Source organism: Paenibacillus sp. FSL E2-8871 (genome assembly GCF_038000345.1).
GTDB lineage: Bacteria > Bacillota > Bacilli > Paenibacillales > Paenibacillaceae > Paenibacillus_AQ.
The window spans coordinates 5,939,739-5,997,409 of record NZ_JBBOBV010000001.1 but is presented as its reverse complement, the minus strand read 5'-3'; the positions used below and the strand labels follow the sequence as shown (position 1 = coordinate 5,997,409).

At 43.6% G+C, this 57,671-nt stretch carries 54 protein-coding genes, 5 tRNA genes and 1 pseudogene (2 of these 60 cut by a window edge); 20 read left to right on the top strand and 40 right to left on the bottom strand.

The features are described 5' to 3' along the window. A protein-coding gene (locus tag NYE25_RS26945; protein ID WP_341147298.1) for a TIGR01777 family oxidoreductase crosses the window boundary here: on the top strand, positions 1–494 show its 3' portion. The gene continues 412 nt to the left of window position 1, outside the view; 494 of the gene's 906 nt are visible here — the last part of the coding sequence; its start codon lies off the left edge, out of view; it ends in the stop codon at positions 492–494. Positions 495–522: 28 nt separating this feature from the next. On the opposite strand, the gene NYE25_RS26940 is transcribed toward NYE25_RS26945, so the two are convergent. From NYE25_RS26940 to NYE25_RS26875, 14 genes are all read right to left on the bottom strand, one after another. Continuing rightward, positions 523–2,178, bottom strand: a complete 1,656-nt coding sequence (locus tag NYE25_RS26940; RefSeq protein ID WP_341147297.1) for a DUF6382 domain-containing protein — start codon at positions 2,176–2,178, stop codon at positions 523–525. An 18-nt stretch (positions 2,179–2,196) separates the two neighbouring features. After that, positions 2,197–2,706: an A24 family peptidase gene (locus tag NYE25_RS26935; protein ID WP_341147296.1), complete on the bottom strand. Its 510-nt coding sequence runs from the start codon at positions 2,704–2,706 to the stop codon at positions 2,197–2,199. A 24-nt stretch (positions 2,707–2,730) separates the two neighbouring features. After that, a complete protein-coding gene (locus tag NYE25_RS26930) occupies positions 2,731–3,723 on the bottom strand; it encodes a TadE/TadG family type IV pilus assembly protein (RefSeq protein WP_341147295.1) in 993 nt (330 codons plus the stop codon). A gap of 18 nt (positions 3,724–3,741) precedes the next feature. Next, a complete protein-coding gene (locus NYE25_RS26925; RefSeq protein WP_341147294.1) occupies positions 3,742–6,000 on the bottom strand; it encodes a hypothetical protein in 2,259 nt (752 codons plus the stop codon). A 60-nt stretch (positions 6,001–6,060) separates the two neighbouring features. Next, the gene (locus NYE25_RS26920) at positions 6,061–6,735 is read right to left on the bottom strand and encodes a TadE family protein (RefSeq protein WP_339245629.1); all 675 of its coding nucleotides are present in this window, start codon (positions 6,733–6,735) and stop codon (positions 6,061–6,063) included. After that, positions 6,732–6,920: a Flp1 family type IVb pilin gene (locus NYE25_RS26915; RefSeq protein WP_042185540.1), complete on the bottom strand. Its 189-nt coding sequence runs from the start codon at positions 6,918–6,920 to the stop codon at positions 6,732–6,734. The genes NYE25_RS26920 and NYE25_RS26915 overlap by 4 nt, the downstream gene beginning before the upstream one ends. 13 nt (positions 6,921–6,933) lie before the next feature. Further along, complete coding sequence (locus tag NYE25_RS26910; RefSeq protein WP_042185538.1) at positions 6,934–7,809, bottom strand: type II secretion system F family protein; 876 nt, start codon at positions 7,807–7,809, stop codon at positions 6,934–6,936. A gap of 10 nt (positions 7,810–7,819) precedes the next feature. Continuing rightward, complete coding sequence (locus NYE25_RS26905; RefSeq protein ID WP_445667155.1) at positions 7,820–8,623, bottom strand: type II secretion system F family protein; 804 nt, start codon at positions 8,621–8,623, stop codon at positions 7,820–7,822. A gap of 22 nt (positions 8,624–8,645) precedes the next feature. Further along, positions 8,646–9,887, bottom strand: coding sequence for a CpaF family protein (locus tag NYE25_RS26900; RefSeq protein ID WP_341147293.1), 1,242 nt, complete (start codon positions 9,885–9,887; stop codon positions 8,646–8,648). Further along, a complete protein-coding gene (locus NYE25_RS26895; protein ID WP_341147292.1) occupies positions 9,880–11,043 on the bottom strand; it encodes a hypothetical protein in 1,164 nt (387 codons plus the stop codon). The genes NYE25_RS26900 and NYE25_RS26895 overlap by 8 nt, the downstream gene beginning before the upstream one ends. Before the next feature lie 188 nt (positions 11,044–11,231). Continuing rightward, positions 11,232–11,666, bottom strand: a complete 435-nt coding sequence (locus tag NYE25_RS26890) for a DUF6526 family protein (RefSeq protein ID WP_341147291.1) — start codon at positions 11,664–11,666, stop codon at positions 11,232–11,234. Between the two features lie 36 nt (positions 11,667–11,702). Continuing rightward, positions 11,703–12,611 carry a copper amine oxidase N-terminal domain-containing protein gene (locus NYE25_RS26885; RefSeq protein WP_341147290.1) on the bottom strand — a complete coding sequence of 303 codons (909 nt, stop codon included), beginning with the start codon at positions 12,609–12,611 and terminating at the stop codon, positions 11,703–11,705. Positions 12,612–12,685: 74 nt separating this feature from the next. Next, complete coding sequence (locus NYE25_RS26880; RefSeq protein WP_341147289.1) at positions 12,686–13,105, bottom strand: thiol-disulfide oxidoreductase DCC family protein; 420 nt, start codon at positions 13,103–13,105, stop codon at positions 12,686–12,688. Positions 13,106–13,198: 93 nt separating this feature from the next. Continuing rightward, entirely contained in the window at positions 13,199–13,477 is a 279-nt protein-coding gene (locus tag NYE25_RS26875) for a hypothetical protein (RefSeq protein WP_042124803.1), read from the bottom strand. 339 nt (positions 13,478–13,816) lie between these two features. On the opposite strand from NYE25_RS26875, the gene NYE25_RS26870 reads away from it, so the two are divergent. Next, complete coding sequence (locus NYE25_RS26870) at positions 13,817–14,296, top strand: glutathione peroxidase (protein WP_341147288.1); 480 nt, start codon at positions 13,817–13,819, stop codon at positions 14,294–14,296. 175 nt (positions 14,297–14,471) lie between these two features. After that, positions 14,472–14,999: a GyrI-like domain-containing protein gene (locus tag NYE25_RS26865; protein WP_341147287.1), complete on the top strand. Its 528-nt coding sequence runs from the start codon at positions 14,472–14,474 to the stop codon at positions 14,997–14,999. 50 nt (positions 15,000–15,049) lie between these two features. Here NYE25_RS26865 and NYE25_RS26860 read toward each other — a convergent pair. Together NYE25_RS26860 and NYE25_RS26855 are read right to left on the bottom strand one after the other, a co-directional pair. Beyond that, positions 15,050–15,132 (bottom strand) — tRNA-Leu (locus tag NYE25_RS26860). 83 nt (positions 15,133–15,215) lie between these two features. Continuing rightward, positions 15,216–15,581: a helix-turn-helix domain-containing protein gene (locus NYE25_RS26855; RefSeq protein ID WP_149645200.1), complete on the bottom strand. Its 366-nt coding sequence runs from the start codon at positions 15,579–15,581 to the stop codon at positions 15,216–15,218. 229 nt (positions 15,582–15,810) lie between these two features. Here NYE25_RS26855 and NYE25_RS26850 point away from each other — a divergent pair, with 229 nt between their 5' ends. Then, the gene (locus NYE25_RS26850) at positions 15,811–16,434 is read left to right on the top strand and encodes a hypothetical protein (protein ID WP_341049802.1); all 624 of its coding nucleotides are present in this window, start codon (positions 15,811–15,813) and stop codon (positions 16,432–16,434) included. Positions 16,435–16,508: 74 nt separating this feature from the next. Here NYE25_RS26850 and NYE25_RS26845 read toward each other — a convergent pair. The 9 genes from NYE25_RS26845 to NYE25_RS26805 all read right to left on the bottom strand — a co-directional run bounded on the left by NYE25_RS26845 (position 16,509) and on the right by NYE25_RS26805 (position 20,751). Further along, positions 16,509–16,591: transfer RNA gene (locus NYE25_RS26845), tRNA-Leu, on the bottom strand. A gap of 6 nt (positions 16,592–16,597) precedes the next feature. After that, positions 16,598–16,669: transfer RNA gene (locus NYE25_RS26840), tRNA-Glu, on the bottom strand. 447 nt (positions 16,670–17,116) lie between these two features. Further along, positions 17,117–17,569: a DinB family protein gene (locus tag NYE25_RS26835; RefSeq protein ID WP_341147286.1), complete on the bottom strand. Its 453-nt coding sequence runs from the start codon at positions 17,567–17,569 to the stop codon at positions 17,117–17,119. Between the two features lie 265 nt (positions 17,570–17,834). Next, a complete protein-coding gene (locus tag NYE25_RS26830) occupies positions 17,835–18,440 on the bottom strand; it encodes a class I SAM-dependent methyltransferase (protein WP_341147285.1) in 606 nt (201 codons plus the stop codon). A 47-nt stretch (positions 18,441–18,487) separates the two neighbouring features. Beyond that, entirely contained in the window at positions 18,488–18,913 is a 426-nt protein-coding gene (locus NYE25_RS26825) for a GNAT family N-acetyltransferase (protein WP_341147284.1), read from the bottom strand. Positions 18,914–18,939: 26 nt separating this feature from the next. Further along, positions 18,940–19,386 (bottom strand): oxidoreductase, encoded by a 447-nt coding sequence (locus tag NYE25_RS26820; protein WP_341147283.1) that lies wholly within the window; start codon positions 19,384–19,386, stop codon positions 18,940–18,942. Between the two features lie 287 nt (positions 19,387–19,673). Beyond that, a tRNA-Ser gene (locus NYE25_RS26815) sits at positions 19,674–19,762 on the bottom strand. A 7-nt stretch (positions 19,763–19,769) separates the two neighbouring features. Further along, positions 19,770–19,845 (bottom strand) — tRNA-Asn (locus tag NYE25_RS26810). Positions 19,846–19,998: 153 nt separating this feature from the next. Continuing rightward, positions 19,999–20,751 (bottom strand): MBL fold metallo-hydrolase, encoded by a 753-nt coding sequence (locus NYE25_RS26805; RefSeq protein WP_341147282.1) that lies wholly within the window; start codon positions 20,749–20,751, stop codon positions 19,999–20,001. A gap of 126 nt (positions 20,752–20,877) precedes the next feature. Between NYE25_RS26805 and NYE25_RS26800 the strand changes: the two genes are divergently transcribed. Next, entirely contained in the window at positions 20,878–21,309 is a 432-nt protein-coding gene (locus tag NYE25_RS26800) for an Lrp/AsnC family transcriptional regulator (RefSeq protein ID WP_149645207.1), read from the top strand. Positions 21,310–21,509: 200 nt separating this feature from the next. Here NYE25_RS26800 and NYE25_RS26795 read toward each other — a convergent pair whose 3' ends face one another. After that, positions 21,510–28,331 (bottom strand): S-layer homology domain-containing protein, encoded by a 6,822-nt coding sequence (locus tag NYE25_RS26795; RefSeq protein WP_341147281.1) that lies wholly within the window; start codon positions 28,329–28,331, stop codon positions 21,510–21,512. Between the two features lie 204 nt (positions 28,332–28,535). Between NYE25_RS26795 and NYE25_RS26790 the strand changes: the two genes are divergently transcribed. Then, a complete protein-coding gene (locus NYE25_RS26790) occupies positions 28,536–29,174 on the top strand; it encodes a pentapeptide repeat-containing protein (RefSeq protein WP_341147280.1) in 639 nt (212 codons plus the stop codon). A gap of 13 nt (positions 29,175–29,187) precedes the next feature. Here NYE25_RS26790 and NYE25_RS26785 read toward each other — a convergent pair whose 3' ends face one another. After that, the gene (locus tag NYE25_RS26785) at positions 29,188–29,658 is read right to left on the bottom strand and encodes a SprT family protein (RefSeq protein ID WP_081382729.1); all 471 of its coding nucleotides are present in this window, start codon (positions 29,656–29,658) and stop codon (positions 29,188–29,190) included. Between the two features lie 120 nt (positions 29,659–29,778). Here NYE25_RS26785 and NYE25_RS26780 point away from each other — a divergent pair, with 120 nt between their 5' ends. Together NYE25_RS26780 and cmpA are read left to right on the top strand one after the other, a co-directional pair. After that, complete coding sequence (locus NYE25_RS26780) at positions 29,779–30,141, top strand: hypothetical protein (RefSeq protein WP_042124766.1); 363 nt, start codon at positions 29,779–29,781, stop codon at positions 30,139–30,141. 65 nt (positions 30,142–30,206) lie between these two features. Continuing rightward, a complete protein-coding gene (cmpA, locus tag NYE25_RS26775; RefSeq protein ID WP_094874036.1) occupies positions 30,207–30,344 on the top strand; it encodes a cortex morphogenetic protein CmpA in 138 nt (45 codons plus the stop codon). A 75-nt stretch (positions 30,345–30,419) separates the two neighbouring features. Here cmpA and NYE25_RS26770 read toward each other — a convergent pair whose 3' ends face one another. Together NYE25_RS26770 and NYE25_RS26765 are read right to left on the bottom strand one after the other, a co-directional pair. Continuing rightward, a complete protein-coding gene (locus tag NYE25_RS26770; RefSeq protein WP_156113060.1) occupies positions 30,420–30,590 on the bottom strand; it encodes a hypothetical protein in 171 nt (56 codons plus the stop codon). Positions 30,591–30,712: 122 nt separating this feature from the next. Then, complete coding sequence (locus NYE25_RS26765) at positions 30,713–34,075, bottom strand: tetratricopeptide repeat protein (protein ID WP_341147279.1); 3,363 nt, start codon at positions 34,073–34,075, stop codon at positions 30,713–30,715. 174 nt (positions 34,076–34,249) lie between these two features. On the opposite strand from NYE25_RS26765, the gene NYE25_RS26760 reads away from it, so the two are divergent. Then, on the top strand, positions 34,250–35,143 hold the full coding sequence (locus tag NYE25_RS26760; protein WP_341147278.1) for an AraC family transcriptional regulator: 894 nt from the start codon (positions 34,250–34,252) through the stop codon (positions 35,141–35,143). 79 nt (positions 35,144–35,222) lie between these two features. On the opposite strand, the gene NYE25_RS26755 is transcribed toward NYE25_RS26760, so the two are convergent. Beyond that, positions 35,223–35,717, bottom strand: a complete 495-nt coding sequence (locus NYE25_RS26755) for a DinB family protein (protein ID WP_341147277.1) — start codon at positions 35,715–35,717, stop codon at positions 35,223–35,225. A 168-nt stretch (positions 35,718–35,885) separates the two neighbouring features. Between NYE25_RS26755 and NYE25_RS26750 the strand changes: the two genes are divergently transcribed. The 5 genes from NYE25_RS26750 (at position 35,886) to NYE25_RS26730 (ending at position 41,181) form a co-directional block, all read left to right on the top strand. Next, a complete protein-coding gene (locus tag NYE25_RS26750) occupies positions 35,886–36,449 on the top strand; it encodes a CGNR zinc finger domain-containing protein (protein WP_341147276.1) in 564 nt (187 codons plus the stop codon). Positions 36,450–36,587: 138 nt separating this feature from the next. Next, entirely contained in the window at positions 36,588–37,673 is a 1,086-nt protein-coding gene (locus NYE25_RS26745; RefSeq protein ID WP_341147275.1) for a stalk domain-containing protein, read from the top strand. Between the two features lie 260 nt (positions 37,674–37,933). Further along, on the top strand, positions 37,934–39,736 hold the full coding sequence (locus NYE25_RS26740; RefSeq protein WP_445667185.1) for an acyltransferase family protein: 1,803 nt from the start codon (positions 37,934–37,936) through the stop codon (positions 39,734–39,736). A 58-nt stretch (positions 39,737–39,794) separates the two neighbouring features. Then, the gene (locus tag NYE25_RS26735) at positions 39,795–40,301 is read left to right on the top strand and encodes an RNA polymerase sigma factor (protein ID WP_076298375.1); all 507 of its coding nucleotides are present in this window, start codon (positions 39,795–39,797) and stop codon (positions 40,299–40,301) included. Position 40,302: 1 nt separating this feature from the next. After that, positions 40,303–41,181 (top strand): DUF3298 and DUF4163 domain-containing protein, encoded by an 879-nt coding sequence (locus tag NYE25_RS26730; RefSeq protein WP_341147273.1) that lies wholly within the window; start codon positions 40,303–40,305, stop codon positions 41,179–41,181. A 69-nt stretch (positions 41,182–41,250) separates the two neighbouring features. Here NYE25_RS26730 and NYE25_RS26725 read toward each other — a convergent pair whose 3' ends face one another. The 3 genes from NYE25_RS26725 to NYE25_RS26715 form a co-directional block, all read right to left on the bottom strand. Next, on the bottom strand, positions 41,251–41,772 hold the full coding sequence (locus NYE25_RS26725; protein ID WP_341147272.1) for a GNAT family N-acetyltransferase: 522 nt from the start codon (positions 41,770–41,772) through the stop codon (positions 41,251–41,253). Between the two features lie 58 nt (positions 41,773–41,830). Further along, positions 41,831–42,319, bottom strand: coding sequence for a DUF6933 domain-containing protein (locus NYE25_RS26720; RefSeq protein WP_341147271.1), 489 nt, complete (start codon positions 42,317–42,319; stop codon positions 41,831–41,833). A gap of 64 nt (positions 42,320–42,383) precedes the next feature. After that, the gene (locus NYE25_RS26715; protein WP_341147270.1) at positions 42,384–44,363 is read right to left on the bottom strand and encodes a translation factor GTPase family protein; all 1,980 of its coding nucleotides are present in this window, start codon (positions 44,361–44,363) and stop codon (positions 42,384–42,386) included. A 176-nt stretch (positions 44,364–44,539) separates the two neighbouring features. Between NYE25_RS26715 and NYE25_RS26710 the strand changes: the two genes are divergently transcribed. Both NYE25_RS26710 and NYE25_RS26705 read left to right on the top strand, forming a co-directional pair. Beyond that, a complete protein-coding gene (locus NYE25_RS26710) occupies positions 44,540–45,331 on the top strand; it encodes an SDR family oxidoreductase (RefSeq protein WP_042185493.1) in 792 nt (263 codons plus the stop codon). A gap of 86 nt (positions 45,332–45,417) precedes the next feature. Continuing rightward, complete coding sequence (locus NYE25_RS26705) at positions 45,418–46,380, top strand: S-layer homology domain-containing protein (RefSeq protein WP_339245581.1); 963 nt, start codon at positions 45,418–45,420, stop codon at positions 46,378–46,380. A gap of 140 nt (positions 46,381–46,520) precedes the next feature. Here NYE25_RS26705 and NYE25_RS26700 read toward each other — a convergent pair whose 3' ends face one another. Next, the gene (locus tag NYE25_RS26700) at positions 46,521–47,267 is read right to left on the bottom strand and encodes a hypothetical protein (protein ID WP_339269237.1); all 747 of its coding nucleotides are present in this window, start codon (positions 47,265–47,267) and stop codon (positions 46,521–46,523) included. Positions 47,268–47,436: 169 nt separating this feature from the next. Between NYE25_RS26700 and NYE25_RS26695 the strand changes: the two are divergent. After that, positions 47,437–47,640: pseudogene (locus tag NYE25_RS26695) on the top strand (GIY-YIG nuclease family protein); the annotation flags it as partial. A 69-nt stretch (positions 47,641–47,709) separates the two neighbouring features. Continuing rightward, positions 47,710–48,492: a UvrB/UvrC motif-containing protein gene (locus NYE25_RS26690; RefSeq protein ID WP_341147787.1), complete on the top strand. Its 783-nt coding sequence runs from the start codon at positions 47,710–47,712 to the stop codon at positions 48,490–48,492. Between the two features lie 178 nt (positions 48,493–48,670). Here the strand turns inward: NYE25_RS26690 and pbfA are convergent, their stop codons facing one another. The 6 genes from pbfA to NYE25_RS26660 are packed head-to-tail and all read right to left on the bottom strand — an operon-like array spanning position 48,671 to position 55,358. After that, positions 48,671–50,026 carry a (R)-1-hydroxy-2-aminoethylphosphonate ammonia-lyase gene (gene pbfA / locus NYE25_RS26685; protein ID WP_341147269.1) on the bottom strand — a complete coding sequence of 452 codons (1,356 nt, stop codon included), beginning with the start codon at positions 50,024–50,026 and terminating at the stop codon, positions 48,671–48,673. Then, entirely contained in the window at positions 50,016–50,831 is an 816-nt protein-coding gene (phnX, locus tag NYE25_RS26680; RefSeq protein ID WP_060621568.1) for a phosphonoacetaldehyde hydrolase, read from the bottom strand. Before phnX ends, pbfA begins: the two co-directional genes overlap by 11 nt. Further along, positions 50,828–51,922 carry a 2-aminoethylphosphonate--pyruvate transaminase gene (gene phnW / locus NYE25_RS26675; protein ID WP_042185485.1) on the bottom strand — a complete coding sequence of 365 codons (1,095 nt, stop codon included), beginning with the start codon at positions 51,920–51,922 and terminating at the stop codon, positions 50,828–50,830. The genes phnX and phnW overlap by 4 nt, the downstream gene beginning before the upstream one ends. Positions 51,923–51,944: 22 nt before the next feature. Further along, the gene (locus tag NYE25_RS26670; RefSeq protein WP_341147268.1) at positions 51,945–52,946 is read right to left on the bottom strand and encodes an extracellular solute-binding protein; all 1,002 of its coding nucleotides are present in this window, start codon (positions 52,944–52,946) and stop codon (positions 51,945–51,947) included. A gap of 47 nt (positions 52,947–52,993) precedes the next feature. Further along, positions 52,994–54,613: an ABC transporter permease subunit gene (locus NYE25_RS26665; protein ID WP_076284031.1), complete on the bottom strand. Its 1,620-nt coding sequence runs from the start codon at positions 54,611–54,613 to the stop codon at positions 52,994–52,996. After that, positions 54,606–55,358, bottom strand: a complete 753-nt coding sequence (locus NYE25_RS26660; protein WP_042124736.1) for an ABC transporter ATP-binding protein — start codon at positions 55,356–55,358, stop codon at positions 54,606–54,608. Before NYE25_RS26660 ends, NYE25_RS26665 begins: the two co-directional genes overlap by 8 nt. A gap of 209 nt (positions 55,359–55,567) precedes the next feature. On the opposite strand from NYE25_RS26660, the gene NYE25_RS26655 reads away from it, so the two are divergent. After that, positions 55,568–56,329: a DeoR/GlpR family DNA-binding transcription regulator gene (locus NYE25_RS26655; RefSeq protein ID WP_341147267.1), complete on the top strand. Its 762-nt coding sequence runs from the start codon at positions 55,568–55,570 to the stop codon at positions 56,327–56,329. Positions 56,330–56,764: 435 nt separating this feature from the next. Then, positions 56,765–57,671: the 5' portion of a methyl-accepting chemotaxis protein gene (locus NYE25_RS26650; protein WP_341147266.1), read on the top strand. The gene runs 551 nt beyond the window's last position; only the first 907 of its 1,458 coding nucleotides appear in the window; the start codon lies at positions 56,765–56,767; the stop codon falls past the right edge of the window.

Here is a 57,671-nt window from a genome sequence, read left to right as displayed (position 1 = left end):
TCCCTTCAGAAGTGGTTAAGACCTGGGAAGAGGCTACTGATGAAGCATACAAGAATATCCGTATGATCAAGTTGCGTACTGGGGTTGTGCTCGGCAATGAAAGCGGTGCTTTCCCAAAAATGAAGCTACCTTCTTTACTGGGCTTTGGTGGTAATATCGGCGCGGGAAACCAGTGGGTATCCTGGATTCACCTGACGGATATCGTCCGTCTAATCGATTTTTGTATTCAGAATCCCACCATCGCCGGACCTGTTAATGCGACAGCACCACATCCGGTCACGAACGAAGAGTTCGGTAGAACGATCGGCAAAGTATACAAACGGCCGCATTGGTTCCCACTACCCGCCATCCTGTTAAAAACAGCAGTAGGTGAATTGTCTGAGATCTTGCTCAAAGGACAACGCGTTCTTCCATCGGCGGCATTAGAACATGGCTTTATCTTTACCTTCCCCACACTTCAAACCGCTTTAGAAGATTTGAAAAGCCAAAAATAGCAGAATTAACATTCTTTGCTTGTACTCTTCATCCCATGTGGAATGTGTACCTTCCTTTTACAATTTTAAATACGGTCCCCTCTGACAGCGGGTACTCTTTGTAAGGGATCATGGCTTCGCCTTGAAAAAGCGTTCCATTTCTGGAGTCGAGATCCTTAAGTATGTATCCGCTTGGGCTCCTAGATATCTCCGCATGTACTCTTGAAGCTCCTTCTGATCTTTCTACATACTGAGCTACTTCTGCCGATCGGCCAATGATAAAACTAGTTCGGTTTAACGCTATAGTTTCCGACTCTGCCTCTTCCTCATCGCTTCTTTTGAGATAAGGAACATTTCGAGCTAGCTTCTCATTTCGTTTGCCTTGCTCAGGTGTTTCCTCCCGTGATAATAAAGCGGTTGGGGCTATTGGACCTGGTGGTATTACAGAACTATCCTCCTCTTTCCTTGATTCAGATCGCACAGACGGAATGTTAGATAAAGGGTCGGATGGATGCTGATCTCCCTTTGGAATCGATGCTGCTGGACGCACAGGGGTCACAGGATTCCTACCGAAATCCCACTCCAGTTCTCTTCGATTCGGACTCCGGTTTGTATCTTCAGAATCCTCACTCGTATGTTCCTTTTCTTCGTCACTTCCAAACCTAATTCTTTCGCTCCATACCATCCAGCTAAAAGTAGCCAAGGCAATCGTTGCGATCCCACAAACGGCTAGCCATAACGGTTTTGGGTTATTCAAATATAGGAATTTCCATAATAATGCATCACCCAATAAGAAACCTAGAATAATATAGGTTCTTGAGCTTGAGGGTTGTGAATTCGTCAACTTATTATCGTCTGTAGACCGAAGAGACCTTTCCTCTTCTTTCACCCTAAGATTCGGACTGGAATAGCTATTTAACCACGGAGCTGAATTCTGCTGCGTACGCAGACCCTTATCCTCGTTCCGCTCACTCATTTTTTTCTGGGGAGCAGGTACCTCATTCACAAACAGTTCCCTTACTCTCTCTTGCATTCGTCTTTCAGGCTCTGCCGGACGTACTTCTGTCAACTTAGGTGATGTGTATGCCATTTCTGCGTTATTACTGAATTGTCCTCTACTAGAGTCGCCCTCTGTCAACAGCTCTGAGAGAAGACCCTTTAAGCCCGCTGGTGTAAATTCTTCTTCCCCACAGTATTGCAGTACTCTTTGAACACCACTCCCAGTAAGCTCTGTGATAGAAGCCATCATCACCATGATCAGCGATTTGAGGGACTCTCCCAGCCTAGAAGCAGGCTCATTCCCCTGAACAGGGATATAGGTGAGATATACCTTACCACTCTGCAATGATCCTTCAATAAAAATATAATCTTCATGCAAAGCATACTGATCCGCCCGAAGCATATATAACCTGCCATCTTCCATCCCTTGCGCAATTTGCAGAAGTAATCCAAAAAATGAGGTCATGCTCAACTTCTCACTTTTGAGCAAATGACTGAGCATTTTTTTACGCAGAACAGCATATTCCATCGTAACCTTTAAATCAATTTCCCTAAGCAACAACCTTAAATGATGAGGAATATCAGTGTTCATCAGCATACGAGCTTGAACCATATTAAGCTTACCCACCGGCATCCCTTCTGGTTCGCCAAGCATCATATATATACCGTCCTGCTGCATAAAGTCACGGGATAATCCGTACAACAAGCATCACCACCTCCTATTTTAAAAATAAAGATAAGCGCAAATGGTACCAGGGACTACAGCCAGCATAAAGGGAAATCTCAACAGCTCATTATCTTTATTTCTTAATAGGAATGAACTCTTCAATAATATAAATCCGGAAATTGTGTTAAAGATCTTACGCGTACGCCTGCCTGTCTCCCGTCTCTTTAAGACAATTAGCCAGCCTATCAAGGCCCCAAACAGTACGGAGTACATCACGACCTGCAATGTAAATAGCATTCCTGTCCACGCCCCAATCCCGGCAAAAAGCTTAACATCCCCTGCACCAACCGCCCCTATCAAATGCATAATTAGAAGCACTGCAAATCCTGCAGCGGCACCCACACCAGCCTTAAGCAGTCCATCCCAGCCGTTCATCAGCGCTTGAGCAAGCAGACCAGCAAGCAAGCCTGAGACAGTGATCCAGTTTGGTATTCTCATCGACTTTATATCCGTAATAAATGCAGCTGCCAGAAACGGCAGACATCCCCAGAAGGCCCACTCCGCCATGGATTACACTCCTTTCCCCTTCACTCATTTCACTACTGTGAACATCACCTCAATAGATCTACCGTCATCGAGCTGAATTACAAATGGCCACGAGCCCGGTGTGGTATTCACACCAATTTTCCACTCCCACTCGATATATCCGTCCGCATCCGCTTGTTTCCAGCCTAAATATTTAGCAGTGCTTCCCCCGCTTTTATAAAAAACGGATAAGCTAGCGGAAGCATTCGGCGGAATTTTAGCACGAACTTTGCCTTGCTTATTGGCTACAGCTGGATTCGGTTTCTCCAAAATCTTAATAAAATCCTCTGGTTGACCAGTGCCGTCAATGCCCTTATTTGTACCCTCTCCTGTATCCCCGATCCAAAGACGTTCAACAGCACTTGCCTCAAGTACAATGCGTTGGTTTAGAAAGGGAACCTTCATCGGCAGCTCATAGCTAACCACCAATCCAAAGTAAGGTCGGGTACCATTCTTTAACTCAGGCACGATAATGTTGGATACATGAATTCGATCATAATCCAGTAAGTCTGATGACAGATACGGCTTTAATAGGGGTTTTATCGCTAGATCCAGTACACTTTCTGAGGTCTCAGCCTGTAGCTTCTGCAGAGGTCCCTCGCCCTTCTCTAAAGCTGACATGACCCACTCATTCAGCGGCTTAGGTAATGACATTGCATAACTACTGCCCCAATCTGTAAGTGACAAGCGAGGAATCGTCCAATTCGATTCGGCTTGATTGCCAGCGGATAGGTCGGTGCCATCCTTCACTGGATTAGCGCCAGCTTCGCTTGTTGCTCCCCATTTCTGCACAGCCAAAGCTGCCGGGTACATATGCGTTGAAATAGATTTCACAGTATCAGATGCTGTGCTTTGTAAGGCTGTTGAATACAAGGTCATCTGTACGATAGAAATTAGGAACAAAACAAACAGTAGGAAGATCGGAAGTACCATCGCCGCTTCTACTACCATGCTGCCTTCTTCCTGCGTCTTCCTCCTAATCCGGTACCCGTCCCCCATATCCTTACCAACCTCCTGCTAGTATGAAAAATCAGCCTGCACTGCTCTCATATATGTACTGCCTTGCACTTCTCCAGAATACCCAGCGCTATAATCCAATAGCTTCACAATACCCGGTAGAAACCATAGTCGCATTCCAAGCTTAATATTCGATGAGACATACGTACTTCTTTCATCTGGATTTATTCCTGTGTTCAGTCGAATGAGAGCCAGCATCCGAGATAATTGAACATTCCCGCCTCCATGCAGCATCATGAACAGACGCAAATGATCACGATAAGTCAGCTGGGCCGGTAAATATTTAGACAGTGGTATGGAATCTTTCTCACAGAGTAACAACATATCCTGAATAGCTTGCTGGATCCCATACAACAGTGCTGCGGCCAGAACAGCCAATGGGTTTCCTAAACTTGCCTTCTCAATAAAACCTTCCATCGTTCGAATAGACAGCCGCATGGCAAATATTTCAGCATACGCTGCGGCTACATTTCCAGCGGGATTATGAAATCCATAAAGAATGTATTCCAGCTCTTGCGCTTGAGGATTAAGCTGGTCTGTAAGTTCGGCTGTGCCCTCAGAACCTTGTGCTAGAGTAGCTAACTTGGAAACATCAAAATGTTGAAAATAGAGAGCAGAATACTCCGTTTGAAAAAGTCTATCTCTAGCCCCTCCCATAATGCCACCCATCGTTGCATAGATTCCGTCCATATCCTCCATCGCCGAACTCCCAGCAGTATACGGGTTAGTGCTTACTTCAGATTTAACAAGTGGATCTGATACTAATTCCTTATTAAACGCAATATTCTCCTCGTAATATTGACGAAGTGTTTGATAGCTTTTCAGAGAATCTGTCACTCCGTTACCCATCATTCGAATCTTATCAAGCAATGCTTTCGCTTCACCCAGCTTCGATTTTGCTTCTCTCTCCAATTGCTTACGCTCTTTATCTGAGCTACGGTGCTGTTCGATTAAAGCCAAATCACTAACGATAATACTTCCCTTCTTACCGTAATTCTGTAGATAGTTATTCACTACGCGTGAAGCTTCAAGAACAGAAGAGATCATTTGATAGGAGTCACCATATTCACTCAAAGCTTCATACAGCACACCCGACATTCCTGTTACGATAGGTTCAATGGCCTCGTAAGAACTTTGCTGCATAGATATACTATTCTCCATCTGACTTAGATCAGTTGAGGAGAGAATCAGTGCATCTTCCTGCTCACGCAGCTTTTTAAGCGGGTCTGAGCTTATCTCTCCTGAGCTCGCCGGAATATCCCAGTCATTAGCAGGATCATTTGATAGATCCACCCCCTCCATTCGTGACTGTTCCAATATATTTCTCATCTCGTCATTCAATTGCTCTGCCTTCTTTAACGCTTTATTCGCTCCCTCCATTGTTCTTTCATGATCTTCACGAAAAGCTGTTAATAAGGCAGGAAGCCGCGATAACATTTCAGTAGTTCGACTCCGGTAGAGAGACAATTGATAAGTGTACTTTGCAGGCTTTTTACTATCACGATAAAGATCATCGTAATATTTCCCAAGATAGTCACTATACTGTGCAGGAATATCCGCCGCCGATTGCATACTTCCGAGTGAACTGGCAGAAATGGACTCTTCAGGCGGATTCATAATCCATTGAAGTAACCTTCTTCCACTCTCCGCAGCCAGGCTTCTCTGCTCTAACATAAGATCCAAAGCCTCTTCTCGCTCGTCATATAACGGCTGCAGCTTACTGAGTAGTTCAGTAGCCCGTGAGGCCTCTGCCATTACTCCTGACATCGGCTTGAATTTACCTGCCAATTCCAAAGCAAAATCCACCGGAGCCTTATACTTCATTTCCTCCAGTATTTGTCGACTCACAACATCATAGCTACCCAGCGGTCTGCTCCATTTCAAAGACGACGATTCCAAAGCGAAGGGTACAAGATTGAACGCGTCACTCCTACCACTTTTATGCATATTATCATTGAGTACCTGAGAAAGCAGCATATCCCCGTCACTCTCTCCAAAGGCAAATAAACCATACTTTTCTCGTAGCTCAACATCGTAAGATGACATTACAGAGCGAACGCTAGCCCTCGCTAAACGTTCCTCCTGAACATTGAAGGCAGCAATCCGCGCATAGTCAATCAGCACAGCGGTAAACAGAAAGACGAAAGCCAGCACCATAATTAAAAAAATTGAGACTGAACCTTCCGTTTTGCCCTTACCCTGCCTCTGTTTCTTTCGACTCTTACCGCTAACAAGGAAACTGGTAAAGATGCTCCTCATCAAAACCTCCCTCCTTATCCCTACCTTCAATAGATACAAGATCCATTAGTAAGGAAATATTCACTTATCCTGAAGCTTGGTCATCATCGCGGATGCATCCTTCTTCTCCATGTGGACTCCAGACCCGCTAGTACCCTCTGAACCTCCCTTGAACTTAGCCCCGAAGTAACGCATCAGGTCGACCGTACGGATAAACTCAACAGGCTCAGCGATGATAGATTGAGTTTTTACAGTTGGCTTTGCCTCATCAGACAAAACTTCATCAAGTACAGGTAAGTGCAGTAGACGATTTAATTCAGCACTTACTTTCCGTCCTGCAAGTGAATATGCGTAGTTCAAATTTCCCGGCATATTATTCGGAATCATAGAGGACGAATGTCTGAGTTTAAGCACTGGTAGATCACTTTCCTCTGACACTTCACCAGGTAGCTCTATTGTCGCGCCATCACTTCCAGCTTCTCCGCCGAATAAAGAGGCTAGCAAAGCATCGTCTCCAATTCTCCAATAAAGGGAGTCATACTCACCTGCAGCATAGGAGCCAGAAACCTCTTTGTGGCTGTTGTCCCAATTGTAAGCCGCACGCTCAGTAGCCCCTGAGGCCACTTGCAGGAGCATAGATTTCTGGTAGCTATACAAACAGAAGAACAGAAGAAGCATTGTAATACACATGACCATTGGTAGCAGAATTGAAGCTTCAATAGTAAAGCTGCCTCGATCGTCCTTAAGCTTTTTCACTCGAATACTTCCTGGCTCTTTTCTCCTGCAGTTTTAATCAAAGCCTCCACTACTTCCTGAATTTTGTCCTTAAACAAAAGAACGACCGCAATCAGCACTGCAATAATCAGAATCATTTCCAGTGTCCCCAGGCCTTCCTCGTCCTTCCAAAAATTCTTCACGCTACCCAACATTGTCGTCATCATTAGTTTCACCCTCCTACATTTTTAACATCATGAATGCTGGCGTTCCCACCAGTACAATTACTATTAAAAAGATAACTACCATCGGAAAGACTAGTTTAGAGGAAGCTTGCTCCCCTCGCGTTCGGCTGATAGCTTTCCGTTTATCCCACAGCATCCGCGAGAGATCGCGTAGCGATAACACAAAATCCGCTCCACCTCTGCGATAATTCAGAAGAACCGTCGTCGTGAACAACGATACCTCCTGCACTGCACATCTCTTGCTAAAATTCTCGAATGCCTGCTGAAATGAATACCCTCCTTCCCATTCACTGGTCATGATTCTAAGCTCCTTATACAATGGATGATTAACATCACCTCGGTGGCTCTCCACACAGCGGATAATCGCCCGTTGTACGGTCTCACCTGCTCCTACCAGCAATACAATGCTGTTCAGAAGTTCTGGTAGCTCAAGCATAATATTCTGCTCTCTCACCCTCACCTTTTTATGTAAATCACTCACCATAGCAGCTGGTAGAGCTACCGCCAAGAAAAAACCTAGAATCAGACCTGTCTGATCGCCGCTAAACCCTGTGATCAAACTTCCACCCACAAGCAGCAACCAACTGTAGCTAAGCATCTCACCCATGAACAACAGGGTTCGTTCTGCACTGTAACGCATCCCATAACTTCGCTGCAGGGAACGTTGAATCCTGAACATCAACGATGGAAAACGACTGACAATGCCGGTTTTCTCAATGAGCAGCAACAGCGGTTCACCCAGCTTCCGAAGTCGTAATCCTTCCATAGGAAGTTCTCTTAATCCGTCATATCTTTTTCCGCATTTAATTCGTAACAGAGCCCAGACAACAAGTAAAAATATAGTGACTACTGCACATAGCCATCGCATGATTTCATCCCCTTCACAGCGGAATGTCCATTATTTTAGTAGTCCAGAGATAACATAAAAACAAAGCTACTAATGCAAGCGTCGATATGGCTATACCCGCTCCTGTGTACATGGGCTGCATATAGTCTCCTGCAGTCAAACTCATAAAGATCACCATAATTAGTGGAGATATTAACAGCGCTTTCGCTTCGAATTTCTTCTGTGAAATGCTTACAGTAATATCTTGCTGAATATCCAGCTTCTCTCCAATAATCGTAGACGTACGGCGCACTACTTCTACCAGATCGCCGCCTGTACGTTTACATACAGTGAACACGTCAGCGAACCGCTCAATATCTTCCATTCCTGCTCTTTCACTGAAATCCCGAAGCGCTTCCTCCACTGGCTGACCGTATTCCATGCGCGTACAGATAATATTTAGCTCCGAGATCATATCGCCGCCCCCCTCCGGGTCCAGCATACGTAAGTCTTGGACCGCTTCCCGGAAAGCATTCTCGACAGATCGCCCTGCTGAGAGTGAGGAAGACAATGAAAATAACGTCTGTTTAAACTGTAAATTAAGCATACTCCGGCGTCTTTTCAGCAAATAATTACGCAGCATACGAGGTGCATACAGCCCACCTGGCATAAGTAGTAACGACAGTATCCAATGATGATAAAAAAGATATCCCACTCCAAACAGCAGCAAACCACCTACTGCAATAGCCAGAGTTTTCTGTACCAAGGTCAACTCGTATACCGTATATTCCGGCAATAATGAATGGCCTCTGGAATCAGCTTTCTTAGGTTTTCCAGCAGCAAACTTAATCTTAAGCACTACCTCTTCCCCCTTTTAGAATTCAGAATCCAGCCTGTGATAACGGGTAGGAGGTTACACCAGCCATTCTAAGCTTTGCTGTATGCATAAGCGGGTTTGCGCAAGAAACCAGCCCTCCTTGTACCCGTCCCTCTCGTTCACCGGACTCTCGAAATTCATATAGAGGATTCAAGACCACTTCTCCATCTTTCAGGCCTGCAACCTCACTAATCTCCATCACTCGCCTAGAACGATCACGGAGCCTGGACAAATGTACGAAAATATCAATCGCCGATGAGATCTGCTGACGAACAACCGTTACCGGCAGGTCCGCAGCACTTAACACCATCGTCTCCAGTCGACTGACCATATCGTGCGCGCTGTTACTATGCCCTGTGGACAAGCTTCCATCGTGCCCAGTGTTCATCGCCTGTAGCATATCGAGGCATTCCGCTCCCCGTACCTCACCCACAACAATTCGATTGGGTCTCATCCGCAGCGAAGAACGAATCAAATCTCGAATAGAAATCTCCCCCCTGCCTTCCGTATTCGCGTTCCTAGTCTCCAGGGAAACCAGATTTGGTACCGTTACAATCTGTAGCTCAGCAGAATCTTCTATTGTGATGACCCTCTCCTGTGAAGGGATAAACTGAGATAATGCATTTAGAAAGGTGGTCTTCCCCGAGCCCGTTCCCCCGCTTATAAAAATGTTGTATTTAGCAGCTACTAAGATTTGCAGTAGCTCTGCTGCTTCCAGGCTTAAAGCTTCACGGCTCACCAATTCATTCATCGTCATCGGCTTCTCCGGGAATTTACGTATGGTCATCGCTGGTCCCTTCAGTGAGACTGGCGGAAGTACAATATTCACACGGGATCCATCCTTCAACCGGGCATCAACGATAGGAGAGGAGTCATTTACTACCCTGTTAACACCGGATACTACCGTTTGGATAATGTCTTCCAGCCTGCTGCTGGACTCAAATTCCAAAGGAAGACGACGAATCTGACCCTCCTCTTCTATAAAAATCTCAGTATGACTATTGATCATAATCTCCGTGATCGCCGGATTATCCACTAATGGCTGAAGCACATCCAACCCTCGGAAGGAGTCAAATAGTCTCTTAACTAACTCATGCTTCTCCTGTGCTGTTAAGAAACGGAGGCTTTCACTTTCTAGAATCGTTCGTTCGATAAACCCAGTAAGTTCACGGTTTCCTACTGCAGAAGTCACATCAAGCCCTGCACGAATCTCACTACGCAGCGCCCTGAACATCTCCTCATTCATGGATATTCTTCCCTGTAAAAACTAATGGGAGTGCTGGCTCTACAATCCGCTTGCACAACTGCAAGATCTCCTGCTGAAATTGTGGAGAGTTCAAAAAGAGCTCCTCACGGTGTTGCAGCGTCCATGATGGGATAAAGGGACATACGCCTTCAATGATAATTCCTTCAGGAGGCACCCACTCTTCCAAACGATCCACTGCAAAATTCACTACAAATTTACTCTTGTCCATCACATGGGGGGACATGCCAGAGTTAGGAGCGGTGCAATGCGACAGCCATCTCATAGTCTTATACATGCTTACATCATCATTTTTCAGGACCCAAAGTAGAATCCCACTTCGCTGCAGCACAGCCTTCGCACGCTCTTCCTCGATGCTGCCGGTGTCCACAATAACAACATCAAAGTTTCTCTCCGCAACCAGCCGCTCTAACAAATCCAGCGTATCTTGCAAAGTCATCTGCAGCATTTCCTTCACATTAATAACTGGTCTGAAAGCAGCAGTTCGGAGGTGATCATATCTAATGAAGTATTGTCCTAATTCAATCGTATCCGCTTCATCCTTGTCTCGATTAGCCTTTATTTCATATAGCAGTCGCTCTAGTCCAGCCGTATGACCTGTAGGGATTCTGAGAAACAACCCACTGCTGTCTACACTCTCAAGGTTCAGATAAAACACCGAAAGGCCCATTTCACCAAGCTGCTTCGCCATATTCAATGCTATCGTTGTTTTGCCCATGTTGCCGCTAGCAGAGACAACCCCCAGCAACAGCGTTTCATCTAGCACAGAAGATCCTCTACCTCTCTGAACTTCACATAACTGGAGAAATGCTCCCAGGAGGGAAGGAAGCGCCTGATATTTGGCAATCATCACTCCCCCTCCCAGACTCTTAACACTCTTACCGAGATAACCTCCATCCTCACTCAAAACTGCCCATGGAACCGTGCTTTTCCCCTCTACTAGCCAAGCCTCAATAAAAGAAGAGTCCCCCACAACAGCATCCGGGATGTCCTCCCCCCTCATAAATTCGATAAAAGCATCCATTCGGCTAAAAGCCGTAATACGCAGCATTTCTCCGTACTCGCTGTGATGAAGATAGTGCAGTAATGGTTCGATATATTGACTTTCACGCACTGCGAGCACAATCCTTGCCGCCATGAAACCACGCTCCTTTCGATAAGAAGTAATCCATTATTTCCTCAAAAAAAGACAGCAAAAAAAAGCACCGACAATAACCGTGGATACGGTAATTGAACGGTGCTTCCGTTACTATTCCTTTAATTTACAGCTATAGTAGCATATATATAAGAAGGCAGCAATAAGTTTTTTCGCACACTAGCTGGATACTATACTCTCATCTTATCTTCGCGCCAGTTCTTAATGGCAGACCGAATATCGGCAGGGTTGAGCTTCTCCTTCACCGCCCGCTGACACAGTGCTGAAAACTCATCATCACCCGCATAACGTAGCGCTATAATTTGGGCTATTTCAAGCTCTGGGCTCAAAGCTTCGCCTGTCAGACGGAAATAGCGAAACTGCTCTTCCACTCTCACCACGCGGTCCTGATTTTTTGTCGCATATATACGAATTCTTGTAATCGCAATAAGTAAGCATAAGGACATACCGAATAACAGCAATGGTACCGTTAAAGCACCATCATCACGTATCTCTTGAACAGCATAAATCGCCGACCACACAAACAAAATTAGCGCAAGCGGCATCGTCACAAAATGAAAAGGCCAATCAAAACGCATAAATCCCTTGGGCTTGCCTTTATTCATAATTCATCTCCATATTTAATATGACTTGTAGAGCGCTTAAAGCTCCGTCTCGCCGGGAATAGCCACGATAAAGGGCTTGTTGTTCTCCCAGTTCAGCGACTTCCCTGATACTTTAGTCGTTGCATCCGCATTAACGATTCCGCAAATAATCTGACTTCCCCATACACTCGTATAATAATAGGCATAGGATGGGGCTAAAACAGGGGCTTTACCATATTCCTTTGCAATGGGGTGTCCGAATATCGCGGTAAAATCTTTTTTATCAGCCTCTTTCGAATTGTCCAGATCTGCTTCCCATACGACTGTTCTAATGTTGTCTTTAATCTCATAATACGATACAAAATGCCCATAGATTATGAAATATCCATCAGATCTGCCTTCAGGAAAATAATACGACATAGACAACGCTTCATTATCACCCGTTAATTGGGACGGTTCTCTTTCTTCAACCGGGAATTGTAAAGCAGCAATGCGGGAAACTACCAAGTCCCTACTATTATAATTCTGCACAAGCTTCGCATTTGCACGTTCCTGAACCCAGACAGTATTCGTAGTAGCATCTACCGTTACTCTTGCTCCAAGAGCTTCCGCAATAAATCTCAGCGGCACCGTAACTCTTCCATCCATGATGCTAGCAGGTGCATCCAGTTGTACAGATTCGGAGTTCTTCCACGCCGTTCGAGAACCCACAGCAAGCATAATCTTCATGGAGTCTCTAACGATCGTTACTTGCTTTGTACGGGCTTCCCACTGAATAGAAGTATTCTTGAAGCTCTCAAAAGCCTTCAGCGGAACCATCGTCTGTCCAGAGACGATTTGCACGCTATAATTCACGCTCGAATTATTCACCATTACCTTGAGCTTAGCATCTGCGGATACCGTTCCCATCGTACCTAAAGAAGCTAGCATAACTATTAATAGATAAAGCCCTGCCTTTCGCAACATCCCTTCGCCCCTCGCTAAATGTCCTTAATTATACCAAATTATGGTTACATTATAACATCTAGCCAAATCCCAGATTACAAAAATCTTTGATTAATCTCCGGTGTTGGGAGTAGACACTGCTCATCGCGCCCGAACCAACGGTAACGATTCCTTGCAACATAGCGGTAGAGGGTATTCCGTATTGGGCGCGGCACTATAATGAAGATATACGCAGCAGGCCAAGGCCATCTCAATCTACGTGCAATCCGCAGTACAGCAGCCGACTCTGTATAATACACACCGTTCTCCAGCAATACAACTGTGTTCAACTGCCCAGGTTGGAGTCCAGCCTCACTCATTAGCTTAGCGGCAATTTCACTTTGTAAAGGGGCGAATAGAAATTTAGCCTTGGGATCACGCGGGATGATGAAACGAATCAAACCTTGGCAAAGATGACACACCCCATCAATCAACACAATGGACTTATTTTGCATAATGTTCAGCTCCTCGTTCATAGCTCCCCCTCCCTATAAAGATAAGTGTATCGCATATTTTGGGTAAACAAAAACGCGGGATAGAATCCCGCGCCAACATGTACCGTTCTTTAATTATTCAGCAATTGCCTTTTCAATCCATTGATCACCGATCATTTGTCCTTCGAAATCAGCAGTGAATGCCTCCATGCATTTACAGATGAAATCTTTGCGGCAAATTGGACATGGAGTTTTAAGCAGGCGGCTGATGTTCGTCATTTTCCATTCCGGAAACCGATTATAAAACGCACGGCACTCCGTTCCATCAGCAAGCTTGATAATGAACTCGTACAATCCTTCCTTATCGTTGCTGCTGGCTTTGGTCACATTCGTAATATTCGGTCTGTAAGACATCTTCATCACCCATTATTTAAATTTTTGGTTGTAAATTGCACACGCAACATATTCTCAGATACTTAGACATATTAAAGAATTTTAAGAGTGATGTCAACCAAAGACGCCTAACACGGAGGCTATTTATTGCTCTTTTCTGATCAACGCCTTTATTCAGTCATTATTTCCATAAAATATATACAGATACATTTAATTTATAATCATTCATTTTGCTGTGATTTGATAAACCGAATGGGCGTTAATGGTTCATAGAATTTTCTTATTTGGCTCACCCTCATAAATAGTGTACAATTAAATTGCGATAAATTAAAATTGGGAATTACAAAGGAGGTGGCATCCATGAGTATTTATGATTTTGAGGTCAACACTCTTCGGGGTGCAGAAGAATCATTGTCCAAGTACAAAGGTAAAGTACTCCTTGTTGTGAATACAGCTAGCAAATGTGGGTTTACGCCTCAGTATAAAGGGCTTCAGGAAGTGTACGAGAAATTTAAGGATCGTGGATTCGAAGTACTTGGTTTCCCAAGCAATCAGTTTGCTGGCCAAGAGCCTGGCGAAAGTGATGAAATTGCAGAATACTGCGAGATTAACTATGGGGTAACTTTTCCAATGTTCGATAAGATTGATGTAAAAGGTGATGAAGCACACCCATTATTCAAATACTTATCAAAGGAAGCACCTGGTGTTCTAGGTTCAAAAAGCGTGAAATGGAATTTCACCAAGTTCCTGGTGGATCAAGAAGGCCGTGTCCTTAAGCGTTTTGCTCCTAAAACTACTCCTCAGCAGATCGAATCCTATATCTCCAAGCTTCTGAAATAATCCATTCAATAAGAAATTTTAAAAAAGGATACTGGCCACATCACTCAGCCCACTAGGTGATATGCGGTCAGTATCCTTTTTGTCATTAATCATGATATCGTGATAAATCCCCCTCCTAACCCCTTTGGAATAATTTATAATATTGATGAAAAAAAATTACTGGGAGGGTCAAGCAATGGTTGAACTGCGTGATTTGCCAGAACTTCATGTTATCGGTTGGACAAATGTTAATGCCTCTGGAGAGCCTTATCCGAATCTTTGGGAATTTGTTTTTGGCGAGTTAGATATTGATGCTAAATTTGACTCCATCCCCTCAAAAGTTCAAGACAGCGGTTGTTATCTGGGTCTATTTCAGAATCGTACATCCGTACCCCGATTGTGGGAACAAGCTGCTTGGGATCATGAGTTCTTCCTTGCGGTCGAAGTGAAACAGCTCGGCTTCATTCCTGAAGGGCTTGTGCAGAAGACCTTTCCAGCATCAACCTATGCTATATTTACGGCAAACGGGGTGCCTCACTCGGCTTTTCAGGCCACTTGTAATCATATAAATAATGAATGGCTACCGCATTCCGAATATAATTTCAATCCTGATGGTGTCTTCTTCGTACAATATACGGAAAATTCCGGACCGGATGATGAGCGATTCGAAGCCTATTTATGCGTCCCTATCGCGAAAAAGCAGGATTTTCCGAAAGCTCGTTAAACACACAAAAAAGAAGCCTTGCATCGCAAGGCTTCTTCCGTCATTCTGTATGCGGTAGAGAGGACTCGAACCTCCACGGGTATACACCCACTACCCCCTCAAGATAGCGTGTCTGCCATTCCACCACTACCGCGCGGTGAGATAAAACATAAAACTTTGTTTGAGGTCAACATTCATTATTATAAATGTACATCCCCGAAATGTAAAGGCGTTGATTTAAGAATTTTCGTCGGCCCATTTCTGCTTACGATATTCAGTGAATGCTAGGTATTCTTTAATGAATTCCTTTTCCTCTGGAAGCAATTCATTCGTTCGATCTTCATTCAACTTCGCTTCTCCGAAATCATAGTCCTCATTGCTCTCTTTCAATATTTCAGATGTATTTCTACCTAAAATAAGCCAGTCCAGACTTACATGAAAAAAAGCGCCGATCTCAATTAATTTATGTGTTCCCGGAGTAGATTTGCCCCGCTTCCAATCTCCCATATTACCTGTGCTTATATTTAACTGCTCGCAGAATGATTTCTTGGTGAGACCTTTTTGCTTAATTAAGTACTCTATACGTTCGTATATGGTCTGCATCCGTAAACCGCCCTTCACAAAAAAATAAAAAAAGACTTATTTAAGTAATTTACTATTGCAAAATAACGCAAAAAAGTATATAATTGGTGTTACTATGTATTATCCGATTATATCATATGGCTAGAGTGACGATAAGAGGCGCTCAGGTGACAAGTGTCTGATGTAATGCCGTCTGACCCCCTTAATTAACATGTCATCCCGAAGGATCTCTAGGAGGGAGCGGTGACTTTTGTCAAAATGCTTATCATCTTCCATTATCCATTCACTTGAATATCTGCCGCACAATGCAGTGGTCATCAACAGCCAAGGAGTTATCCATTTCACCAACAGGAAGTGGAAAGCATTTAGTCATGAATATGGCCTCTCCCCTCACAAACAATGGATTGGAGCTTATTATTCGGAGCTTCTGCAAGATGTGATTATCGATTCCGATCAATGGGCCAAGCTTTATGATTCGGTGAAAATTATACTCCGCAGAGAGCAACAGATTTATACCTCTGAGTTCATCATACAAACCGCCTATAAAGGGACGCGAATCTTTCGTTTGGAAATCTATCCGCTGCTCTCTGATTATTACCTAGAAGCTGCTTTTATAATTTCTCTATATGATTTGGGTGTATTTATAGAAGGAACTAAGATGTCGGGGATCACAAGCATCTGTTCGACATGTCAGCCAACACAAGAGTTAATCCCCATCTGCGCTTCCTGCAAATCCATTCGAAATTCTAAGGATGAATGGATCAACATTGAACATTTTTTAAAACATCAGCTTTCTTTGCAATTCACCCATGATATTTGCCCAGACTGTGTCAGACAGCTCTACCCCCAATATGCAAGAGCCTTCAAGAACTAATCAACTTGTCTAACCCTATAAAAAAAAGTAAGAAAACCTCTGCGAAGCAAAGGATTTCTTACTTTTTATTTGTATGCGGTAGAGAGGACTCGAACCTCCACGGGTATACACCCACTACCCCCTCAAGATAGCGTGTCTGCCATTCCACCACTACCGCATAATATGACCCGTATGGGATTCGAACCCATGTTACCTCCGTGAAAGGGAGGTGTCTTAACCCCTTGACCAACGGGCCTTAGCAAGGTTGTCTAACGTGACAACAAAAATTATGATACCAGAAATAATAAGACATGGCAAGCACTTTTTTTTCACACCACTTCAGCCTGTAGCATTCTTCGATTCTTCAATCATCTCTATCCATCTCTATATTCCAATCAGATCTAATTCTGACCTTTATCTCCTCATATTGTTCCCTGGAGTGCTGTGTATCTCATGAACATAAAGAAGCTTCCTTCTAGGACCATGATCCTCGTAACGAATAAGTTCAATAGAAAAATTCACGCCGCAAGACCGTTATAATAAGACATATCTCCTTGATGTGTAAACGAAAGTATAGCTGTCTGTGTAAGAACGAGAGATATTAAGGAGGCTGCTAGATTGGATATAACATTTGTCTCATTGGTACATACAAAAAAAACTTATTCCCAACCGATAAACGGAAGGAGAATAAGCTGTAAGCTGTTCATTTTTTCCCTTTTAATTCTTTAATCTGCATCATATGATGCCGGTCATGCGATATAAAATCCTTTAAATAGGACTCAAAGGAAAACCTTCCGTCAACATATTTCCCCGAGTATTTCCCCTCTTCAAGGTTACTTATACAATTTAATAGTAAGTTACGATACTTCATAGTCAATTCTATTAATTCATCTTTGGTTTTTGTCTTACCATATGTAACAGCATCATTATTGAATTGATCGTAATCAATAAGTTGAAGTGTTATCGCTTTATCACATGCTATCGGTTCTATCGTCGATTCATAGAAGTATTTATCCCATAAAATAATATGACTAACAACATCATGAATTGTCCATTTTCCTTCAGCGATGGGTGTTTTCCAATCTAAATCAATAATTTCTAGAACAAATCCATTCCATTCCTTAAACTGATTTAGCAAGTCTGATCTGTTATTCATTTACATATCTCCTTTTTTATCATCATAATCCCAGAATAACTCTTTCTAAAAAGATTACATCATTTGATTTCATTGAATGTTGTAACAACCTTGCCAATAAGAACATCTCTTCACTATCAGCTGCGCCCACTAATAGACTATGACCAAGTTCATCTCTGACAGTAATGTTAATTTCGTGTTGCTTTAAGCTAATAGTTCCAACCTCTTTGGAACTCAACTTACTAGTAACTCGCTTTACAAAAACCGAAGCTGTCATTCCAAGAGCTTATTTTTTATATATGTAATCGATAAACCCTTGCCGTATCCATTCGCCTTCAAACTTTCTTTCAAGCACTCGATCTTCTTTATATATTAATTGCATATCAGAAAACATAGAGTCCGCCTCATCATAATCATAATAAGAGTGAATTACTAATTCATCATCTTCCATTTGCTCATACTGATGTTCTCCTAAATCAACTCCGTCACCGACTCGAAAATCCTTGATAGTTAAAAAATTAACAAATAATAAGCCACCAGGTTTTAGCACCCGTTTCAATTCATTTATTGCTTCTTTCACATCTTGTTTTTTCATATGAAAAATAGAATTATACGAATACACAAAACTCATCGACTCATCGTTTAATGCCAACTGTCTCATGTCACCCTGATATATATTTAAATTCTGCCCTCTTTCTGCTGCGAACTGATTAGCTCTGTTCATTTGTTCAACATTCATCTCTATTCCATATGTAGCGTATCCATAATTCGCAAACAAACTTAGTGGAGGAGTATCCCCTCCTGCCCCACAATCTAATATGGTCTTTTCCATGCCACTTTCATTACATAAAGCCAAAAATCTGTACAAGGGTATTTGTTTAAAAAGCTCCATGTTTGTTTCGCTCCTTTGATTTTAGGTTAATCCTTTCTCAAACCACCTTACTCATAACTAAGATCCTTCTTGTAGTAAAAGTGTTTACTTCCAAGCGGAGCATCTTCGATAGTTGCAATTACTTTATATCCATACTTCATATAAAATTCGGGCGCTTGAAAACTGAATGTATCTAATTTTATAAAAGTACATTTTTTTGCTCTTGCAACTTTCTCTGCTTCTTCCAATAATCTTTTCCCGTAACCTTGACTACGATAGTTATCATCCACCCACAAAACACCAATTTCCATCCAATTCCAACATATCGCACTGTTGATACCGGCAACAATATCTCCGTTATCATCCTTCAAGCATAAATTTACCTCCTCATAGATGCCATTTGGTACTTGTTTAGAATTAAATTCAATAAGTTTTTTTCTGACATAATCTGTTTCTTCATTTGTGCTATAAAGTATCTTAGGATTAATCGACATAAGTTCCTCCTGATGGTTTATCTCTTTCATTGAATCCCCGCAGTTCCAAAAGTCTCATTTATAACTTTCTCGTACTCATCCCATTTAAAATAAAAAGGCCCAACATCAATAGCTTTATTGCTGGGTTCCCGTTTGAAATCTCTCCATATGATAAGATCCTCTTCTTTCTCAATAAATACCGATATAAAGCCACACTCTTCATCTCCACACCAAGGGCAGACTAGTATTGGGTATCTGTAGTACATATATTCATGCATTTGGTTTAATAAAAAATAGTTAATCATTTTCCTTTGATGCTCTTCACTCCCCCACCCGAGGGATGGAACCATGTCATGTCTTTTCAGCATTTGATAAAGAGACCTGCCATCAATTATTATGTCAGCAAATTTGGTATTTTTATTTCCTTCTTGATCCGGATCTAAACTATCATATCTACTTGAAGGTTTAGTTTGTAATTGATTTATAGTTTTCATGTTCCCTCCGTTAAATTTCTTTCAGTAATATGAATGTTGCGTTAGCTGATATAGCTGGATTCATGAAACTTAACAAGTAAACATTCGCCTTTCCCACTCTATTCTCCTTCCAAAATATTGAATTTGATCACTGATAATTCAGATTAAAAAAGACAAATCACACATCCGCGTGATCTGCCCCCAATACTTCCACTAATCCATATATGTCGCATTTAGCCACTGCAAAATAATTTTACACAACAAAAAAAGAGCCCCCATAATGGAAGCTCTTCTTATGTAATTCAGAACGGAGAGAGTGGGATTCGAACCCACGCACCGCTTACGCAGTCTAACCCCTTAGCAGAGGGTCCCCTTATAGCCACTTGGGTATCTCTCCATAAAAATGGCTCCCCGAACAGGACTCGAACCTGTGACAACTCGATTAACAGTCGAGTGCTCTACCAACTGAGCTATCAGGGAACATTAGAAGTAAATTAGAAGTGAACATGAATTAATTTATCATGATTTCAAGGTCTAGTCAAGCAGGTAAAATAATTTTTGTGATCGTTTTCAAATTCATGCATTATTTCTGCCATTAGCTAGATTTAAGAGGGGATTAATCACCCCCTTTGTTTATACGTAACACCATTCCCCGTCTTGCGGAAGCTGTACTCGATCCTGTAGCTCCTCCTTCTCCAAGTGAGCTTTTAGCTTATCCCGGGTAACAAGGCAATGGTTGATGGCGTCCATGTGTACAGCGATCAACTTAGTAGAAGAAGCATATTCGCATAAGTCTACGACATCCTGCTCATTCATTGTGATATGACCTCCGGTTAAAAACTGCGCTCCACCAGCATTAACGATCGTCACCTCAGGTTTAAAGGCATCGAGTGCAATCTTCACCTCATCACAACAAATCGTGTCTCCTGCCAAATACACAACTGGTTCGTTTTCCGCCTGAAAGACAAACCCGGATACCTTCCCCATCAGCTTGCCAATCTCTCCGGTTCCATGCTGTCCACCGGTACGTGTTATAGTTACTCCTTGGAATGTCAGCTTATCGGCGATTTCCGAGACGTTCTCAAATCCCTGCTCTACTAGGGTATCCCTGTCCCCCTCCTGACAAAATAACGGTAGATTATGCGGCAGCAAGGAAACGGCAGCGACATCCCAATGATCCTGATGAAGATGTGTGATAAGAATTGCATTAGGACTCAGCCATTGTTCTACGGCTCCCGGCAAAGGAACGAGCGGATTGCGGCGATCATTTTCAGTATTTAAAATAGGTGGATTAGCACCTTGCTCACTCAACATAGGATCAATTAAAAATGTACTACCACCATACTCTAGCCATAGGGTCGCGTTGCGAATATGCTGTATTTTCATCGGAAGCCCTTCTTTCTTTCAGATATCTTCTGCTACAATTAATTATAGTTGGACCTTGAAACAGAATACATTGAGATTGGAAAGAGATTGGCCTGTTCTACTTTCACGCAGAAAGGATTTTAAATAATGACGAGTTCTTATTCCATAGATGATGTGGATTTTCGCATCTTACAGCTTCTAATTGATGATTCCACGATCAGTCATAGAGACATTGGGCAGCAAGTGCATATGACAGGCCAAGCTGTGGGCGCACGTATTCGCAAAATGCAGGACACCGGAGTGATTGAAGGCTACACCGTCCGCTGGAATCCAGATAAAGTTGGTGAGGCGATCAATGCCTTTATAACGGTCTTTCTAGGTTCGAATACGGTACATCCAGCCTTTCAAACATTCGCAAAGCAGCATGACAGCGTAAAAGAAATGCATCGCGTCAGTGGAGAAGGCTGCTATTGGATACGTGTTCGTACGGGAAGCCAAGAGGATTTGAATAACTTTCTCGACGAGCTGCTAAAGTTCGGAAATTACAGAGTCAATTTATCGATGGGGAAGCTTAAATAAGGCTGTATCGCCTATGAGGCCGCTATCGGAGCCAGTTGACCTTTTACGCAGCATAATCGAATATTTGGCATACTAACGGACCCTCTAGTCGCTATTGGCATGAAAATCACCAAATATGTTCTGGCAGACAGCCTTCGTCCAAAAAACGCAGAGCAGCTATCCTCCAATTACTGGAGAATAGCTGCTCTTTTAGTAGAAATTTAATTCAATAATCCGGCGGCTTTAAGTAATCTTGTTAGGATCACGGCTGCCTCTGCACGGCTAGTATCACTGCCAGGTGCAAAGCTATCTGCCGATTGGCCTTTCATGATTCCTTTTGCTGTTAAGACATTCACAGCCTCTTTAGCCCAAGAAGAAATAGCAGATGAATCTGTAAATGCATTTGTCGCAGGGTTAGCCCCAGATTCTCCTGCTCCAAGGTTTAACAGCTTCAGTGCTCTAGCTGCCATAACAGCCATTTGCTCCCGTGTAATAGGGGCGTTCGGACGGAAGGTGCCATCCTCATAGCCTTGAACCAGTCCTAAGGCTGCTGCAGCTCTGGCGTCTGCAGCATACCATGATAAATCAGACACATCACTGAAGGTCTTCGTTGTGTTCGCAGCGGCTAAGCCTAAAGAGCGAATTAGCATAGCTGCGAACTCAGCACGACTAACGGAATTCTGAGGTGCAAAGTTATCTGTGGATTGTCCGGTCAAGATCAGTCGACTGGCAAGCGTTTCGATCTCGTTCTTTGCCCAGTGTGAAGAAATATCTCCAAAAGTTACAGGATGTTGTGCAACGACGAATATCCCGCTAGCACTGCTGCTCTTAACAGTAACCTTGGTCATCCCACCTACGATCTCGAATAATGCAGGTACATAACGGAAAGAACCCGTCTGCTCATCGTAAATAAGGACTACTCCCGTCTTTGCAACCAGTGCTCCCTCCATCATAAATGTACGATCTACATACGTAGTGCCGAACCCATTAGCAGGTACAGTGTTTTTGCCATCTGTGACCTTTAAGGTGACACTTGCCGGAGTTCCTTGCACATTAAAACCTTGCTGCTTAGCCTTGGCAAGCAGTTGTTCCAATCCTTTTCCGCTTAGCGGATTTAGTTGGAACTCTAAAGTGCCTGCCGGCATTTGTGCCGCTTTCAGCACGCTCTCCACGAGTCCTAACGGGAAGCGATAGCTCATATCGCCACTGGCAATGACAAGCACCGCATTCGGGCTAAGTGCTGCTGCATTGCGTAGAGCTTCTGCGCTAAAGCGAGCTATACCATCTCCGTTAGCTGAAATCTCGATAAGAGCTTGCCCAGCAGTCGCCTTAGCTTTTAGCTGCGCATCATGATTAGCAGCTGGTGTTGGCGTTGGTGTAGCGACAGGTGTAACAGGATTTACTGACCCCGCCGGATCAGGAGTACTCGTTGGTTCAGTCGGATCCACAGGATCCGTCCCACCATTAGGTAACACCACCTCAACTGTATACACCCTCTTATCGTTGCCAACAGTTACCGTGAAGTCTGTGCTTCCCGCTTTAACTCCATGGATACTGTTGTTTGTAAAAGTAGCAATGTCACTGCTCATAAAATTAAGTGTAGCTTGTGTAGTAATATCCGCTCCTTCTTTGTCCAACACCTGAAGAATAGCTGACTTTCCTTGTTCTAGTACAACAGGTCCGCTCTGTCCATCTGCTAGCTTGATGGAGAAAGGTTTAACAGCTGTGGCTATCCCTTGGTTCTGTTCAATGATGCTAAATTCAGGAGATGCATTGGACAGGAGGTTCATCCGTTCACCACGAATAATCAAGTTGTCGACGAGCAGGTTACCTTTCAGATTTTTCGTTACTTCTATACCGCTCGTACCTGCACCGTCTAATACATTATTCGTCAGAACAACTCCATCAATCGTCGTGAGGGCACTTCCCTCCAGATTACCGTGGGCAATCAGGCCAGAATAGGTGCTGTCGAGCGCCATATTGTTACGGATGAGTACTTTTCCTTTTAGGTTGCTCTCACCAGCGTACAGCCATAACGCACCGAGGTTTACCCCGTAGCCCGAATCATAACTACCTGTGCGAAGCAATGTATTCCGCTCAACGATAGTCGTTCCTTGGAACGGCTCTGCGGAGAAACGGGTAGATACAGCGATCCCGGCTCCGTTAGTTACAGTATCTTTTACCACGTTATCTTGAACTTTGTTATCTTTACCACCGAAGACCACAATGTTATCGGCCAACCATGGCAGTGAGACGTTATTAAAACGTGCCGTATTGTTATAGCTAAATGTCCGTTCCGCGCCATTCACTTCATTCAATTTGGTATCTGTGAACGACCACATCGCAATACCATCATCCCCTGGATAGCGGATGTCACTTTGTTCCATCATGCTGTTGCCAGTGCCTACAGCAAAGTTAATTCCATCCGCCATCAGATTGCGGATTCGAAGACCTGCCATATACAAACCATTCGTACGAGCCTTCTCACCAATAGGTTGTGTTAACCACAAGCCTGCTTTGGTATGTTCAATCCATATGTTCTGAATGACCGAGCCTTGGCCAAAAGCACCATGGAAGGCGTTAGTGAACGCTTCATCGTCCCGTACATTAATGCCACCTTCAATCAATAGATCGTATACGCCAACCTTGCCACCGTGACCGTAAAATTTGGCGCCATTCAGAACCGTATACCACATGCCTGCTCCACGGATTTCGGCTGTATCCAGATCCAGCAGACCCTCTCCGACATTAAAGGTACCTACCGGGAACCAAACCCCTTTCCCTGTTGCCTTCGCTTCGGCAAGCGCTGCCTTAAAGGCTGCGGTATCATCTCCCTCATCATTGGCTACCGCTCCAAAATCCGTTACAGAAATAAAGCCGGCAGGGCGAGTCAACTCAGGGGCTACCTGCTCCATATCCACCAAGTCGATGACGTATGAAGTCGCTTGGTCTCCTGTTCCTTTCTCTAAACGAATGGTTGCTCCGGCAGGAGCATCGCCAATCAGAGCATGAATTTCATCAAAAAAGCGATGTCCACTACCTTGACGAGGATCATTTGACCATGGGTAGCTACCATATTCCCAAGCATATTTTGAAGTCAAATTAAGCTGTTTCTTAACTCCATTTACATATAGAGTCAGTGTTTCTTCAGCACCAGCACCATCCGAACTGTCCGGAATGGAATAGCGCAGAACAATAGAATTAGCTGCTTCTGCAAGCTTGAACTCTATATAGTCCCCAGTATTCTTCAAGGCGACGGCTTGTCGTCCAGAAGCCTCAGAAGCCATAGTGCGATATTTCCGCGAAGGACCGATTAGTGTTCCGTTAGTCACTGCATCCTCAGCTTCATAGCTAATATAAGGAACTGTTGCCCCGCGGTAAACTTTGTTCACGCTATTTTTTACTGTCAGGCTATCAATGCCTACTTTATTCCAATCGATATTGTCGTTGCTTAGAGAAACGGTGTTGATTCCTGCACGCAGCTGCAGCTTCACCTGTACAGTCTTCCAAGAGGAAGTCTTGACCACGTTAACTTTATCTGATTCCTTCAGGCCGTTCACCTCAAGCAACAGATCTGTTACATCACTGGAAGTATTCTTGTAACGAACAACGGCATCATATTCACCGGCTTGCTGGGCATTGACTGCAAACCGTATAACATGATCTCCTTGGAATGCTTCTCCTCCTGCATACATTGCATCTGTAGGGATAGGCAGGAAGCTCCAAAGAGTGCTATCGGTTCCCACAGCAGAACCAAGTTGAACAGCTGATGCGTCGTGAGTAAGATAGGCTGTATTATCCGCACTTAACAGGAGCTTGTAGCCTAACTTCTCTTCCAGCGTCCACTGGGAACGTTCTGTTTCCCCAGAAGCTAACAAGACGGCTTGGTCTGCTTCATTTAAAGAAAGATAATGTTTGGTCTGAACATTCATTATGCGTTTACGTCCATTTACATCTTGGATGATCCATTGGGTGTGAGCCGCCGTGTCGGAGGCTTCTGCATATACGAGTGCCCCTTCTTGTTCAGCCAATACTTTACCAGTCAGCCCTTTCGGCACGATCGTTATAATGTTGGTATCATTCTGAACTGGAGTTGTTGTATTGTTATTGCGCAGTTCTCCAGACGGAGTAGTAAACTCCTGCTGAGCCGCTTCAAGTGTCCATTGAGCTAAACCGTCACTCTCTAGTAGGAGCGCACGTTCAGCATATCCTGTCTTATTCGCAATGTTTATTAATTCATCGTCGTATTCTCCATAGAGACTACGAATGGTGTAGTGCGTATAATCGGAAGCCAAGCTTACATCCCAAGCAGATGCTCCGTCTATAGCCGGTTCCGCGCTACTGCTCTCCAAGTATGAATAATCTCCATTCAATGTTAAATAATGGCCTGTTGCTCGATTGATAATCGTTTGTTTGCCGTCCTGCACAGATATATTCCAATGCGAGAATCCATTCTCTGCTGACGGCTGCCCGTACAGAACAACTCCGTGTTCATTCTCGTATAAATACTCCCCGCTGCTTGCATTCTTAAATCTTACAGGGTAAGCAGGGATAGGTGGCGCAATCGCTTCAACGGCTTCAGCGGCAAAATGAGCACTGTTTCTATCCGCTGCATCGGGAGCCTTACTGATCTTTATAATCGGATTCCCATTCTCATCAGAAGCCCCATACATATAGTGGCCAGCCCATCCACTCTTGAAAGTAGTCAGACCTGAAGGCTGCATATCCACAATCCACTTAATGCTGCCCCATACATCATAGACGGTTTGCAGTGTCTGAACGGCAACATTAGGCTCAATCTCATCTACTGCACCACCTATATGCTCCAGGGAGAGGTAACGTCCAGTACCTTTATTTTTAATCTTCACAGATCCATTGCTGCCAGCTATTTCTTGCAGCTGCCAGACAAAGGTATCGTCATTCATATCAAGTGAACCATAAGTAGCCTGACCTACTGTTACATCCTCGTTCGCAGCAGCTAAAGCTACAGGATTTGGATCAGCGGTTGCAGATTCCGACTTATCCTGCGGCACCACTGCTTCAGTGTCCTGCGAATCATAGACAGCTTCGGTGACTGTCTTAGATTCTAGCAATTTCTCTAGTACATCTGGAGAAGTCAACAAAGGACCATCCTTAAGATATTGATCCTCACCATTTACAGCGTCTAGCTTGAAGCGGAACAAGTCCGGCTTTTTCTCAGTAACGGCAACAAATCGCCACTGTGGGCTGCCCCAGCCTGGATTGATCACACCATACTCGGCGTATTTAGTGAGATTTTGAAGTGAAATGAACTTCTCAGGGAATTTATTAGGTTCCTTATCGAGAACACTGCTGATTACGTATGTGTTGTCGCCAATATTTTTACCTGTCCAGATAAATTCCCGCTCCACATTATTCCTGTCTGGAAGCTCAGTGACCTGGATATGGCCATCTGGCATATTCATTGTGTTAATGTAGTGGCCTGTTTTCTTGTTCTTGAATAACTTACGGCCATTATATTTCTCAATCAGCCATTGATCGGAGCCATCCTTTTGCATATTTCCATATTTCAAGAGACCATCAGCAGATTCATACCAATAAAAAGACTTCCAGCCATTTTGAATACGATAATATGGAATGGTGCCATCTGTTGGTGTGTTAGGGTCTAGAAGCTGCCACTGGGCGCTTAATGAAGTCGCATCCCCACTCGCTCCAGCACTGTCTCCACCCAAGGTAGATAGATAGATGCCTTTGCTCTCTACATTTTCTATTGTCAGATAATCATCATAATCATCAGAATCTTTAAAATTCCATTGATCCGATGGGTGGCTTCCGCTGATCTGCTCAGCCTTGGCTGTGCCATCACTATACGAAAGGTAATGATTAGTTGCTGCATTACGGATACGTTTATTACCGTCATAATCCTCTATATACCATAGATAATCGGATGAATCAGCAGTATCTGGAGCAATTAATCCGTGCTTAAGTGCACCGTTTGCGGATTCATACAAGAAATCTGTAGCTACTTGTGCATCTGTATAAGTTGCCAAGCGTACCGGCTGCAACTCGGAAATAGGGACAACTGTCCACTGGGCATTATGACTGGTTGCTTCACCCGGCCAGCTGTTAGAGCGCACGTTGTTATCTTCCTCAAACTGAGGATTCAGCCATAATGGCTTAACTCCGTCGGTTAATCCTTTATTACTTAAGGTAATAAAACCCGCTCCATCCTCGCCTGGTGCATCTTCTTTCACCCATTCACTTAGCATCACCTTGTCCGGATCGATTTCTTGCGAAAAGACTCCAGCCCAAGTCACTTCATTTTGCTTAATATAATGACCCGTCTCACGGTTTCGAATCATCAGTGTTCCGTCGTCCGTTCCCGGCTCAAGAAACCACTGGGCAGCCTCATTCTTCAAAGGCTGTTTACCGTAAAGTACATTTCCTTTCTCCTCATACATCACCTGACCGGGACGCATCCGGCTTTCCAACCGTACAGGTACTGTTCCTGCGTTAGGATCGATAAAAGCCCACTGCGGACTCTCAAACGTAATATTGATATCCGAGCTTACTTGCGCATAACCAAGCTGATTCTCCTCGTGGATAACCAGCTTACTCTCAGGCACGCTCGCGCTTCGGATGATCATGTATCCGTTTCTATTGGAAGTATCGATCAACCATTGATCCGTAACACTTCCAGCTCCTTGGAGATCTGCCGCCTTAAGTGTATCCTCTTTGCCGTTGTTACCAGCCATTGTAATGTAGTGGCCCGTCTTCACATTCTTAATCCGTGACAAACCATTTACAGTCTCCACTGTCCAATGCGATGATGTGTCCGCTGGATTGGTCATGCCATAACGCACGATACCATCAGACGTTTCATATAAGAAATTATTTTTCCACTTATTCTTGATGAGTACTGTCCCTGATGGAATTAGCCCTGCGCCTGTTCCTCCAACCCCTTCTGCTCCTACGGAACCGCTACCGATTCCCATCACAGGCAAGCTTGAGAAAATCAGCAGCATCGCGAGCAGACCCGCCATCGCGGACCTGAATCTTTTCATAAATGTGCCCCCTCTACCTAATATGGACTTCCCTTCCATCTTAAGTTGGCAACGCTTACAAAACGATGTGTGATTTTATCCATAAAAAGGTGTATTTGTACGGATCTCCCGATAGGCCTGAGTACTACTGAAAATTGACAAATCCGCTGAACCCGATGATAGTTAATTTAATTAGAAACGAGCATTCATTAAATGGAGGTACATATGAAATTCAAAATGGATTCACCAAAAATATCAGATCCAGACGCCCTACTCCCTGAGCAAATATACTCGCTGCAAACCAAAGATGAATTCAGTCGTTGCAGCATAAGCGATACAGTTATTGATAATCAAGAGGCGAATAAAGTCAGCTTTGATCAAGTGGTTTTCAAAAATGTTACGATTATCGAGTCGTCCTTAACTGGGATTGAACTGATGGATGTAATTTTTGAGCGATGCGATCTATCCAATGTGGATTTTACGAATGCAATTATTCATCGAACCGAATTCAGGAACTGCAAGCTCATCGGTACGGACTTCACAAGAGGCAGATTCCAGAATGTTCGCGTGGTAGATTGTATCGGGGATTTCGCAACATTTCGAATGGCTAATCTGAAGCAGGTTGCTTTTGAGAATAGTTCATTGATGAGCTCTGATTACTACCAATCGAATTTCCAGAAAGTCAGCTTCAGCGAATGTAATATTGATCAAGCCACATTGTCAGGATCAAAGCTTAACGGAATCGATCTTAGTGACTGCGAGTTTAATGGCTTGATCGTGGATATACAAGATTTGGAGGGATGTATCATTTCGCCTCAGCAAGCTGTTTCCTTTGTTGGATTGATGGGTCTGGTTATAAAATAACGTGCTGTTCTACTTACTGGACTTCCAGCGCTAGCAGCTTCAGCTTACCCGAACATTTGCCGCAGCGGTAGCGCTTTGGGTCTACTTTTCGCTTACGCGGATACTCCATAGCACATGCTGTACAGATCAGCTTGTACCGGTAAGGGAGTGACTTTCGAGCTTTCGCACCCGGCAATGTCTGACAATAGCGACTCCCGCCGACTTGTGCCAGCAGTCTTTTGAAATCAGTGTCACGATGCATATACCCTCGCTTCGCCAAATGCAGATGATAATGGCAGAGCTCGTGTTTTATAATCTTCTCCGTCTCTTCTCTACCGAACATAGCAAGCTGATGGGGATTAATCTCTATATTATGGCTCTTGGTAAAATATCGACCGCCTGTTGAAGATAATCTGCTGTTAAAGCTTGCCTTGTGCCTAAAGGGTACGCCAAAGCTGTCCCGTGATACCTGCTCAATCCACAGCTGCAGCTCTTCGTTGCTCATCGTTTCCATAGCGTTCTATCACAAGTCCTTTCCACGGGAATTAAGATCTCTACTTGAATTGTAACTTGTGCATAGGCTAAACTGTCAAGAAGGAAGACAAGTACGGAGGGAGAATGACCAATGCCGAAAATGCGGTATGTAATTTTGCAGCAACATCAAGAATTGCAATTCGTGGAAATGCCCGAGGAATATGCGTACCAGCTAAGTGCACTCAATTTACGTCTAAACAAAGAAATCGACAAGCTGACAGCCGATAATGTACCGGATCTGCCCTTAGCTATTGCTGAGTGTGATTCATTGGATCTGCTACGCGAAGATTACTCCCTGGAGTCCGGTCTGGATTATATCAATAGATTGGAACAGGCCTTTGCCTCTGTTCAGGAGCAAAAGAACTATCCACTCATCTCCCTGCTGACCGAGATTCGGGCGCTGCAAGCGCAATTAGAGCAATGGTACGAAGAGGAAGCAGAAAGCATTCTGTAAATCGTCACCTTTAGGCTCATTTCTCCATATGCTAACTTACGTAAGCAGTTAGAGGAGTGATACCCTTGCCACAGTGGCTCTGCCATCAACTGATGAAAGCCTATTACAAAAAAGACCGCCGTCAGATCAAGCTGCTGAACGAGTGCTGGTTCTTTTATCGTAATTCTGCGGAATCACCGGATTCCATCCAGAGAAATTTATAGGATTCGTTAAATTCAAAAATCCATCCCGCTACTTACAGGGGATGGATTTTTGTATAGGATTCGTTGGAATCCGAATTAGAACATAGGGAATACATATCTGACCAAGAAGAAAAGTGCTCCGAAAAAAATAATAATATAAGCAGCATATTTAATAAAGGTAGATGCGACAACACTGGAATCCGATTTCCGTTGCACCTCTGTATGCTCCACTTCAACGCTTCTATCTTTATAGCCCGGTTCCATCATCAATCTCTCCTTTCGAATATAGGCTGGTAGATAGTCTCCATTAACCCGGGGCTTTCAGAGTTGAAACACAATTCCAAATCGAACCAGTTATTTTCCGGCATCATGAAACTGCTTTATTTCTTTTATGATTCCAAGCACATCGCCTTGTGAATTCGCGCGCCTTGATGGTTCGGCTCCAAGTGCAACGCTTCTTCAAATCGTTCTTTCGCTTCTGCCATTTTCCCTAAGCCTAATAAACCTAAACCCATCATGAACAAGCAATGAATTTGATTGCGTCTATTCAGATCATCCTCAAATACGAGGAAATCAGGCAATGATACGGCAAAATAGTCAATCTTTACCTCATCAAAGAGATGTCTTTCTGCGAAATCAATCAGCTTATTAAAACGACGTTTCGCTTCCTTCGGATGATTCAGCTGTACCCATGCTAAGCCCTGATAGAAGATCATTTCTGGCGGCTGATCGTTGTAGTACATCGCGCTGGCTGGTTCTTTCAAGCCTTGAGACGCAATCGCCCAGTGTCGTGCAGCTTCTTGCATATTGCCTAATCCGTTATAAGCTACACCAAGCTCGTAATACACATTATTCTCTTGCGCACCATCGAGCTTACCCTCACCTAAATTCTCTGGATAATGAAGCGCACGTGTTAATAATGAGATAGCCTCTTCATATTGGCCTACCTGATTCGCCTGCTTACTCAGTTCAACAAGCGCCAAAACATATTGCCCCGTAGCTTTCCCTTCGCCACCTTCCCATGGATGGAATTGGCGTCGTAATAGAACTGACAAAGCCTCCTCATACTTGCTAAGCAAATTCAGTAGGGTCACATATTCAAGGTATAGATCATCCCGCTTCTCCACCAGCTCCATATGCTGGTGCAGTCTTGCCATCCGCTCCTGAGCAGAAACACCCATCTTCTTATACAATTGGTCCAGCTCGTAGAATACTCTCGCATCATTCGTATTGCACTGGAAAGCTTGTTCAAGTGACTGCAAGGAAGCCTCAGCATCATTACGCTTATTGTAATAAGCAAGCGCAAGATTACGATGAACCGTCGGGAAACGATCATCAAGCGCGACGGATTGCTCCCAATGGCGAATGGCATCGTCGGTACGTTTTTTATCATAGAATAGATTTCCTAGATAATAATGAGCCTTACTATCTAGCGGATTGCAGGCAATCGCGCTTTCTAATACCTGCAGCTCAAACAAGCTGTTCGGGAAGCAATAATCAGAAGATGCGGATTGAGCAAGCTGAAGCTGCGCTGTCGCATCTTCCTCACGGCCCATTTTCTCGTGTACATAAGCCAATGTGTAATGCACCATCGGATAATTGGGTTCATTCGATATCCTACGAATTTGCTCTAACACCTGTGCAGCTTCCGCGAACAATCCACTACCTGCATAATCGGAAGCTAAATTTAAATAGTTATGCACATCGTTTCGCATGAACCGTGCAAGCTTCATCTGAGCCTCAGCTGCTTCCTCTTGTCGCCCGAGCAATGTAAGCGTAAGCACTCTCTCATAGGCTGCCCCGAAGTCCGCGATATCTAGTTTCAATGTCTCCTCTGCGAATGTAATCGCCTCAGAGTAACGTCCAAGCTTGCGTAAGAATGCTGTTTTTACATGTCTTGATTTATAGTTTCTTGTGTTACGTGCCAAAGCTCTAGTTGCGAGCTCCAACGCTTCTTCATACGCCCCACGTTCACAAGCAATTTGACTCAATGCATAGTATCCACTGTCTTGGAATGCTGCAGACCATACCGCCTTGTAGAAGGCAGCAAATGCTTCTTCCTTGCGATCCTGCAGTCTGAGAACTACACCAAGCTGATAGTATGCTTCACTATCATATGGATTCGGATTGCGCCAAGTCAGCGATCGTATAGCCGTACGGAAATGATTTTCCGCTTGCTTGAACAATCCTCGACGAAGCAGCAGCGTCCCATAAGCCACATTAAGCCGAATATCGGATGCATCTCTTCTTAAGCCTTCTTCATAATAATGCTCTGGCTCGAACGTGGCATGACGGTATTGCTCCAGGTGAACTCCAGCCAAATATAACTGCTCTGTGCTTTTTAATTCTTCCGGTAGTGGAAGTGGCTTAGCTGCATCTGGAACCTGTTCAATGCTAGGCTTCGCTGGACGATAAGATATGAGACTGTTTCCGTTCACATCAAACACCGTTAGGATTAAGTGATGCGGCTGATCCACTTTATCTAACGTAATGACAGATTTATAGGTTAATTCTGGTGAGAGCGTAACGGTATCCTTCACGTACGTTCTATGCTGACCTCTAAGTTCAATAACGGCTCCCTCGAATACCGAAGTTCCATAGGCCATCACAGTGGCAGTCTGTAAAGTCTCATCCACCTCAAGATTAACGGCGGCATCAATAGAAGCATTTTTCACAACACCGATGTTCTTATATGGCATGAAATATTGTGTAAATGACTTCTCTTCATACGGCTGGAGCCAAGTGAAATCGGGTTGATTATCCGTAAATACCCCTGTCATTAATTCAATATAGGGTCCATCCTCATCGGTTAAATTACGGTCCCACGCTTGACCAAATTCGCCGTTCCCCCAAGTCCACTGCTTTTTACCCGGAGATACATGGTGATTCGCTACGTGAAGCAGACCCGCTTCAACCCCATGATCATAGCCACCCACGAAATTATATTCGGATTTGTACGCCATGTATGAGGTAGGAACAGGAATATTTTTATAGCGCGAAATATCTACACCTTCGGAATAGTCCATCTTGTAATACGTTCCTGTTGCAATAGGGAATCTGGACACATCACGCTTACCATGGTCGAATACGGCTGTGACATCCGGTGGAAACACCGATTGCGTATGGTCATTGACTGCAACCGCAGGGTTTGCCCACCATAAGAAGGTTTGTGGCTCCGAAGTTCGGTTATATAGCTGTGCTGTAACTTCGAGATAGGCTTTTCCAGGATGCAGCGTGAAGCCCGTTGTGACCTTCGTTCCATACATCCGGTCAATTTCACTCACCCATACGGTTGCACTGCCATCTTCATTCTCCGTAATTACATGCTCCACAGGGCCAAACGTGTTCGGACGATGATGCTGCGGCCAGTTAAATTCAATTCCACCTGAAATCCATGGTCCTGTCAGACCAACAAGCGCAGGTTTAATCACGCGATTATAATAAACAAAATCATAATTGTTTGTCTTATCCAGAGCACGATAGATACGGCCGCCAATTTCAGGCATGATCTCGATGCGTACATATTCATTTTCGAGCATTACCATCTGATACGATTTCATTTCTTTCTCATCCATAATTTTATCAACCACAGGATGTGGATATACTCGCCCCGAGCTGCCTTGATAGACTCGCTTCTCGAGGAACATTGGATTTTTATCGGGTTCACCTGTTTCATAGGTAGGAATTTCAGCCATTTCCTCCCATATGCGGACGCTGTTCGTTAAGATTGTAGAAGGCTCTTTCATACTCATTTCGTTCTCTCCTCCTTCGTGATATAGCTCTAATTTATCGTTGCAAGCGCTTTTAAACAATTGACGATAATCTGTAACTGATGGACAATATTCTTATCCTAAAAATAATATTTTCCTTATGAATAGGTTGTTATTTCAAATAAATAAATTATGTTCTTAAAAAGGAGGGTTATCATGACAGATATCTCATTAAAGCCGGATGGCTTCGATGAGCAGAAGCTTTTTGTGCTGCCCGATTTCATGATGAATGAATTAAATGAGAATCCGTTAACAAATTCCTTCTATGTAAGTGACATTGGCTGCTTCCCAAGAGCGAAGTTTCATTATCGAGAGCGTCCACAAGGATGTGACTCGTATATTCTTATGTATTGCGTAGAGGGTGAAGGGTGGATGGAGAGTCATCACAGTAAGCTGATCCAAATAAAAGAACGGCAAATAGCTGTCATTCCTGCCGGAACACCCCATCGATATGGTGCTTCAGATGTGAATCCCTGGACGATCTACTGGATGCATCTAAAAGGAACGCATGCCGCTGCGTTGATTCAAACTTATGCCATGGACGTAGAGCCGCTAACCTTTACACTGAACCTTCATACCCAATGGATCGAAGATTTCGAGCAATGTTATGCCCTGTTATCGGATAAGCCTTATGCCATGCGTAATCATATCTATGTGTCTCAGTGCATTCGTCATCTGATCAGCCACGTGGGGTTGAGTACCATGAACTCTGAGCAAGATAAAAAGAACGAACGTTATCTTGAGCAAGCCATTCGCTACATGACGGATCGAATCAACAGCTCCATTTCACTCCCGGATGTAGCGAAGCATATGGGGTTATCGAAGCAGCATCTAATTTATCTATTTAATCAAGAAACCGGGGTTCCCCCGATTGAATTCTATCTGCGCCTCAAAATGCAGCGTGCCAGTCAACTGCTAGCATTAACCGATTTACATATTAAAGAAATCTCTAGTGCTATCGGGATGCAGGACCCCTACTACTTTTCTAGATTGTTCAAAAAAATAATGGGATGCTCGCCGACTCAATATCGAAGCACCCCAAAAGGTTAAAATAAAGAAAAGCCACACGACCGCTGCACCAGGTAAACCAGTATAGTGGAGTGTGGCTTATATTTTTATTGTAGAGGTTCTAATTAAAACTACGGTTGCAAACCCAGGAGCCTTGCAGTTTACGAAGCATAATAATTTGTCCGGTGTGGTATGAATCATGCAGGATAAGACTCATTACCTCTTCCCCTGGGGCATGACCCGAACCACCCCAATCATATGCGCCTTCTTCCAACGCCTCAATGATTTCTCTAAGAGCAGCGTGCACGTCTTTCAGGTCTGCAACGGCCTTCGACCATGCTTCTTCCCCTTCCGTTGTTACAGTGAAGGTATCATCGTTGCTTTCAGCATCAGGTTGTTTGGGCAACCCTTTTAACTTTCGCAGCAAACGCACCTTATAATATGTTAGATGGTTAACCGTCTCCCAGATGGAATTGACTGTACTCCCCTCTGGCTTCCAAAGTGCCTGTTTACTGTCCACACCTTCCAGTGCATCACTTAATGGCGGGGCCCAATCCTCGATATCCATGCAATAATCCCAATTTTGCAGCAGAACCTCACTGATTTTATTTTGCATGTTCAACCTCCTAATACTTACTGAATTATGTAACTACTTAAACCATTATATAGTGGTTACACAAGAAATGTAGCATATTTCCAGCGTTCAATCAAGTAACTAGCTAATCACAATTTTAACTGTTACAATCGTTGTAATCGAGAGTTGTGCGGAAAGGATGAACAGGACGTGTTGTGGGAGGATTTCATTAATAGTTACTGGCGGGATTGGCGAACAGGAGATAAGAATAAGGATCGGGATGAACTCGAAGATCCGGAGTGGATTGCGAAATGGCTGAAGAAGCATGCTCTGCTAGAAACACAGCTGCCGAATACGATAGAACTGGAACAGCTAATGAAGCTTCGATCCCTACTATGGGACTGGGTACAGGCTATTGTACTAGGAAAATCGATGGATGGAGAAATGCTGAAGCAGCTCAATATCTATATGGACAAGGGTCCTGTTACGCGGCGAATGATATGGAAAAGTGACGAGCAAGCGGAGATTTCATTATTGCCACTACATAGCGGTTGGGAGCAGGTGATGGCGGAGATAGCGGCGTCTTTTGCGGAGGCTATGCTTGAAAAAGAACCCTCAAGATTCCGTATCTGCGAGAATCCCGATTGCCTCTGGGTCTATTACGACGATACACGCAACCGCTCTAAGCGGTACTGCGATGACAAGGCTTGTGGCAACCTCATGAAGGTGCGGCGGTTCCGGGCGCGGAAGAAGGCTGAAAAGGGTTCGGAGTGACTATCAAAGGAACTCTTGCGGGATGACGAATTTCGATCAACATTTATCCCCCTCAAACTTTTCAACACTCCTAATACGTCTTGCTAGTAAGTGCGCTAATAACACACTTATTACAACGAAATGGAGCGTGAACAAACAATGAAAAAGAGCCCTTTTAACGTATTGAAGTTTGGTGTAGTCGGATTAACGGTTGTGGGAATAAGCGTTGGCATGTTACCAATGAATGGCACTGCTTTTGCTGATGCAGTGAACACGACTAAGCCTGCCATCAATGCCCCGATTTCAGCTGTACCGATTTCCACCATCAATAACACTGGGATCCAAATCAAAGAAGTAATTCTCACATCTTCAACGGAGCTTCTGAATACAAATATTAAAGTGCCACAGATCGTAGGTATGTTGGACACTAAGGCTCAGGCAGAAATCAACAGTATCATTCTCTCTAAAGCGCAGAAAGACCTTGCTCTTTGGGAAAAGGATGCAACTGAAGCAGCAGCAGACGCTAAAAAGGCTGGTTTCGAGTATCGTCCATATGAGCTATACATTATTTATGAATTAAAAGAAAATGGATCGGATAACCCTTCTGGAATGATCTCACTTGTTGTTACTTCTCAAGGTGAAACTGGTGGAACGGGTATGCCTCGTGTAGATACATACAATGTATTTAATACGAAACAAGCGAAGCGGATTGCCTTGTCAGATTTCTTTGGAAACGACTTTAAGGAAAAGTTGAATACCGGTATCCTTGCGAAGATCAATGAGGAACCTGAGAACTATTTTATTGAGGATTTCAAAGGGATCGACGAAGAACAAGGTTTTTATATTGAAAATGGTGAGGTTGTCATCCTCTTCCCTAAATATAGTATCGCTCCAGGCGCCATGGGAACTCCTGAATTTCGTTTCAGTACCCATATTACGAACAACCCGAAGCTCGATTTAAGTACAATAGCTACATTTAAGAATGCTAATGGGGTTTCAATGGTGTCATTACGAGATGTGGCGAATCGTTTAGGATATGAAATCAAGTGGAATCAAACGTCGCGCTCAGCTGAGTTGAAGAAAGGTACACAGTGGACCAATGTTACCTTAGGTAAAGATTCTTACTTTTTTGCCAAAATGGCACCTGTCACTTTAGGTACTGCTCCTATCCTAAAGAACGATACGATATACGTTCCGGTTAAAATGGTTACCGATATTTTACGTGTGGAAATTAAGAACGGCTAATTAGGCTAATGGCATTCCAGAATGATTTTTTGTTCTAGAATGCCTTTTTAAATTCATAGGCACTTGTGTACCGATTTCTGATCCATTCATGGTCACTCCTTTATTTACCAAGAGAAGTTAAGAACTTTTTTAAGTTAGTCATACGTCTTGCTGACATAAGACAACTGATGACGAAGGAATGAACTACCATGAAAGAAATCAAGGTTACACCACCGACTAACTCTTTAGAACCTGACAATTCCACGACTAGAAGGCGTTATATGCCGGGAATAGATGGACTTCGCGCACTCTCTGTGATCGCAGTTATTGCGTATCATCTCGACCTCAATTGGGCTCCAGGAGGACTTATAGGGGTCGGAATATTCTTCGTTCTGTCTGGATATCTGATCACGGATCAAATCATCCAAAGGTGGAAGCAAGAGCGACGGTTCGACCTTAAAGATTTCTGGATCAGACGAGCGCGACGGCTATTGCCTGCTATGTTTGTCATGCTTTTTGTCACTGCTATGTGGCTTCTGATGTTCGATCGTTCACGATTAGCAGCATTACAAGGGGACTTTATATCTTCAACCTTATACTTCAATAACTGGTGGCTTATTTTTCACGATGTATCTTATTTCGAGAGCTTTGGACCTCCTTCTCCTATAGGTCATTTGTGGTCGCTCGCTATTGAGGAACAGTTCTACTTCATTTGGCCATTGGTTATTATTGTAGGGTTACGCCTTGCACCTCAGCGAGGTAAACTCATTGTGATGTGTCTAACAGGGGCATTCCTCTCGGCACTTGCTATGGCGCTAATCTATCAACCTGGAGTTGACCCAAGCCGAGTCTATTATGGTACTGATACTCGAGCTTTTGCTCTACTGATTGGAGCCGCTCTCGCTCTAGCATGGCCGAGTCAAAATTTGACCGATAAGATTTCACGCAGATCTCGCTATATCCTTGACTTCAGTGGTGCAATCGGATTAATCACCCTCATTCTTATGATTTGGCGGACGAATGAGTACGGACAATTTCTTTATTATGGCGGCTTGGTTTTAGTGTCGATCCTTTCCGCAATTGTAATAGCTGTACTCGCACATCCTGCGAGCCGACTAGCTAAAATCATGGGTTGCAAGCCCTTGCGTTGGATTGGCGTACGTTCCTATAGTATTTACATATGGCATTATCCAGTCATCATTCTAACTAATCCTACAGTAGATACAGGTGGATTCGATGGTTTCCGTGTTCTTTTTCAGCTGGGAGTTAGCCTCCTATTAGCCTCACTATCGTGGAAATATATCGAAGAACCTATTCGTCAAGGTTTATTAGGAAGATGGTGTACGAAATTAAGCATTCGTCTGCAATTCAAGATTCGACCCTTATTCATCTTTATTGCAGTCCCGTTAATCATATTGTCCATATCCTGCAGTAGCAACTTGGATACTAAGATATCCGCAGATCCGAATACAGGCACTAATACTAATCACGATAAGAATGAACATAATGTCACACTAGTGCCCCCTCAAAATGTACCAACACCTGTGCCTGTGCCTGTACCAGTAGATCCACCGAAGAAGCCAGAACCTCAGCCTCAGGTAGAAGAAGCAGGTAAAGGTGTTACTGCGATAGGTGATTCCGTAATCCTCGATGCCGCTCCTTATCTACAAGAACTTCTGCCAGGCATTGTAATCGATGGTAAGGTAGGCAGGCAGATGTCACAGGCACAAGAAGTGGTCGATAAACTTAGAACCAAGGGGAAACTTGGCACTCGAGTGATCATTAATCTAGGTACGAACGGAGCTTTTAACTCCAATCAATTGCGGAAATTACTTATTTCACTTGAAGATGTTCAGCAAGTCGTACTAGTAAACACACGTGTACCGAAAAAATGGCAAAATACTGTGAATACCTTGCTTAAGAAAGTGGCTTTAGAATTCCCCAATGCTATGGTTGTAGACTGGCATTCCTCAAGCGAAGGAAAGGATTCTTACTTCTATGAGGATGGCGTTCATCTAAAACGAGAAGGTGCCAAATCCTATGCCGCACTTGTAGCTAAAGCCATACAAAAGGAGAATCAATGAGAATAGTAATCTAACAAACTAAAGCTACGCAATATAAAAAGAGAAGGGTTTTACGAATATGCTTAAGAGGAATAAAGAGAAATTACTCACTCTTTGTATTACAGATAACAAGGAGAACATATACCGTCTAGCTTACAGCTATGTGAAGAACAAAGAGGATGCATTAGATGTTGTTCAGGATTCGATTTATAAAGCTCTCTCCTCTATAGGGTTGCTAAAAAAACCAGAATCCGTAAAGAGTTGGTTGTTTAGAATCGTAGTAACTACCTCACTAGATTTTCTGAGGAAACATAAAAGAGTTCAACCAGTAGATGATGAAGCACTCGACTTTTTTATCCCTGGTGCGGTAGACGTGTATCCAGATATTGATTTAGAAAGATCGCTGGATGATCTACCCCTTAAGTATCGAAATGTCATCGTCCTTAGATATATCGAAGATTTAAAGATCGAGGAAGTTGCGGAAGTATTAAATGAAAACGTCAATACAGTAAAGACTAGACTATATCAAGCACTCCAGTTATTAAGAGTCAACATGCAGGAAGAATCCTCAAAGGAGATCAATTAGAATGGATAACCAAATCAAAAAAATTATAGAAGATTATAACAAACTCCCTATTCCTGAGGAATTAGATTTCGTTGTAAGTAAAGCATTAAAGAAAAGGAAGATAAGAAGAATACGTTACCAGTGGATATCTGGAGTTTGTGCGGCAGCCCTATTTTTCGTGATTGGGATTAATGTCAATGTTAATATTGCCAATGCCTTCTCCGCTATACCTGGTGTAGACAGTATTGTTAAAGTGCTAACTTTTAGAGAATACAAAGTGGATGAGCAGACCTATAATGCAGACATAAAGGTCCCCATCATTACTAATCTAGAGAATAAAGAGCTGGAATCGACTCTGAATGAAAAATATCTCGAAGAAAACAAAAAACTATATGATGAGTTTCAAGCAGAGATGGAGTCTTTAAAGCAATCCGGAGAGGGTCATTTAGGGGTCGATACAGGCTTTGAGGTTAAAACGGACAATGCTGAGCTATTTGCTATTAGCAGATACGTGGTAAATACCGTAGGTTCATCGTCAACAACAATGCAGCACGATACGATAGACAAGAAGAATCAAATCCTGCTAAGTCTGCCTATGTTATTTAAGGATGATCGATATATCAGTATCATAAGTGAAAATATTAAGGAACAGATGCGCTCCCAAATGAAAGCAGATAAAGATATGTTCTACTGGATTTCAACAGATGAACCCAATGAGGACCTTTTTTATCAATTTGAAAATATAGCTAAAGATCAAGATTTCTATATCAACGATAAGTACCATCTGGTTATTTCCTTTAACAAATATGATGTGGCTCCTGGCTACATGGGCGTTAGAGAATTCATCATTCCAACAGATGTAATTGCAGATGTTCTGGTTAGCCGTACGTACATTAAATAAATCATTATGAGACTCATAAGGGGTATGCGTTTTGTATCCCTTATGAGTCTTTTTTTGCGTGAAAAGTCATTAATCAATCCCTATGCCTCTAATGTCTTGCCATCCTATTTTTATTTCTTCTAATAATTCATTCCCTATCTTAACTTCTATACTTGAGATAGACTCTCCCCCAACGCTGTGGTAGAAATGAATCGCCGGATTGCCCACCAGCACCCAAGTCATGAACGAGCTATAATTTTTCTTCAATAAATTCTGTGCTACACTTCTTATGAGCTGCTTCCCTAGACCTTTTCCTTGGTGTTCCTTAAGCAAATAAAGTGCGTAAAGCTCTGCATCGTAGAGATCCGACTCTCTTCGCGCCCCTCCATTTGCAAAGCCAATGATCATCCCAGACTCATCTTCAGCAACATACATTACCTCGTCTTTATTGGGATTTTCAAAATTCTGAATCCAGCGCTTCCTTCTAGCTTCTACTGTGAAATTATCAAGAAACTCGTCTGATATTAGTCCTTTATACGTGGTTTTCCAACTCGTAGCGTGGACGAAAGCGATCCCGTCTATATCAGTAAAGGTTGCTTTTCTGATTTTCAAATTATAACTCCCCTTTAGATTTTCGATAAAAGCTTCAGCAAGTCCATCATTGACATTACTATGAATAGCGAGTACTTATAGATTCCCTAAATACATCAATAGGCTTTTTATAATCGATAGGTTTATATATCGCAGTGTTCAACCAATGGCACCGCTCATGCAAATCATCGAATTCACCTATAGTTACCAAATTGTATTGCAACATTTCATTCATGGTTCCTATTACACTTTTACTATTCGTTCGAGATATAGTTACTTCTCCTGCTTCTAGAAAATACTGATGAATATGCTGCTTCTTAATCCCCTCTAGCAACAAATACGCTGTAAGCTCAGCCCTAAACTTCTCCACCAGTTTATCAGCTTGTCCGCTTCTTATTCCACCTAGCATCAAGCATAACTGAGTCGCATCATTAACAAAAAGTATATATTTTCTGTTGAGCTGCATGATATTTGCATGCCAACTAAAAGACGGGGGAACCTCTTCCACTTCCACTGGAACTATTTTCATATCTTTCAATAATTTCTGAGTATATCTAAGCGTTAACATCCGTTTGCACCCTCCTTATTTTTTCTCACTACCCGTTTGACCCTGCAAGCCCCTTCTACCTTACCTACCCCTGCAACGCCTTCCGCACGCTTAATATATATTTTGCCTGATCTAATGGGTTCACGCCCCGGCGGGTGCGCTCAGCGGATACGTCTGGAGGACATTCTTCATAGCCGGCAAAAAAAGAAGTGAACGTGCTACGCCCCTTCGTGTAGGAGCTTAAAGTAACCGGATAATCGAGCGACGTTGCCAGTGGCAGACGGCCTTCGATGATCATCCGCTCGCCTTGCAACACAGGTGGCTCGAAGGTGCCGCGCATCTGAACCAGGTCGTTCATCACTCGGCCGCCATTCTCCTCAGGGACAACGATGCGAACCTGAAGAATCGGCTCCAGTAGTTTAGTGCCTACCCGCGCGAGTCCATCCATAATCCCCATAGGAGTCGCTACGGCAAAATCCAGCGGATGGGTATGCCATACATGATGCTGTCCCTCGATTAAGGTCACTTTAAGATCAGTAACCTCCCAGCCGCACAAGCCCTGTTGCAAGGCTTCTGGTACACGGCGTGCGGTCTCGCTCTGATATTGCGGCAGCAGATCGGAACTCCGCACTACCGAATCATAAACTAAACCACTGCCAGGAGGTCCGGGCTCAATCTGAAACCGCAGAATCGCCCAGCACGGTTTCGGCATCGTATAAGCGATAAAGCCTTCCCCAGCAGAGGCTGGCGTTTCTTTATAGATGACAGAAGGCTGACCGAAGGTAACCTTCAGCGAATACCGCTCCTCCAGAACACTATTCAGAATCTCCAGCTGAATAGGTCCCATTACTTTGATATGCAGCTCTCGCTCATCCTGCAGCCACTGCGCATCCAAGAGCGGATCTTCATCCGCCAGCTCCTGCAATGCTCCGATAACCTTATGGTCATCCATATCGGTTCCCCAGAATACGCGCACCGTTAGCAGCGGTACAGCCAGCTTCGCTTCCTCCGGAATCGCCTCCGGATGGCCGAGTACATCTCCGATCCGTACCCCTGAAAGACCATAGATTACAGCGATATCCCCCGCTTCAAGCGATCCGACATCCTCAGTACGACCACCCTCGACCTTGCGGATCTGGGTCACTTTTCCCTGAATATTCTGCGTGTAGTTCATTACCGTATCGCGGTTACGGATCGTTCCTTCATAAAGGCGGACAAACGCCATTCGCCCCATGCTTTTATCACGCTGAATATTGTAGACAATGCCGGACACCGGCCCCTCAACATTGCCACCAGCTCGCGGAAAATACTCAACCATCGCGTCCAGCAATGCAGTAATGCCAAGCCCCTTGGCGGCAACACCATAAACCATTGGGAAGAAGCGTCCTGAAGCGGAAGCTGTCTTCATATATTTTTTCCAAGCTGCAAGATCAATCGAAATACCTGACATATACGTTTCTAGCAGGTCTTCATCCCGCTCAGCCAATGCCTCTAATAATTCTGTCTGTGCAGCAGGATCAGCATCACTTCCCCATAAATCAGTAGCTTCTATGTACTCCTGCTCTTTACCTATCGGTTGCTGAACAGGAATGATATCACTAGATAAATAATTTCTCGCTTGGGCCAGCACAGCCTCAGGGTCTGCACCTACACGATCCATTTTGTTCATAAAAATAAGCGTCGGTATTCCCAGCTTCCTCAGCGCGTTCCAGATCATCTCACTTTGAGCCTGCACACCCTCTACCGCCGACAAAATTAGCACCGCACAATCCATCACTCGCAAAGACCGTTCAACCTCTGACAGAAAATCGACGTGTCCTGGTGTATCAACGAGGTTGATCTGCACACCTTTCCATTCAAAAGAAGCTAATGCCGCCCGAACGGATATTCCTCGTTGCCGCTCCACATCCATAGAATCCGTCAATGCTGTCCCACTGTCTACACTGCCGAGCGCTCGAATGCGACCGCTTTCATACAAAATATGCTCTGTTGTTGTTGTCTTGCCGGCATCCACATGGGCAAATATCCCCACATTAATCCGTTCTGCTCCCTGCTGCTGAATCATCTATAGTACCCCTATCATGAGCTAGATTGATCTAAATATATATTGTACACATCCTTATGTCTCATAGTAATACATCCCTCCTTGTTGTTCCACCCTCCTACTAAATTGGTTAAATTCAGCTATGCCGGGTATGTAATTACTAAGTAAGAAGTCTAACGCCAAGGAGGAAATTCATCATGTTAGATCAACGTTTGCAAAATAAAGTTGCAGTAGTCACAGGCGCAGGATCCGGTATTGGGAAAGCTACAGCCATAAGGTTTGCCCAGCACGGAGCTAAGGTATATATGCTTGATCGCACCCCTGAGGAATCCTATGAAACTAAACGTGAAATTGAATCCATTGGAGGAACAGCTACAGTTATCGAATGCGATGTTTCCAATCCAGGTCTTGTCGAAGAAAGTATTCGTAAGGTTGCGGATGAGGCTCGGAAGATTGATATCATTTTTGCGAATGCTGGCATTAATGGTACATGGGCTCCAATAGAAACACTAGAAATCGAAGATTGGGACCAGACGCTAGATACCAACCTACGCAGTACCTTTGCCACAGTAAAATATGCTATCCCCCATATGAAAGAAAATGGCGGAAGCATCATTATCACTAGCTCTATTAACGGAAATCGAGTGTTCTCGAACATCGGCGCTGCTGCGTACTCCTCTTCGAAGGCTGGACAAGTCGCTTTTATGAAAATGGCTGCGTTAGAGCTGGCGCAATACGGTATCCGCGTAAATGCGGTCTGTCCTGGATCAATCGACACTCAAATTGGAGATAATACGGATAAGAGTGATGATCTTCAAGAAGTGAAGATTCCTGTAGAATTTCCGAAAGGCAATCATCCTCTGGAAGATGCGCCCGGTAAACCTGAACAAGTAGCCAATCTAGTATTATTTCTCGCCTCGGATGAGTCTTTCCATGTCACAGGAACTGAGATCTATGTAGATGGTGCCGAGTCACTCCTTCGCGGATAACGTTTTACTTGAATCTTTATAATATTTTAAATTGCCTGCAACATTTTGGTCTAATCTACCATCTAAGAGTATGGAGGTGACGCATAATGAAGAAATCATTATTCATAAGTAATGTCAAAACAATGACGATAGCCTGCGGTATTCTAGCAGCAAGCCTGTCATTTGGAGCATCTGCTTTTGCTTTTTCGGATTTGAAAGGTGATCCTGCGGAAGCAAAAATTAACTCCCTGCATAAAGAGGGGATTATAAATGGAGTAGACAAAGATAAGTTCGCGCCTAAATCTAAAGTAAGCTTTGCCCAAGGGATTCAGTTCATCGTTGGGGGTCTGAATCTGTCTCCGAAGCCAGAGGCGGGTAACAGCTCATCCAAAGCTAGTGATTATTTTGATAAGGTGAACGACAAATCCTGGTATGCTTCAGCCTTCCTGACTGCCAAGCAAAATGGTCTTTCACTTGATCGAACAGTAGATCCTAACGGAACCATCACCCGTGCTCAGTTCGCTCACTTATTAACGCAAGCACTGCAAAGTAAAGGTAACTTCCCGGTTACACTGATGTATGTAGACATTAAGGATGGCGATAAACTTTCTACAGAGGTTATAAATAGTCTCCAGATCCTGCTGAATACACATATCGCCACACTCGATAAGAACGGTAATTTCCGGCCAAATGATGCCATTACCCGTTCGGAAGCAGCCGCGATGACCTACGATGCAGCTGCTTTTGCCAAACGCGTAATTGTATCTAATGGTAGCCCTACTACTCCAACCTATGAGACTGAGGTTACACTAACCAAAGCGGGTGAAGGAGTAAACAAGGCTACATTGACCGTTAACAACTTACCGCATTCTGGATATGGACTAGTGATTGAGCGAATCGAATTTGGCAAAGACAAGACCGCTGTGATTTACTTTAATGTGACTGCTCCTGATCCAGGAAAAATGTACGCACAGGTGATCTCAAAAGCATCTGTTGTCACTTATCTGCCAGAGGGATATAAAGCGATCGCTAAATCGGTATCTGGATCTACATCTAGCGCTACGCAATAAAAGCTCCGGACTCGATTCTTATGGAACGAATCAAACGAAGGTGCCCCAAAAGCCGTAAAATGGCTACTGAGGCACCTTCGTTTTTTGGGTTCTCCCCCATGTTCTAAACTACCCAAGGACTAATAAGAATTTCTTACTTCTCAGGGTGTCCATTGATCGTGAATAATGCCTACTAGTGCATGATCCTCTCCAATCTTCTCGAAAACTAGACGCAGGCTGCGCCAGTCCATCCCTTCGACAGAAGGATCGATGCCAGTAATATGATATTCAACGAAATCATATTGCTCCTTGGGATACACTTCGTTCAAGTTATTGATCGTTGTACCTTGCCCAAGCCCCTTGTTCACAGCAATTTCGGCCGTCTGAATGAAGTCTGCATCGTAGACAAACCGCTTGTAGTAATCTGCGAATGTCAGCTCAATTAAATCACCCGATCCAGCAAATGTTCGCCAGACTCTTTTGGTAGAGTCATTCATTAATCCTTCCACTTCATCCTTGCTGAATACAAGATCATTCTTCGTATCTACGTATGCGTATGGAGAAAAACGTAACCCTTTATCTGAATGTACCCATGCGGCCAATTGCTTCATATCCTTATTTTTAATAGACCTTATGACTGTCGTCGCAGCTTCCTCTACAGTTGGCGGAAGTCCCTCCTGATCCAGTGGCTGATCCGTGCTTGATGGCTCCGTCTCCTGTAGTGGCTCCGTAGTAGCCGCTGGTTGTGCAGTTTGTGTCTGCTCTGGCGTTTGCTCAGGCATCTGCATTTGCGTCTGTTCTGGGGTCACCTTCGGTTCCGTTCCCGCTTCTGGCGTTCCTCTGCATGCTGTAAGCCATAACATAGCTGCTATCAGCGCCAAACCACCGATATTTCTTGCGAAGTACATAAGATCCCTCCTCGTTTTTGATCCCTCGCTCTTTAGACTGATTTGAACAAATGAAGGTTGCAGGCTTATACTAAAACTATCAGTCAAACAACTCTTATGAGAGGGCGGGGTTACTATTCATTTAACAGAAAAACTTAAAAGCCTTCCTCTGACTCCCGGCGTGTATCTCATGAAGGATGGCCTCGGCCATATTATATATGTAGGAAAGGCGAAACAGCTGAAACGGAGAGTAAAATCGTATTTTCAAAACTCGAAGTCTCATTCCCCAAAGGTAAAACAGCTCGTTCGCCATATTAAAGATTTGGATATTATCCTTACAGATACCGAATTCGAAGCTTTTATGCTGGAGTGCAAATTAATTAAAGAAATAAAGCCCATGTACAATAGAAAAATGAAAAATCCGCAGGCCTATACGTATATCGTAATAGGAGCAGACAACAAGATGCGTTCGTTAGACATAACCTATGATCCTCAAGTCCAGAAAGGGAACATGATTTGGGGCCCCTACACGAGCAGAAGTACCGTGGAAAGAGCCGTGCAAGGCATCAAGGAAAGCTCAAAAATCCTTTGCAGCAATCCAAGCTTCAAAAATTCTTTATGCCTAAACCATTCGCTTGGCTTATGCATAGGGATGTGTGCTGGCGGCGATGCTGCCGTTCAATATAATACAATCATTGATAAAGTCATAGCCCTACTAAACGGAACGGATTCCAGCCTCCTTGTGGAGATGGAGCAACAGATGACTGAAGCTGCACAGCAATTTGACTTCGAAACCGCCGCCAAATATAGGGATTACATGGGAGCCATCAGCTTCCTGAATCACAAAGAGAAGGTTATCGAATTCGCTGCAGAGAATCAGAATATTGCGATCCTTGAAGCCATGGATGAACAGACGCTTAAACTCATATTACTCAAAGGAAATCGCATCCTGGCGCATACTAAGCTCGAATACGCTCAACCCGATATTACCTACCTGCAAGCCGTTATAACATCAGCGATTATGGACACTTTCTGCGGTGAACTTAACCAGGCCCCGGCAGCAATTACTCGCCATGAAATTGACGAAGCACAAATTATATACAGCTATTTAAAAAGCAGCTCCTGCAGCTACATCATCGTGCAAGAGGATTGGCTTGCAGCTAACAATCATTCCCGTCTAGACACTGCGGTGGACGAGCTGTTGCGTATCTTTTTAAATGCTGCTCCAGCCCATTCGTATAATTAATCTACCTTGTAACTGCGGTGAATGTTTGGACTTCCGTCCCCTTCATCTCATCTATTGGCTCAACTGTTACTCTAAACTTACCCAAAGAGAGCAGGTCCTTCACTCCTTAAACGACAAAAAAGGTTTCTCCCCCCCATGTACAGAGCGGAAGAAACCTGTTTTGAAGCTTGCCTATCTCTCAACTATATTTACACAATCCTTCATCCAGAAGATTAACAGCAAAAGTTAATTGCTCTTCAGATACAATAAGCGGAGGATGCCAGGTGATGCAGTTCCCTCCTGCCAATTTAAAAGAAAGACCCTTCTCCAAGCAATAATACAGTACTCGCTCAGCTAATTCCTCATTCTTCTCTCTAGTCCCTATGGACTTCACAAGTTCAATAGAAATCAGTAGTCCAGCAATACGGACATCTCCTATGCAAAGATGTTTAGCCGACAGAGTCTCAAGCTTTTCTCTTACAAATTCAGACCTGCTGATACATTGTTCCTGCAGATTTAAGTCATCGATATAATCGATGGTGGCACAGATCGCTGCACTTCCTAACGCCGGTTTTTCATGGGTATAGTGCCCCAAAGAAATATCCCCCGCACAATCATATAGCGTTCTGGTAAGCACCGCTGCTTGCGGGATCACCCCTCCACCTAACCCTTTTCCGAGCACGAGGATATCCGGTTCGATATCGAAATTCTGATGGACGTAGAACCTACCGCTTCGCATCAGCGCTGTAGGAATCTCATCAAAAATCAGCAGAATCCCATATTCATCACATATTTTTCTTAATCTTGTGAAATAAGAGATAGGCGGGATATGCGTATCCGTCGCCCGAATAGGCTCAAGTAAGATCGCCCCGATCTCTCCCTCATGCTGAATCATATATTCCAGATAGTCGAGGTAGAAGGTAGCCACTGCTTCATGGGAATGACTTCCCAGCAGGTTACGGTATGCGTTAAAAGGAATGGCTTTCAGCATTCCTGGCATTTGCGGGCCCATGTCCTTTTTAAACACGTATTCTCCTCCGACAGCGATTGTGTCCAGCCCCGCGCCATGGAAGGACTCCCACATGGAGATGACCTTATGCTTCCCCGTCCATTTGCGAGCAATCTTAAGGGCCAGGCCTACAGCTGCACTTCCGGAAGGCGTAAATAATACTTTATAGTCCTTTGAGGTCGTTTTGTTGATTAAAGCTTCTGCAGCTTTCACCGCAATATCTGCCGTAAATCTTCTTGGAATGAACGGTAGCTCGTCGAGCTGTTTTTTCACAGCTTCAGTTACGTAAGGATTCTTATAGCCAATCTGATGAATGCTATTTCCATGAAAATCAAGATATTTGCGTCCATTCACATCTGTGATATAACATCCCTCAGCATCTACGATACTGTTCAAGCACGGCGTTGACATGGATTGTCGCATATATGCACGCTCATCCGCTTCGATCCTATCTATACTCACAGCGCTTAACTGGGTCATCCACTCTGTCCGCAAGGGGCTAAAGTTGATGTCACCTTCTCTTTTCAGCTCATGATTATCTCGCATAAGGTCTGATTCCTTGAGAAATCAGTACATTGATTCGCCCAATCAGCTGTGGCAGCTCACTCATCGATTGAATCGTAAAGTCTGCCCCGTTTTGAATAAAAGAGGTCTGTGTCGCTGAGATCACCGTTTCCTTCTCCACGTCTGAAAGTGCATTAAATTCCTCCTGGCTTAAGCCCATTTCAGAGCTTCCAATGATTACACCTACGGACCAGACGCCTGCATTAACACCTTCTTGAATGTCTGAAATCGTATCGCCTACCTTAACAACCTTCCATGCTGCCGATAGCTTTAAAGCTTCCATATTATGATAAATCATATACGGGTAAGGTCTTCCCAGTGAATGCGTTCCATCTGGCGTGATTACATAATCCGGTTGATAGCCCTTCCCAGCGGCATTCGGAATTACAACATCCATCATGGACTCTGTATATCCAGTGGTTGAACCAATCTTTAGTCCTTGGCTTCTGAGCACTTGGACGGTCTCAATAACCTGCGGAATCGGATCAGTATATTCGGATAAGGATGCCATCAGAGCCGGTTCGAATTCAGCATACAGGTTCTCTACATCCTGTTCAGTAAAAGCTCTGCCATACTTTTCTTCCCACAAGGCACCTACTCTTGGCATGGATAACATCGCGCGGATATGATCTATTTTCAGCATCCCCATAGGGGCTCTAGCTTCCTGCATCGTAACTTCAATCCCAGCCTCCCGAAAAATATCAAGGAAAACATTCACCGGTGCAAAGCAGCCAAAATCTACCGCTGTTCCTGCCCAGTCCAGAATTACGCCTTCGACTTGATTCATTGTGTCATTCCTCCCATGTATGCTTCGATAATATTACATAAGTTCTGAATATCTTCTTCGTAAATCTCACCAATATTCCCAATCCTGAAGGTGTCGTGCTCCGTTAATTTGCCTGGGTAGAGGACGTAGCCTTTTTCTTTCACATATTCATAGAAATCTTCAAAGCTGAATGTCTCGTTCGGAAAAAGAAAGGTGGTTATAATAGGAGACTGCTTATCGTCTGTGATATACGCCTCTATTCCTATTCTCGCAAGTCTTTCTCTCAGTATGCGGTTATTATTCTGGTATCTTGCTGCCCTTGCAGGAATGCCGCCTTCTTCGATCAGTTCTTCAATCGCTTTCGAAAATGCAGCGACTACATGGGTCGGAGACGTATAGCGCCATTTCCCATCCGCGTCCATCGCCTTCCATTGATCGTATAGATCAAGTGATAGACTACGTGCATTCCCTTTACATGTGAGCAGCTTATCCAGCTTTGCAATGACAAACCCAAATCCCGGAACACCCTGAATACATTTATTGGCGCTGCTGATTAAATAGTCAATTTCAAGCCCAGGTACATCAATCTCTATTCCACCGAAGCTGCTCATCGCGTCGATAATTAATGTTTTATCGTAGGCTTTTGCCAGTTGTGAGATCATCTCAAGCGGGTTAAGAATCCCTGTCGTCGTCTCGCAATGCACCATCGCAATGTGCGTAATGGCTGGATCCTCTTTAAGAATCCCTCTAAGCTCTGCCTCTTGGGGGAATTCATTATATAGGGCACTATACACACGATAATGGAGTCCGATATATTGCGCCATTTGCACAATACGTTCTCCGTAGGCACCGTTTGTAATAATCAAAAGCTTATCATCCGCTGAAATCGCCGTCGTCAGCACAGATTCCACTGCAAACGTACCACTACCCTGCATGAGAACTGCCGTATATTCATCGTTCGTTGCCCTTGCCAAATCCAGAAGTCTGGATCTGATTTGTTGTGTAATGTTCTTATAGTCCTGGTCCCAAGTACAACGGTCAAAGAGCATTTGCTCTTTGACCGTGTTAGTAGTTGTCAATGGACCGGGTGTCAGCAGTTTATAGTTGTTCATGGCCCTAACACTCCTTCTAATCTTATTTATTTTCTTTAAAGAATTGTTGATGTTGCTCCAGCAGTTCCACAGTCAACGGCTTAACAAATTTCATACTGTGTGCAGGCTTATGGATATCACTAACCGTTTCATCTTTATACAGAGCCACTGGGTAATTTGTAATTAAGTCTTTTCTAGCATCTTTAATAATCGTTTCTGCCATTTTCATAGCCAGCTCTGTTGTTGCATCGTCTTTTTTCACCACGGCTACGGATTCTGTAAGCGAGAAGTTACCTTCCGTTGGATCTACATAGTCAATCGGTGCGCCTTCTTCTTTAGCTAATACTGCCTGATGACGAAGTCCAAAGCCTGCAGCCACTTCTCCTGCTTTTACCTTTTTAATCGGACCGGAACCGGAGCTTTCCAGATGTGGGCCTACATTAGCAACTAAATCATGCAGAACCGTTTTACCTTCTTCTTCCCCGTATTGCGAAATAATCGCCTGAACCAACAACCAGCCTGTCGAAGAGTCCATAATGTTCGGAACAGATACCAAGCCTTTAAATTCTGGTTTTGTTAAATCCTTAATGGACGTTGGCATCGCCAAGCCCTTATCTTTAAGCACCTCTGTGTTTACAAAAATAGCACCGGTATTCGCCAAAATCGGCGTATAGTACGCTGGATAGGAATCTAGCGCGTTAGTCGTAAACGATAGATCTTTAAACATGCCATGTTTCTCTTGCGCACTTTCTACAAAATAAGAGCTCATCGTGATCAGGTTAGCCTCAATTTTGTCTCCCTCTGCCATCAGCTTTCCACCCAGCTCAGAAGTGCCCAAGGATTGAAAGAGATATTGCCCTTCGTACCCCGCACCTTTTAGCGCAGTCTCCATAGAGGCTACAGCTTCTTCATCCGCATTGGTCAAAATCACTACTTTACTAGCATCACCCGCTGCTTTATTTCCACAACCTGCTAATGTGAACACCAAACTCAAAGCCACGATAGACAACATAATTCCTTTGAATCCCTTAATTCTCTTAGACATAATTTCTCCCTCACTTTAACTGGTTTTTTTATATTTAAAATCGTTAACTAACGAGAGTTTGATTGCCGTTTCTGGAGATAGTCACCTAGGAGCTTAATGATAAGGTTGGTGCAAAAGATCAGGATCGATAGGACAAACACCTCATTAAATTTGGCGAAATGCTGCAGCTCTTTTATTTTGCTGGCAACTACCGAGGTTTGGGCAGTCACTAGAAAGATAATTCCGCTAATGGTCACCATCGCATTGATAAAATAGTAGCTGACCATCTCGATCACCGTGGATGCAGAGTTTGGTAGAATGACCCGGCGGATCGTCTGCAGCCAGCTGTCACCTAATAACTCAGCAGTGGTTTCCCACGATGGATTCATTTTCGCCAGAGAGTTCTTTGCCATCAAATAAGGAGTCGTAAAGTAATGAACAAGGGTGCAGAGCACAAGAATCGTAAAGGTTCCTTTGAGACTGCTGTTATTGAACAGAAGTAGATACGACAGACCAAGGACCATACCCGGTACCGTGTTCGTCACCATCGATAGGATGTCAAAGGTCGCTTTCCCTTTTATAGGCGTTCGCACATTGATGATAGCCGCAGCATAAGCTACGATCGTACCTACGATTGCCGTCAGTCCTGCTACGAGCAAGGAATTTTTATATACATTGATTAAATCACTTGATTGAAAAACATCCACAAAATGCTTGAATGTAAACGTAAGATCATAAGGATAGCCATTCATCAGTGGTGCAACGAACATGACTGCAAATACAGCCAGTAGCCCGATTAGAATCACGGATGAGATTAGTCCAAGAACCGAATCTCTGCCTTTATTCGGGATCATCTCGATTTCAGTCACCTTGTCATAATGGAAATTGAATTTTTCAAGATACGTTAACAGCACAACCCCGAACGCCGCCGGTATTAACATCAGTACAGCAATAACTGCCCCATTGTTGAAATCCGGTATAGCCCCAAGCATGACCTGATACAGCTGAGTAGCAACCACGTTATACGTCCCCCCCACCGATGCAGGGATCCCAAAATCCGTGAAGCTTAGGATAAAAGAAAGAACAAACGCCCCTCCCAAAGTGCCCCACAAAGGCCGAACGATCGTGTTCATGAAGCTTCGCAGCGTCCCATCCCCCATAAGCTTGGATACGACGATGAACTTTTTATCAATGTACTTGAACGAATTATGAATCAGCAGGAAAGCAGAAGGTAAGGTATAAATTACGTAGCCTATCAACAGACCATTAAATCCATAAATCTCGAATAAATTCCGTCCAAAGATTTTAGTAATCAGTCCCTGGTTGCCAAAAGAGTACATTATCGCAAACCCGTAAGTAATTGTAGGCAGCAGCATAGGAATCAGAATTCCAGTTCTAATGATGCTTTTTAACGGGCGATAGATTCTTGTACAGTGGATAGAATAGGCTAGGATAAAAGCTAGAACCGTCGTGATGAGTGCCGTAACACCGGAGACCTTCATACTATTTCCGATGGACTCTCGAATCTCTTGATCTGCCAGAATGGTGAGATAATTGGATACCGAATAACCTTGGCCTGTTTCAAACGAGCGGATAAATAAAACTGCCAGTGGCAAGATCAGGAAAACGATAAATAACAATACGATTGGGATAAAAATGATCCGCATTTCCGGTTTAGCTTTAGGCATAATGTTCACCGAAGAGGTTATAGATATTTTCCCGTTTCACTTGCAGTTGCCCCAGAATAAATTCTTTTACAAAATCATTGCTAGGTTGTTGAATGATCTCTTGAGGCGTTCCGAATTGGGCAATATGACCTTGATTAATGATGAGAATTTTATCCGACAGGGTTAACGCCTCTTCAGGGTCATGGGTGACGATAATCGTCGTAAGCTTATATTCTCTGGCGATGGATTTAATCCGAGCTTTAATAGATTCCTTGATGATTCCATCCAGTGCGCTTAGAGGTTCATCGAGCAGTAATAATTTGGGCTTCATTACGAGCGTTCTTGCCAAAGCCACCCTTTGCTTTTGCCCACCCGATAGAGCGCCGATCTTCTTCGTTAAATGCGGCTTTAATTCCAGAAACTCGATATACTCCTGAACCTCATGCTCCGACGTTAATCCCTTTTTATTTTTCAGACCATAAACGATATTTTCGTAAGCATTAAGGTTGGGGAAGAGCGCATAATCCTGGAACACTATATTAAATCCGCGTTTCTTCATGGGTACATTGCTTAAATCTTGATCATTAAAAATGATTTGCCCCTGCTCCATCTTAGCCAATCCCAAGATAATGTTTAGCAAGGTGGTTTTGCCACTCCCGCTGGGGCCGAGTAAGGAGACAATTTCCCCTGCTTGGATGTCTAGACTAATATCCTCTAGAACAACCTTGTTATCGTAATGCTTGCTTATGTTTTGTAATTTAAGCAAAGGTTCCACCTCCTCAAGTACAACCTCAGTATAAAAAGGTTTTGTTTTTGAGGATAAACAGTTACGTAAAATGTATGTAAATTATAAATAAGTTGTGAGTATATTATAAGTATATCATGACTAACTTAGAAAGGAGTAGTTGCTACCCTATATTAATCCCTTTATACTTCAACTATCGAAAGCGATATAAACTTTGAATGGGTGATTACATGTTTCCACTGGAAAGACAAAAGAAAATCATAGAAATCTTAATGTTCAAAAAGGTTCAGAAGCTGCCGGAGCTAGCAGAAGAGCTTAATATTTCTATCGATACCCTTCGCAGAGATATCAAACTGCTGGACAAGCAAGGGAAGATCAAGAAGATTTATGGTGGAATTAAACTGGTGGAATCGGAGTTTGCTGAATCTCCAATGGATGCGCGGATGGTCGGTCACTTAGAGGAAAAGAAAATGATCGCCCAAAAGTGCAGCGAATATATCAACGATGGGGATTGCATCTATCTGGACAGCGGCTCTACCACCTATCAGATCGCCAAATATATCAAGAATAAAAAGAATCTCACGGTCATTACGAACTCCATTCCTGTGGTAAACGAGCTGATGAACAGTGCGGTTGAGCTTATTATCATTGGCGGAAAGGTCCGACTAAATGAACAGTCTGTCATTGCATATGATTATCTATTTAATTTCAGTGAATTAAATATCCTTAAGGCTTTTATTTGCGCAAGCGGCATTACCCTTGAAAAAGGCATTTCCGACTATAATCTGGAGGAAGCGCAAACGCGCAAAAAAATTATCGATCTCTCCAAAGAAGTTTATGTTGCCGCTGATCATACTAAATTCGGGAAAGATGTGACCATCGGCATCGCCTCACTCGATAAAATTGGGTACATTATTACCGACCGTAATATAGATCGAAGCTTCCAGCAGAAATTTAAAACCAAACGCACGAGCTTGATTATTGCGGAATAAAGACTTTCATCATCCATCTAAAAACACAAAAAAAGCCTCTCCTTGGATTTAAAATGGTGGTGGTAACTCCATTTTACCTAGGGGATTTTTGTGTTTTTTAGAATCATAGACACTTACCTGATGCCTTGATGATAATTAGGGAATTTCTCCCTATATATCAGAGATTTATACGCATCAGACTACTAATTAGGGAAAACCTCCCTATAATTTAGGTGATTCATTGGTAAAAGTAGATATTTGCCTAATTTTCAGGGAGGAATTCCCTAATTCCATTGATTTTATGCAAATATCAGCTTTTTTCAGGGAGTTTTTCCCTAATTACTCTCCCAAACATTATTTTTCCGAACATCCCCGAACTTAACATCATAGACAGCATTTCAGGAATCTCTTAAACTAAAAAATCAGAAGTACACTATTACATTATGGAGTGAGAATATGGCTTTGAATCAAATGTCAGAGTTACACCGGCGCAACAAATTAATTATTTTCTTATTTTGGGGCTGTTTGCTGTTAGGCTCGCTTTCGCTGTACAGATTTCCACAAACAATAATTGCAATCATGACAGCGGCGGTACCTCTAGGCTTGTTGTGTACGGTACTAATTTGGAAACGTGTGGCTACACCCTATATTATGTACATAACAGCTATTGGCTTTAATATCATTACATACTTCTATATCGATGCAGGAACTAGCATTATAAGCACATTTATTCTATATTGGGGACTAGGCATCGTATCCCTCTATCACAACTATCGTCCGTTACTCCTTAATGGTGTAATTTCTTGGATCTTACTCAACTATTTCCTGATGACGAAACCAATTTACGCTTCAGTAGATGTATTAAGAATTAATACACTTCTCATCGTCATGATATTGGTTCTGATCTATCAGAGTCAGATTGGTACGAAAATGTTCAGAAACATGTCTAAAAGCAACAGCGAAGCTGAACGAGCTAGAGCAGAAATGGAGACCATCCTTACAGGTGTTACTGAATCCGTAGGAGTTCTGAGTCAATCTAGTAACCTAATACATAACAACGTACTGACAACAGATCGAATTTCCAAAGAAGTCGTAACCGCCTTCCAAGAGATAGCTAGTGGAGTAGAATCACAAGCACAGAGTGTTAGCGATATCTCAAATGCTATGCAGCAGTTAAACGAATCAGCTATGCAGGCAAATGCTGCCTCCGTCTCCATGAGCAAAAGAAGCCGTGAAACGGATCAAATTACGCAAGAGGGACAAGATGAAATCATTCGCTTAACTGGAACTATGTCTGAAGTTACGGATATCGTAATGAGTACTGCTAGCTTGATGACACAAATGAATGAAGAGAATCAGAAGA

What these genes read in the sequence shown, in the direction of transcription:
- NYE25_RS26935 (WP_341147296.1), bottom strand. Translation starts at nt 2,706, where the DNA reads ATGGCGGAGTGGGCCTTCTGGGGATGTCTGCCGTTTCTGGCAGCTGCA.
- NYE25_RS26930 (WP_341147295.1), bottom strand. Translation starts at nt 3,723, where the DNA reads ATGGGGGACGGGTACCGGATTAGGAGGAAGACGCAGGAAGAAGGCAGC.
- NYE25_RS26925 (WP_341147294.1), bottom strand. Translation starts at nt 6,000, where the DNA reads ATGAGGAGCATCTTTACCAGTTTCCTTGTTAGCGGTAAGAGTCGAAAG.
- NYE25_RS26915 (WP_042185540.1), bottom strand. Translation starts at nt 6,920, where the DNA reads ATGATGACGACAATGTTGGGTAGCGTGAAGAATTTTTGGAAGGACGAG.
- NYE25_RS26900 (WP_341147293.1), bottom strand. Translation starts at nt 9,887, where the DNA reads ATGAATGAGGAGATGTTCAGGGCGCTGCGTAGTGAGATTCGTGCAGGG.
- NYE25_RS26895 (WP_341147292.1), bottom strand. Translation starts at nt 11,043, where the DNA reads ATGGCGGCAAGGATTGTGCTCGCAGTGCGTGAAAGTCAATATATCGAA.
- NYE25_RS26890 (WP_341147291.1), bottom strand. Translation starts at nt 11,666, where the DNA reads ATGAATAAAGGCAAGCCCAAGGGATTTATGCGTTTTGATTGGCCTTTT.
- NYE25_RS26885 (WP_341147290.1), bottom strand. Translation starts at nt 12,611, where the DNA reads ATGTTGCGAAAGGCAGGGCTTTATCTATTAATAGTTATGCTAGCTTCT.
- NYE25_RS26880 (WP_341147289.1), bottom strand. Translation starts at nt 13,105, where the DNA reads ATGAACGAGGAGCTGAACATTATGCAAAATAAGTCCATTGTGTTGATT.
- NYE25_RS26875 (WP_042124803.1), bottom strand. Translation starts at nt 13,477, where the DNA reads ATGTCTTACAGACCGAATATTACGAATGTGACCAAAGCCAGCAGCAAC.
- NYE25_RS26870 (WP_341147288.1), top strand. Translation starts at nt 13,817, where the DNA reads ATGAGTATTTATGATTTTGAGGTCAACACTCTTCGGGGTGCAGAAGAA.
- NYE25_RS26865 (WP_341147287.1), top strand. Translation starts at nt 14,472, where the DNA reads ATGGTTGAACTGCGTGATTTGCCAGAACTTCATGTTATCGGTTGGACA.
- NYE25_RS26855 (WP_149645200.1), bottom strand. Translation starts at nt 15,581, where the DNA reads ATGCAGACCATATACGAACGTATAGAGTACTTAATTAAGCAAAAAGGT.
- NYE25_RS26835 (WP_341147286.1), bottom strand. Translation starts at nt 17,569, where the DNA reads ATGAATAACAGATCAGACTTGCTAAATCAGTTTAAGGAATGGAATGGA.
- NYE25_RS26830 (WP_341147285.1), bottom strand. Translation starts at nt 18,440, where the DNA reads ATGGAGCTTTTTAAACAAATACCCTTGTACAGATTTTTGGCTTTATGT.
- NYE25_RS26825 (WP_341147284.1), bottom strand. Translation starts at nt 18,913, where the DNA reads ATGTCGATTAATCCTAAGATACTTTATAGCACAAATGAAGAAACAGAT.
- NYE25_RS26820 (WP_341147283.1), bottom strand. Translation starts at nt 19,386, where the DNA reads ATGAAAACTATAAATCAATTACAAACTAAACCTTCAAGTAGATATGAT.
- NYE25_RS26805 (WP_341147282.1), bottom strand. Translation starts at nt 20,751, where the DNA reads ATGAAAATACAGCATATTCGCAACGCGACCCTATGGCTAGAGTATGGT.
- NYE25_RS26800 (WP_149645207.1), top strand. Translation starts at nt 20,878, where the DNA reads ATGACGAGTTCTTATTCCATAGATGATGTGGATTTTCGCATCTTACAG.
- NYE25_RS26795 (WP_341147281.1), bottom strand. Translation starts at nt 28,331, where the DNA reads ATGAAAAGATTCAGGTCCGCGATGGCGGGTCTGCTCGCGATGCTGCTG.
- NYE25_RS26790 (WP_341147280.1), top strand. Translation starts at nt 28,536, where the DNA reads ATGAAATTCAAAATGGATTCACCAAAAATATCAGATCCAGACGCCCTA.
- NYE25_RS26785 (WP_081382729.1), bottom strand. Translation starts at nt 29,658, where the DNA reads ATGAGCAACGAAGAGCTGCAGCTGTGGATTGAGCAGGTATCACGGGAC.
- NYE25_RS26780 (WP_042124766.1), top strand. Translation starts at nt 29,779, where the DNA reads ATGCCGAAAATGCGGTATGTAATTTTGCAGCAACATCAAGAATTGCAA.
- NYE25_RS26770 (WP_156113060.1), bottom strand. Translation starts at nt 30,590, where the DNA reads ATGATGGAACCGGGCTATAAAGATAGAAGCGTTGAAGTGGAGCATACA.
- NYE25_RS26765 (WP_341147279.1), bottom strand. Translation starts at nt 34,075, where the DNA reads ATGAGTATGAAAGAGCCTTCTACAATCTTAACGAACAGCGTCCGCATA.
- NYE25_RS26760 (WP_341147278.1), top strand. Translation starts at nt 34,250, where the DNA reads ATGACAGATATCTCATTAAAGCCGGATGGCTTCGATGAGCAGAAGCTT.
- NYE25_RS26755 (WP_341147277.1), bottom strand. Translation starts at nt 35,717, where the DNA reads ATGCAAAATAAAATCAGTGAGGTTCTGCTGCAAAATTGGGATTATTGC.
- NYE25_RS26745 (WP_341147275.1), top strand. Translation starts at nt 36,588, where the DNA reads ATGAAAAAGAGCCCTTTTAACGTATTGAAGTTTGGTGTAGTCGGATTA.
- NYE25_RS26740 (WP_445667185.1), top strand. Translation starts at nt 37,934, where the DNA reads ATGCCGGGAATAGATGGACTTCGCGCACTCTCTGTGATCGCAGTTATT.
- NYE25_RS26735 (WP_076298375.1), top strand. Translation starts at nt 39,795, where the DNA reads ATGCTTAAGAGGAATAAAGAGAAATTACTCACTCTTTGTATTACAGAT.
- NYE25_RS26730 (WP_341147273.1), top strand. Translation starts at nt 40,303, where the DNA reads ATGGATAACCAAATCAAAAAAATTATAGAAGATTATAACAAACTCCCT.
- NYE25_RS26720 (WP_341147271.1), bottom strand. Translation starts at nt 42,319, where the DNA reads ATGTTAACGCTTAGATATACTCAGAAATTATTGAAAGATATGAAAATA.
- NYE25_RS26715 (WP_341147270.1), bottom strand. Translation starts at nt 44,363, where the DNA reads ATGATTCAGCAGCAGGGAGCAGAACGGATTAATGTGGGGATATTTGCC.
- NYE25_RS26710 (WP_042185493.1), top strand. Translation starts at nt 44,540, where the DNA reads ATGTTAGATCAACGTTTGCAAAATAAAGTTGCAGTAGTCACAGGCGCA.
- NYE25_RS26705 (WP_339245581.1), top strand. Translation starts at nt 45,418, where the DNA reads ATGAAGAAATCATTATTCATAAGTAATGTCAAAACAATGACGATAGCC.
- NYE25_RS26700 (WP_339269237.1), bottom strand. Translation starts at nt 47,267, where the DNA reads ATGTACTTCGCAAGAAATATCGGTGGTTTGGCGCTGATAGCAGCTATG.
- NYE25_RS26690 (WP_341147787.1), top strand. Translation starts at nt 47,710, where the DNA reads ATGCGTTCGTTAGACATAACCTATGATCCTCAAGTCCAGAAAGGGAAC.
- pbfA (WP_341147269.1), bottom strand. Translation starts at nt 50,026, where the DNA reads ATGCGAGATAATCATGAGCTGAAAAGAGAAGGTGACATCAACTTTAGC.
- phnX (WP_060621568.1), bottom strand. Translation starts at nt 50,831, where the DNA reads ATGAATCAAGTCGAAGGCGTAATTCTGGACTGGGCAGGAACAGCGGTA.
- phnW (WP_042185485.1), bottom strand. Translation starts at nt 51,922, where the DNA reads ATGAACAACTATAAACTGCTGACACCCGGTCCATTGACAACTACTAAC.
- NYE25_RS26670 (WP_341147268.1), bottom strand. Translation starts at nt 52,946, where the DNA reads ATGTCTAAGAGAATTAAGGGATTCAAAGGAATTATGTTGTCTATCGTG.
- NYE25_RS26665 (WP_076284031.1), bottom strand. Translation starts at nt 54,613, where the DNA reads ATGCCTAAAGCTAAACCGGAAATGCGGATCATTTTTATCCCAATCGTA.
- NYE25_RS26655 (WP_341147267.1), top strand. Translation starts at nt 55,568, where the DNA reads ATGTTTCCACTGGAAAGACAAAAGAAAATCATAGAAATCTTAATGTTC.